Source organism: Ensifer sp. EB106-05-01-XG146, from assembly GCF_058791875.1.
Window position 1 is genome coordinate 2,722,631 of the sequence record NZ_JBYTDX010000001.1, and the last position, 55,409, is coordinate 2,778,039.

Here is a 55,409-nt window from a genome sequence, read left to right on the forward strand (position 1 = left end):
GCCCCGTCGAAATCCGACCCGAGTGCGACGCAGTCGATGCCCATGCGCTCGATGAGATAGTCGACATGGCGCACCATGTCGGAAAGCGGCGTTGCGGCATTTTCCTGGCCGTCGGCGCGCAGCATCGTCGTCGCATAATTGAGCCCCACGAGGCCCTTGCTTTCGCGGACGGCGTCGAGCTGCTTGTCGGTCAGGTTGCGCGCGACCGGGGTCAGCGCATGCGCATTCGAATGGCTGGCGACCAGCGGCTGGTCGGTGGTCTTCGCCACGTCCCAGAAGCCCTTCTCGGTGATGTGTGCAAGATCGATCAGAATGCCCAGACGGTTGCAGGTCCGCACGAGCTCGAAGCCGGCGTCCGTCAGTCCGGGTGCGGTGTCCGGAGACATCGGATAGGAGAACGGTACGCCATGACCGAAGACGTTGTGGCGGCTCCAGACCGGCCCGAGCGAACGCAGGCCAGCGGCATAGAACGTTTCGAGCGCGGAAAGATCGGCGCCGATCGCTTCGCAGCCTTCCATGTGGAGGACCGAGGCGAAGACGCCGGCCTCGACCGCTCTACGGATTTCGGCGGTCGACCGGCAGAGCTTCCACGCCCCTGCCCGGTCGAGGCGGACGGCGATATCGGCGAGCTCCATGGCGATCGCCAGCGACGGCAGGTGCTCGAGCGGTGCCGAAAGCGGTGTTTCGTAGTGACCGTTCTCGTTCGGCGGCTGCAGGACGAGATCTCCCGAGGGCACGTAGATTGCCGAGAGGCCACCAACGAGACCGCCCGCCTTGGCGCGCGGCGCATCAATATGGCCCTGGTCGATGCCGTCGACGAATTCGCGTACCGGGTCCTGGCCCTTCCGGGCGTTCTGCCACAGACGCAGAAGCACGTCGTTATGGCCATCGAAAACCGCCTGCATTCCTGAATTTCCTTATCATTTCAGGGAGATCGGACGGGCCGTTCGGGTCGCGTCCAGGGGAAAGTCGAAGCGATGCTAGTGAAAGGCCAAAGCCTTTTCAATGAATATCAGGGGGTTTTACCCAGGCCTGCCTGTAGCGAAATGTTGCATGATTGCCGCATAGCCGCTGGCAAACACGGTGCCGCAGGGCTTCGAACCCCAGCCAAGGGATGAAAACACAGCGTTTCTCATGCAAGGAGAATGGCTTGGGCCCACGGATCGGGCCGACATGCTGCATGATGCGGCACAGGGAGGTTGGTGGTGCGTTCGTTTTCTCTTGCGGGCTCGGAGAGGCCCTGGGGCCGCATCGCTGCGACGCTTCTCCTGGTGGCCACCCTTGCGGCCTGCGCCGGACGCCCCGTGGGCGTGCTCGTCCCTTCGGGCACGACGGGTGGCGCCTCCAAGGTCGATCTGCTGGTCGCAACCACCCGTGCCCCCTCCACCGAGCCGGGCGTGCTTTTTAGCGGCGAACGCTCAGCCGAGCTTTCGCTGACGGAAATTGCCGTCTCCATTCCGCCGGAAAAGAACCGCAAGGTCGGCCAGGTGCAATGGCCGACGAAGCTTCCCGCCAATCCGGAGCGGGATTTCTCCACCGTCAGCGTCACGCCGCTCAATCAGGGCAACGACGTGCAGAACTGGGTGAAAGGTCATCTGCCGAAAACCCGGCGCGTACTGATCTTCGTTCACGGCTTCAACAACCGCTACGAAGACGCCGTTTATCGTTTTGCCCAGATCGTGCACGACAGCGGCACCGATGTCGCGCCCGTCATCTTCACCTGGCCCTCGCGCGCCAGCATATTCGACTACAATTACGACAAGGAAAGCACCAACTATTCGCGCGACGCGCTGGAGGAACTGCTGCGGCGTGCCTCAAGCAATCCTGCTGTCGGCGAAATCACCGTCATGGCCCATTCCATGGGGTCGTGGGTGACGGTCGAGGCACTGCGCCAGATGGCGATCCGCGACGGACGCATCGCGCCCAAGATCACCGACGTCATCCTCGCGTCGCCCGACCTCGACGTCGACGTCTTCGGCCAGCAGATCCGCGCCATGGGTACGAAGCGCCCGAAGTTCACGCTGTTCGTATCGCGCGACGACCGGGCGCTGACCTTGTCGAGGCGTATCTCCGGCAATGTCGACCGCCTCGGCCAGATTGACCCGACCGCCGAGCCCTATCGCACGCAACTGGAACAGGCCGGCATCAGCGTCATCGATCTGACAGCGCTGAAGGGCGGCGACAAGCTCAACCACGGGAAGTTCGCCGAAAGCCCCGAAGTCGTGCGCCTGCTTGGCAACCGGCTGATCGCCGGCCAGACCGTGACCGATTCCGATGTCGGTCTCGGCGAACGCATCGGCGCCGTCACGCTCGGCGCCACGCAGACGGTCGGCAATGCCGCGAGCCTGGCGGTTTCGACGCCGATCATGATCTTCGATCCCAACACCCGCAGGAACTACGACGGGCAGCTGCGGCGTCTCGGCCAATCGATGGAAAACACCGTCGGCTCGGCAGTGACCCCTTGGACACCGCCGGAAAGCGGGGGAGCCGCGAAAAGCAACACCCCCGACCGTCACTCTCGTTAGACGGGCAGCTCGCGCCGCTCGGCTTCCGTCACCGTCGCGAGGTCGAGCACTTTCTGCAGGTTCGCCGCATGGCGGAACCCGGGCTCCTCCGTCTTGCCCTTACGGACGGCGGCCACGAAGCGCTCGTAGTTCGTCGCGACGGTGCCCGCATCGACATCGCGCCAGGTCGCGGTTTCGACGTCCGCCCCGAGGCAGGCACGCAGCGTCGATCCATCGGGCGTGTGCACCACTTCGAGGGCACCCTTGTCGCCGTGTAGCCTCAGCCGGAGTTCGTTCAGATGCCCGGTCGCCCAGCGGCTGGCATGGACGACGCCCATGGCGCCGTTGCCGAACTCGGCCGTCATGACGAAGCTGTCATTGGCGTCGAGATCATACTCGCCGATGCGGTTATCAGGCGCCTTGTCGAAGGTCTTCAGCCGCGCGAAGACCCGGGCGGCGTCCGTGCCCGCGCCATAGCCGGCAAAGTCGAGAATGTGGATGCCGACATCGCCGAGCACGCCGTTCGAGCCGTGCTTCGTCGAGAGCCGCCACAGCCATTGCGATTCCGTCGCCCAGTCGCCCCAGGCCTTGGAAACGAGCCAGCTCTGCAGATAGGACGCTTCGAGGTGGCGCAGCTTGCCGACCTCGCCGGCAAGCACCATTGCGCGTGCCTTCTGCAGCGGCGCGACGTTGCGGTAGGTGAGGTTGACCATGGTCACAAGGCCGGAACGCTCGGCCGCTTCCGCCATCTCTGCCGCCTTGGCATAATTCTCGGCGAGCGGCTTTTCGCACAGCACATGCTTGCCAGCGGCAATGAGCGCCAGCGTCGTCGGGTGATGCGCCTTGTCGGGCGTCACGTTCGTCGCCGCATCGAACTTGCCCCAGGCGATCGCCTCGTCGAGCGAGGTGAAGGTCGCGGCAATGCCGTGCTTGTCGGCAAAAGCCTTGGCCCGGGCGGGATCGACATCGACAGCGCCGACCATCTCGACGCCTTCGATCTTGGCAAAGGCCTGGGCATGGCTGTTTGCCATGCCGCCGGTTCCTACAATGAGAAGACGCATGATGCTCACCTGTATCCTGCTTCGCCGGCCTGGTGCAGCCTGGGGCCGCGCTCGACGATCGGTTCCAGCGCCTTTTCGACCGGTACGTTTGGTGCGTCGTGGATCGCCGTGTAGCGGTTGTCGGCGTTGTAGGCCCACTTCACCGAATTGCGCAGCACCTTCTGGACATTGGCGTCGTGATAGGTCGGGTAGGTTTCGTGGCCGGGACGGAAATAGAAGATGTTGCCGGCACCGCGGCGCCAGGTCAGCCCCGAGCGGAACACTTCCCCGCCGGCAAACCACGAGATGAAGACGGTTTCGAGCGGCTCCGGCACCGAGAACTGCTCACCGTACATTTCCTCGTTCTCGAGCACGAAGTTCTCCTCGATGCCTTCGGCGATCGGGTGACGCGGATTGATCGCCCAGACGCGCTCACGCTCGCCTGCTTCGCGCCATTTCAGCGCGCAGGGCGTGCCCATCAGCCGCTTGAAGATCTTGGAGAAGTGGCCGGAGTGCAGCACGATCAGGCCCATGCCCTCCCAGACGCGCTTGGCAACGCGCTCGACGATCTCGTCGCTGACGGCGCCGTGGTCCTTGTGGCCCCACCAGAGAAGCACATCGGTGTTGGCAAGGCGCTCGACGCTCAGGCCATGTTCCGGCTCCTGCAGCGTCGCCGTCGTCGCCTCGATCGCAGCTTCCGTATTCAGCGCCGCCGCGATCGTGTTGTGCATCCCGTTTGGATAGATGCTGCGGACGATTTCGTTGGTCTGCTCGTGAATATTCTCGCCCCAAACAACTGTTCTGATAGGCACGGCCATTCTCCTTGCGTGTTCGCCCGTTACGGGCCTGTCGTCTTACGATAGATGGGGCCGCCAGGAATTGGCGACCCCGAAGCTCTGGGTGTCTTCAGCTTGATCGAGGTCTGGTCAGGCAGCCCCTTTCATGGGTGCGCGGCCGAGAGCCTGCCCCGATGCATCGAAGCGGTGGATGTTGCCGCCGAGCGGCGCGATGTGAATTGTCTCACCCGGCCGGTGATGCGAGGTGCCACCTTCCCGGACGATGACCGGTTCGCCAGCGCCGATATCGAGATAAATGTAGCTGTCGGACCCCAGCATTTCGGAATGCACCACCGTTCCCGACCATTGACCCCCACTCGCCTTGATCTCCAGATGCTCCGCTCGGATGCCGATCGTATGGGCATCGTAGGGCGCAGCCAGTGCGCCGGACAGAAAGTTCATCTTCGGCGAACCGATAAAGCCGGCGACGAAGACGGAGTTCGGGCTTTCATAGAGTTCGAGCGGCGTGCCGATCTGTTCGACCCGGCCATCCCGTAGCACGCAAATCCGATCGGCCAGTGTCATCGCCTCGACCTGATCGTGGGTGACATAGATCATCGTCGTCTTGTGCATGCTGCGATGCAGCTTGGCGATCTCGATGCGGGTCGCAACGCGCAGCGCCGCATCGAGATTGGAGAGCGGCTCGTCGAAGAGAAAGACCTTGGGATCACGCACGATAGCCCGGCCGATCGCCACGCGCTGGCGCTGGCCGCCGGAGAGCTGCCGCGGCAGCCGCTGCAGATAGGGCGTCAGCTGCAGCATCTCGGCTGCCGCCTCGACGCGCTTCTTGCACTGCTCCTTGTCCTTGCCGGCAAGCTGCATGCCGAAGGACATGTTCTCGAATACCGTCATATGCGGGTAAAGCGCATAGGACTGGAACACCATCGCGATGCCGCGCTTCGACGGCGTCAACTGGTTGACCACCTGGCCGTCGAAGGACAGCGTGCCCGATGAGATGTCTTCGAGCCCGGCGATCAGCCGCAGCAGCGTGGACTTGCCGCAGCCGGAGGGCCCGACAAAGACCATGAATTCGCCGGCCCGGATATCCATGCTGACGCCCTTGATCACCTCGAAGGCGCCGAAGGACTTGCGGATGTTGCGCAATTGAAGCTCTGCCATATTTTCTCCCCTTATCCTTTGACGCCACCGGCGGTGAGCCCGGAGATGATCCGCCGCTGAAAGATCAGCACGAGAACAACCAGTGGCACGGTGACGATGATCGATGCGGCCATGATGTTGCCCCACGGAATTTCGTACTGGCTGTTTCCCGAGAGCAGCGCGATCGCGACCGGCACCGTGCGCTGGCTGTCCGATGAGGTGAAGGTCAGCGCGAACAGGAACTCGTTCCAGGCGGCGATGAAGGCGAGCAGCCCCGTCGTCACCAGCGCCGGCCACATCAGCGGCATGAACACGCGGGTGATGATCACCCAGGGTGTGGCGCCATCGACGATCGCCGCTTCCTCGATCTCCACCGGCAGATCGCGCATGAAGGTGGTGAGCACCCAGACCGTGAACGGCAAGGTGAAGATCATGTAGGAAAAGATCAGCGCCAGGGGCGTGTTGAAGATGCCGACCGAGCGGATGAGTTCAAAGAGGCCGGCAAGCACCGCGATCTGCGGAAACATCGACACCGACAGGATCGTCAGAAGCAGGAGCCCGCGACCGCGGAACCGCACTCGCGCCAACGCATAGGCAGCGGTGACGGCCAGGAGCAACGACACGGCAACGACGATCGTTGCGACCAGCAGCGAATTGGCGAGATTGCGCAGGAAGCCGCTGCTGGTGACGATGCCCGCGTAGTTGTCGAAGGAGATCTCGGTCGGCCAATAGTCGACCCGGAACAGCGCCGTCCCGGATTTAAAGCTCGTCAGCACCGCATAGTAGAACGGGAAGACGGCCATGACGATGATGGCGGCAACGAGGGCGTAGAACGCCGTGCGCTTGGCAAGGGTGGCAACCATCAGCGCTCTCCTTCGAGATTGACGCGGCCGAACCACATGTAGGCGACGGTGATCGCCGCGATGATCAGGAACAGCATCGTCGAGGCCGCGGCGCCATAGGCGAACTTGTCGAAGTCGAACAGGTTTTCGCGCGCGAGCACCGACATCGTCTTGGTCTTCGCGTTGTTGGGCGTCAGCACATAGATGAGATCGAAGATGCGCAGCGCATCGAGCATGCGGAAGATCACCGCCACCATCAGCGCCGGCCGGATCAAGGGCAACGTCAACCGCCAGAAGACCTTGAGCGGATGCACGCCATCGATCTTGGCCGCCTCATAGATATCCGACGGTACCATCTGCAGGCCGGCCAGCATCAGGAGCGCCATGAACGGCGTCGTCTTCCAGACGTCGACGATCAAAACGGCGACCATCGCGGTCTCCGGATTGGCGGTCCAGGCGACCTTCTGGCTGATGAGGCCGAGGCCGAGCAAAAGATCGTTCAGGATGCCGAACTGGTCGTTGAGCATCCAGGCCCACATCTTGGCGGACACGATCGTCGGGATCGCCCAGGGAATCAGGATTGCGGCGCGCACCAGCCCGCGGCCCGGGAAATTCGCATTCAGGACCAGCGCGACGATCAGGCCGAGCACCGTCTCGATGGTGACGGAAACGGCCGAGAACTTCAGCGTGTTCCAGACGGCGTTCCACCAGGCCGGATCGGCAAGCAGGCCGTTATAGACGGTGCGCCCGCTCTTCAGCGTGATCCAGGAAAGGTAGTTCTTGAAGCCGACGAACTCGGCGCCTTCGAGGTTGGTCAGCGACGCATTGGTGAAGCTGAAATAGACTGTGCGAATGAGCGGCCAGCCGGCGACGAGTGCCAGCACCAGAAGCGTCGGTGCGAGAAAGATCCAGGCGGAGCGGATGCGCTCGGCGTTGAGATCGGAGCGGATCCGGGCCTGCTGCCCAAGGGCGGAAGGCGGGTCTGCGACGGAAATGTCGGTCATGTCTGTACTCACCCTTGCCATTCGGCGCACGGCCGAGCGGTTGATCGGAGAGAAAAGGCGGTGGCTCGGTGGAGCGAAGGGAGGCTTGACAAGCACTCCCCTCGCCCCCGGGAGGATCACCAGTTGTCGCCCTTCATCTCGGTGAGTTCGACTTCGAGCAGTTCAAGATTTTCCGCTGCCGTGCCGTTGCCGGAAAGCGAGTTGTGCACCGCGTTCCAGAACTTGGCGGAAACCTCGTTGTATTTGACCTTGGTGACGGCCGACGGGCGCGGCACCGCGCTTTCGAAGATCGGTTTCCAGGCCGGCATGAACGGCTGGGCCTTGGCGACCTCCGCATCGTCGTAGAGTGCGGCAACCGTCGGCAGGTTCGAAAGCTCGATCGCCCGGCGCTTCTGCACCTCGGCGGACGACAGGAACTTGGCGAGCGCAATCGCCGCCTCCTGATCGTCGGAATATTTGGAGACGGCGACGTTCCAGCCGCCGAGCGTCGAAGACGGCTGGTCACCATCGGTGGCCGTCGGCAGCGGCGCGACGGCAAACTTGCCCTTCACCGCGCTGTCATCGCCATTGCCGAGCGCATAGGCATAGGGCCAGTTGCGCATGAAGACGGAATTGCCGGTCTGCCAGACCCCGCGCGATTCCTCCTCCTGATAGGCAAGCACGCCCTGCGGCGAGATCGTGCCGACCCATCCCTTGATCCGGTCGATTGCGGCGGCCGCCTTCTCGTTGTTGATCGAGATCGTGCCGTCGGGCTCGACGATCTGGCCCCCGCCCGACGACTTGACCCATTCGAGTGCGTTGCAGGTCAGGCCCTCATAGGCATTGCCCTGGAAGACATAGCCCCAGAGATCGGCTTGGCCGGCGGCCCGCTCCTTCTCCTGGATTTCCTTGGCGGTCGCAGCCAGCTCGTCCCAGGTCTTCGGCGGCGTCTTGCCGTATTTTTCGAGCAGGTCCTTGCGATAGAACAGTGCCGGTGCATCGGTGAAAACCGGCAAGGCCACGAGGCGACCGTTCACCGTCTGCGAAGCGATGATCGACGGGAAGTGCTGGCCAACAACGTCCTTTGCCGCCTCCGTCAGATCGACGAACTGGTCGGCCAGTTGCGGCGCCCAGACGACATCGGTCTGGTAGACGTCGACATCCTTGTTTCCGGCGGCAAGCCACAGCCGGTACTGGCTGAACTGCTCGCTGCTCGATGGCGGCATGGTGACCAGGCTCACCTTGTGCCCGGTCTGCTTCTCGAAAATGTCCAGCTGTTCGCGAATGAAATGGACGTTCTTCCCGGTCGTGTTGGCGGCGAGCGAAAGCTCGGCGGCGCCAGCCGTCCCGGCTGCAACGATTGCGGCACAAAAACTCAGCACATTGAGCGTGGTTGTCATTGGGTCGACTCCTCCTGTTCCCCCTCCACCGCACGAAAGCTCCTCGGCAAATTCGAAAGCGGTTTGGATAAGAAAAAGTTGGCAGAAGACGGAAAAACTGTCAATCCACACACTTAGAAAAGTCCATTTGGCGTGGATTATTACAAATAATCTTTGTTTTTCAAACAAATAGTAATAGGAGAGAAAAATCGACCGCCCCTCACAGAACCCCATAAAATCAAAGGGGAACTGTATTATTTTAAAACGGTTTGGTAAAATCCGTACCCGGCCTGTAGAACCTGGCGTCCCCGACAAACCGATTGTTACGGGCAGCGAAGATGTATATTTCTGGGACCGGGCTAGGCTTGAGGAAACGCATTTCGAATGAAGCTGAGGGAGTTCGCACAACAACTGGGGCTTTCGCCGACGACGGTCAGCCGGGCGCTGAGCGGTTATCCCGAAGTCAGCGAAAAGACGCGCAAGCGCGTGGCCGAAGAGGCAACCCGCCTTGGCTATCGTCCGAACATCAATGCGGTGCGGCTCGCCACCGGTCGGGCCGGCGCGATCGGCGTGGTCATGGGCCGCTCCGGCGAGTTCCATTTTTCCGAGTTCATGGGTGGCCTGGCCGAACGGCTCGGCACCGAGGATATCGACATTCTCGTCAGCCCAATGGACGACAAGAACCCCACGGGCGAAATCCAGCTCTATAGCCGGCTCGCCGTCAGCGGCCGCGTCGACGCCGTGATCGTACACTCGCCCGAACCGAACGACGAGCGCATCGCCCTCCTCCACAAGCTCGGCATGCCCTTCCTCGTGCACGGGCGCTCCGATATCGACGTGCCGCACGCCTGGCTCGACATCGACAACGAAGGCGCGATCCGCCGCGCGACCTCGCATCTCATCGATCTCGGCCATCGCCGCATCGCCATGATCAACGGCCGGCAAGGCCGCACTTTCTCGCTTCACCGCGACAAGGGGTACCGCGACGCGCTGCAGGCGCGCGGCATCGCCTTCGATCCGCGCCTCGTCGCCCATGGCAACTTTACCGACGAACTCGGCTTCCGCTTCGCGCGCTCGTTCCTGGAGCAGACGCCCCGCCCGACCGCCTTCGTTGCCGGCTCGATGATGACAGCGCTCGGCATCTACCGGGCAGCACGGTCCATGGGCATGGAGATCGGCCGCGAGGTCTCGGTCATCGCCCATGACGACGTGTTCCCTTACCTAACGGCGGACAACATGGTGCCGTCGCTTTCGGCGACACGCTCTTCGATGCGTGCGGCGGGCGCGCGCTCGGCCGACCTCGTGCTGCAGCTTCTCTCAGGCCGGCCGACCGAAGAGGTTCACGAACTCTGGCCGGTGGAACTAATCCTCAGGGAATCGACCGCGCCACCGCAGGGCGCTTGAGGACAGGCGCTGCCGACCGCTTCAGTGGAAGGTCGACTTGGAAAAGAGATTGAGGACCACCACGCCTGCTATGATCAGCCCCAGTCCGAGGATCGCCGCCAGATCGAGCTTCTGCCCGAAGGCGAAGTAACCGACGAGCGAAATGAGCACGATGCCGAGCCCGCTCCACACCGCATAGGCGATGCCGACGGGGATGAAGCGCAGCGTATAGGACAGGAAGAAGAAGGCGATCGCATAGCAGACCACCATCATCACCGTCGGCCCCAGCCGGGTGAAATGCTGCGCGGCCTGCATCGCCGAGGTGCCGAGCACTTCGAAGACGATCGCGGCAACCAGGACGGTATAGAGCATGGCGGGGTTCATCGGGGACTCCATTCCGGACCAGAGCAGTTCCAGGAAAAGTGCAAAGCGGTTTCCGTCCGGACCTGCGTGATTTCAAAGACTTAGATCATTTCAGTGTTTCGATGAAACGATGAAGTGATCTATTGCGCCGAAAGCGCCTTGAGATTTTCAACGAGACCGGCTCGCGCGCCGGCATCGAGATCGTGGCTCTGCATCAGATCCGCGAGCCACAACCCGTCACAGGCAAAGCGGGCAAGCACGCAGCCGGCCGAACTGTCCGTTTCCGCGAACTCCACTGAACGCCGGCTGACCCAGTCGCGCCAGCGGCTCTTCAGATGCGGCTCGGCAATGAGCGCGATCGTCAGCATGCGCCAGCCCGGCACGTCGGTGGCCGGATCGAGCGCAAAGCAGACGTCGATATAGGCGCGGGTAAAGCGCCCCTTCGCCACCGGATCGCGCGCCATCGCCGCCTCGATCTCGCGATCGAACCGTGTCACCAAGTCGTCGAACAGCCCGTCGAGCAGCGCGAGCTTGTTCGGGAAATGGTGCAGCAGCCCGCCCTTGCTGACCCCGGCTGCCTGCGACACGGCATCGAGCGTGATGCCAGCCACGCCCTGCTCGTGCGAAAGGCGTGCGGCAACCTCCAGCAATTGCTGGCGCACCTGTTCCGGCTGTTTCTTGCGACGATGGGCTTCGGTCATGCATCCATAAAGATACCGTCTGGACGGTTTGTCAAGAGAAGTGTTGTTTGACCGCGATGAAACGCCGCAAATTCGCGTTCTGAAAACCGTTGTCCGCCCGGTCGCGGCGCGCTAGGACCGAACGAACGAAGGACGCAGAGCATGGCGGAACCGGAAACCACGACCCTCTACGAAGCCATCGGCGGCGACCCGACGGTCCGCGCCCTGACGCGCCGTTTCTATGAGCTGATGGACACGTTGCCGGAAGCGGCGCGCTGCCGTGCCGTGCATCCGCCCGATCTTTCCGGAAGCGAAGAGAAGTTTTACGAGTACCTGACCGGCTGGCTCGGCGGGCCGCCCATCTATGTCGAAAAGCGCGGCCATCCGATGCTGCGCCGTCGCCATTTCGTCGCCGAGATCGGGCCCGAGGAACGGGACGAGTGGCTGCTTTGCTTTACCCGCGCGCTTGAGGAAACGATCGACCATCCCAAGCTCCGGCAGATCATTCTCGACCCGATCACCCGCCTCGCCCTTCACATGCAGAACAAGGAATGACCATGTCGCACAGCGGATTTCGCGCCACGACGCTATTTGTTGCCGGTTTGATGGGCCTGACCGGCGTCGTCAGCGCGGCCGCCGCTTCGCATGGCGATGACCCGAGGCTGCTTGCCGGCATTTCGGCGATGTGCCTCGCCCACGCCCCGGCATTGGTGGCGCTCTACGCCGCCTGGCCGCACTTTCGAACGGCGGCCGTTGCCGCGCTCCTGATCGCGGTTGGCACCGCGCTGTTTTCGGCCGATCTCGCCATGCGCCATGTTACAGGCCACGGCCTCTTCCCGATGTCCGCTCCGCTCGGCGGCACGACGATTATGGCGGGGTGGCTCGCCGTTTCGCTCGGCGCCTTCCTGCCGAAGAAGACGGCCTGACCCCAAAAACAATTCGCCTCCCGGAGAGGTCCATCCGGGAGGCGAATAACACGCAAAATCAGGATCATATGTCCGCGCCGGCGCGCGGATCAGGCGCCTTCAACGGCCGAAAAACCCTCGAACTTCGGCGGACCGAGATACATCGCCCTGTTCTCGCCGGCGTTCTTGTGGGCCGCGCGAAAATTCTCCGACTTGGTCCAGGCTGAAAACGAATCCTTGTCCTTCCAGACCGAGTTCGAGACGAAGAGCGTGTAGCCCTCCTCCGGCACGCTGTCGCCGCGCAGCAGGTGGAAGGAAACGAAGCCGGGCATCTCCGACAGGCTGGAATCGCGCTCCTTCCACACCGCTTCGAAAGCCTCTTCGTGGCCGATGGCGATACGAAAACGGTTCATGGCAACAAACATCTTGGTCTCCTAGGTCCTTTCACCGATACGGCAAAACGATCCAACTCTTTGAATGGACGCAACCCCGCACGGAAAACCGCTTCGCACTTTTCCTGGAATTGCTTCCTAGCTTACGCATTTCCGGACGGAAAACCGCTTCGCACTTTTCCTGGAATTGCTAGGCACTTTCCTTCTTGAGGGCGGCATCGCTTGTGGCCCGTGGAAAGGCGAGGATAGTTCCTTCCTTCGGCTCCGCAAGCCCGAACGGGTCGCGCACCGGCGGGCGCGCCTGCCAGGTGGGGAACTCGGCGACATTGGTATTCTCTTCCACCATGCGCGCCCGTCGCGTCAGGATCTCGTAGAGCTCGGGCACCAGGCCGTCGCCCTGCTGGGCCGCCAGCTTGTGCAAGCCGATCATCATGGCGAGGTCGGGACGTTCTTCGTTCATTGCAAATTCTCGTCTTGTCTTTCAGAGGATTACCGCTCGTTGCGGCTGGTGGTCAGGTCCTGGAGCGCGCGTTCCAGGCTCGACTTCGAGCCGTTGCGCAGCGGCACGAAGGCCTTGCCCCACTTCTTGCAGCCGGTCTTCACGCGAAGACATGCGTCATGGCTGATGCAGTCGATCGGGCAGAAGACGCAGTCGACAGACGGCAGCACGCGGTCGATACGCGAAACGGCCTCACGCAGGCCACCGTCGTGGTGCAGCAACTCGGCGCCGAAGGAGCTGGCGATTTCGCGCAAGTGCGCCACCTGGCAATCACGGCCACCGACATAAAGGAAGCTGCGCCCTTCGAGCGTCGCCTTGCCGGCCTCCTGGCGGGCCTCGACCGGTTCCGAACCCGAGCGACCCTTGCCGTTCTTCGCCGCATTCTGGTGACGCTTGCCGCGCATGCAATCTTCTCCGTCTGGTCGCGCAACAAGGGCCTTTGTCAGGCAGCCGGTCGCATCGGGATATCCTCTCGACACACACCCTTCGGCTGCGTGACGAGGGCAACCTATTAAACTTGATAAACAGAGTAAAGTATAAACATGAGTTTTCTAATCATATTTTTTCTTGCAGCTTCTGCGCGAATCCCCCAGCAAGGGGAGAAGGTCAGCGGACGGTCGCAACCATCGGCACGATGAAGGATTCGGAGCTTGGCGCTCCGGCCGGAAACGCCGGGAATGGCGCAGCGCGGCGAACCGCATCAATGGCGGCCTCGTCGATCGCCGGCGAGCCGGAACTGCCCGCGAGGCTGACACGCGTCAGGTTTCCATTCGACGTCAAGGTGAAACGAACGGTCGCCGTGCCGGATACGCCGTCGCGTCTTGCAGCCGACGGAACCTTGAACCGGCGTGTGATCCGCTTGCGGATCTTGCCGCCATAATTCTCCATGTTGGCGTTGCCGACCTCGGACGCGCGGCTGTTGCCATTCGCAGCGGACGAACTGCCATTCTCCTGGCCGTCCTGCTTGCCCTTGACCTGATTTTGCGCCTGCTCGCCCTGATCGCCCGCCTTCTTGCGGGTGACCTTCTTCTTTTTCACCGGCTCCTTCTTCGGCTCCGGCTTTTCGACCTTTTCCTTCTTCGGCTCCTCGGGCTTTTCTTCCGGCACGACAGTCTCGACCGGCGCGACGCTCGCCGTCACCACAGCCTCGGCGACTTGCAGGGTAGGCATTTCCTCCGCCGGCAAGATCACGTCTGCCTCCGTCGCCGTCAGGTCGTGGGGTTGCTCTGCAGCGATCTCCTGCGTGGGGGCAACATCCTCGACCGGCTGGATCTCGGCGGGCTGAACCTCCTCGGGCAGATCTTCCGTGGGCTCGACGATTTCGGACACTTCACCCGACTGAAGCGTTTCCTCGAATGCATCGCCGAGAAGCGCCACTTCGACGCTTTCGCCACCCTGGATCAGATCCAGTTGCGTCTCGGGCGGGTTGCTACCAAACAGCGTCGCGAGCACGACGCCGTGTGTTGCAAGCGATAAGACGGCGGCCCCGCTCCAGATGACGATACGCTTCATTTCAGCCTTACCTTCGTCGCACCAGGGCGACGCAAACCTCATGCTCGGATAGCCGGACGCGCTAAGCCCCAGTCCCGCTCACCCCTTGAGTTCGACCGCCGACTTAGAGCCGGTCTTGATCCCGCTCATGCAGGCGCCCGGCTGAACCCCGTCGCCGACACAGGCCGGCGCGTCGTTGATCAGCAGGCTCTTCACCGCATCGCAGTTGGTGCCGGGCAGATCGAACTGGCGAACCTTGGTCTTGCCGGCGGGAAGGTCGCGGAAATCGAGCACGGCCATGCGTTCGACCAGCCCCTTCTGGTCGAAAATGACGAACTCGAAGGAAACCTTGCTCAACGACTGCGCGAATTCGTTGCCGGCAACGAAGGTGAGCTTGCAGCCCTTCTGGGACGGCGCCACCTCGTTGAGCTCGATCGTCAGCCCCCCAGCCGCTGCGGTCTCCTGCGCCTTGGCAGCGGTTGCGGCAACGAGAGCCGCAAGAGCAACGGAAACAATCGGAAGGCTGGGAAACTTCATGACGACACCACTCCAAAGGATCGAGCACACCACCGAACGCCGGCCGCACGCCCTTGTCCACAAGCCGGCAGCAACTAACTTGAGTTTATAAGTCCGGTATTGCGTCCATAAATAAATATGAGTAATGAAGTCAAGATAGTAATCGAATTGCACGGCGGGAAATGCGGGGAAATCAGCGCGGCCTGCCCACTCGAAACGGCCGAAACACAGTGACCAACGACAACAATCTCGCACGCCCCTCGGAGCCTCCGGTGCTGACCGGACGGGCGCAACGGATCATCGAAAGTCGCGAGCTCTTCGGCACCGAAAACGAGATTCTCATTTCCCACGACGGCGCGATCTACCGCATGAAGATCACCCGCCAAGGCAAGCTGATCCTGAACAAATAGGCAGATGAAAATGACCGAGAGCCTTCGCCCCACTCCCGTTGAAATCCGCGCCTACCGCGCCGAAAACCCGAAGTTGCGCGAGCGTGATATCGCAGCCCAGCTCGGCGTTTCCGAAGCCGCGCTGGTCGCTGCCGAATGTGGGCTGACCGCCGTGCGCATCGATGCCGACGCCAACCGCTTCCTGTCGCGGGTCGAAGAGCTCGGTGAAGTCATGGCGCTGACCCGCAACGAAAGCGCCGTCCACGAAAAGATCGGCGTCTACGAGAAGATCACCACCGGCGAGATGGCGAGCATCGTGCTTGGCGAACAGATCGACCTTCGTGTTTTCCCGAGCGCCTGGGCACACGCCTTCGCCGTGACGAAGACGGACGACAAGGGCGAAGTCCGCAAGAGCCTGCAGTTCTTCGACAAGTGGGGCAACGCCGTGCACAAGGTACATCTGCGCGCCGCATCGAACGACGCGGCCTATGAAAAGCTCGTCGCGGATTTCCGCCTCGACGATCAGACGCAAGAGTTTGTCGCCGACACCAGCGTTCAGCCGACCGACGACAAGCCGGAAACCGTCGTGGACGTCGTCGAGCTGCGTGAGCGCTGGACGAAGATGACGGACACCCATCAGTTCCACGGCATGTTGCGCAAGCTGAAGATCGGCCGCCGCCAGGCGCTGAGCAACATCGGCGACGATTTCGCCTGGCAGCTCGACCCGCAGAGCGTCGAAGCGATGATGCAGGCAAGCGCCGAAGTCGAACTGCCGATCATGTGCTTCGTCGGCAACCGCGGCATGATCCAGATCCATTCCGGCCCGATCGCCAAGATCGCCACGATGGGCCCCTGGCTCAACGTCATGGATCCGACCTTCCACCTGCATCTGCGCACCGACCACATTGCCGAGCTCTGGGCCGTGCGCAAGCCGACAGCCGACGGCCATGTCACCTCGATCGAGGCGCTCGACGCCAAGGGCGAAATGATCATCCAGTTCTTCGGCAAGCGCAAAGAGGGCCTTGCGGAACGTCCCGAATGGCGCTCGATCGCCGAAGGCCTGCCGCGCCTCGATACGACGGTTGCCGCCTGAGCGAGAGAATAGGATACGCAAGATGATCAACGGTCTCGACTTCCGTCGCCTTCGCCGCTCGGGGCTGGCGCTCGGCGCCTTCGCCCTTTCGGCGACCTTCCTGCTGCCGGCAGTGGCACCCGATGCCCCCGCCTTCATCCGGACGGCCATGGCCGAGGACACGCAGAAGGCCGACGTCTCGCGCGTCGTTTCGGTCGGCGGCGCCGTCACCGAGATCATCTATGCGCTCGGCGAAGAAGGCCGTCTCGTCGGGCGTGATTCCACCAGCACCTATCCGGAAGCAGCAAAGACGCTTCCGGATGTCGGCTATATGCGCCAGCTCGCGCCCGAAGGCATCATTGCGGTCAATCCGAGCGCCATCGTCGCTGTCGAAGGCAGCGGCCCGCCGGAGGCGCTGGCGGTGCTGAAGGAGGCCAACATCGCCTTCACCAGCGTGCCCGAGACCTTCGACAAGGCCGGCATTCCCGCCAAGATCCGCGCCGTTGGCGCTTTTCTCGGCGTCGAGGACAAGGCTGAAACGCTCGCCAAGAGCGTCGAAGCCGACCTCGATGCAGCCGTGGCGGAGGGTGCCGCGCGCGCCGACAGTGAGCGCAAGCGCGTGCTGTTCATCCTGAGCACCCAGGGCGGCAAGGTCATGGCCTCCGGTCAGGGTACCGCCGCCAACGGCATCATCGAACTCGCCGGCGCGGTGAACGCCGTCGGCACCTTCCCCGGTTACAAGGCACTCACCGACGAAGCGATCGTCGAAGCCAAGCCCGACGTCATCCTGATGATGGATCGCGGTGGCGAACACGCCGCCAAGGCGGAAGAGCTCTTCGCCATGCCGGCATTGAGCCTGACCCCTGCTGCCCAGAACAAGGCGCTGGTGCGCATGGACGGCCTGCACCTGCTCGGCTTCGGCCCGCGCACAGCAAGCGCCGTTCGCGAACTGAATGCCGCCATCTACGGGAAGAAGGCCAATGCCTCGCAGTGAGGCATTGGGCCGCGGCATGCGCCTGACCGGATTGGCCGCCGACATCCGCAACGAATGGCGTGCGGGCAACCGCTCGCGGCTGGCCCGGCTTCTCGTCGTCGCCCTCGTGGTAATCGCCATCGCCACCTTCGTCGGCTCGATCATGACCGGCGCGGCCGACGCGTCGCTCGCCAATGTCTGGCGCTGGCTGATCGGCGAGGCCGACCAGGCCCTGAGCATCCGCGACCGCATCATCATTCTCGATATCCGGCTCCCTCGCGCCGTGCTCGGCATGCTCGTTGGCGCGTCGCTTGCAGTTTCCGGCGTGGTCATGCAGGGGCTCTTCCGCAATCCCCTGGCCGATCCCGGCCTCGTCGGCGTTTCCTCGGGCGCGAGTCTTGGCGCCGTGCTGCTGATCGTGCTTGGAACCGCCGCCTTCGGGCCGCTGTTTGCCCTGTTCGGTTTCTACGCGCTGCCGGTCGCTGCCTTCTTCGGCGGCCTCGTCACGACGCTTTTGCTCTACCGCATTGCCACGCGCGGCGGGCAGACCTCGATCGCCACCCTGCTTCTGGCCGGCATCGCGCTTGGCGCGCTGACCGGCGCCGTCACGGGCGTGCTCGTCTTCATGGCCGACGACAAGCAATTGCGCGACCTCACCTTCTGGGGCCTCGGCTCACTTGCCGGCGCCAACTGGACGAAGATCCTGGCCTCGGCGCCGATCATTCTGCTTTCGCTCGCCGTCACCCCTTTTCTCGCCCGCGGCCTCAATGCGATCACGCTCGGCGAGGCGGCAGCCTTCCACATGGGCATTCCGGTCCAGCGGCTGAAGAACGTCGCGATCGTCAGCGTTGCTGCGGCGACCGGCGCGTCGGTTGCCGTCAGCGGCGGCATCGGCTTCGTCGGCATCGTCGTGCCGCATCTGCTGCGCCTCGTCATCGGTCCCGATCACCGCTACCTGCTGCCGGCCTCGGCTCTGCTCGGCGGCACGCTGTTGATCCTTGCCGACATGATCGCCCGCACCATCGTTTCCCCGGCGGAACTGCCGATCGGCATCGTCACCGCTTTTATCGGCGCACCGTTCTTCCTCTGGATCCTGCTGCGCGGCCGTTCGAACATGGGATTGTGAGCGAAGCCATGATCAACGTTTCCAATCTCTCCGTCCGCCTCGGCGGGCGACCGGTCATCCATGGCGTTTCGCTCGAGGCCCGACCCGGCGCGCTGACGGCGATCGTCGGCCCGAACGGCTGCGGCAAGACCACGACGCTGAAGGCCATTTCCGGAGAGCTTGCACCAGCAGGCGGGACGATCCGCATCAACGGCCGCGACCTGCGCGGCCTGAAGCCCTGGGAACTCGCGTCGATGCGCGGCGTGCTGCCGCAATCGACCGTCATCTCCTTCCCGTTCACGGTGCGAGAAGTGGTTCGGCTCGGGCTTGCCGCCGGCGCAAACGCCGACGCCGCCCTGCACGACCGGATCGCGGCAGAAGCGCTCGAAGCGGTCGATCTCGGCGGCTTTGCCGGGCGTTTCTATCAGGAACTGTCCGGCGGCGAGCAGCAGCGCGTGCAGCTTGCCCGCGTGCTTTGCCAGATCTCAGAACCCGTTACCGATGGCCAACCGCGTTACCTTCTGCTCGACGAGCCCGTCTCCAGCCTCGATATCCGCCACCAGCTGGGCATCATGCAGCTCGCGCGCAACTTTTGCGAACGCGGCGGCGGTGTGGTCGCCGTCATGCACGACCTCAATCTCACCGCCATGTTCGCCGACCATATGGTGATGATGAAGGCCGGCAAGGTCCGCGCCAGCGGCGCGCCGGCCGAGGTACTGACGGACGAGACGATGGAAGCGGTCTTCGGCTGCCGCATGCGGGTGGGCGTGGCTCCGCCAGCGCCGGTGCCCTTCGTGCTGCCGCAAACCGCATCGCTCTGACGCAAGCGCACGTCCGGATTCTTCCGAGAGCCAACACCAAGATTTATCGAAACAATTTCCGCACTTGCGCGTTGTTCTCCCGAAGCGCCGGCGTAGGCCTGCAGTTGTGCCCGCCGGTTTGATCAGGAAGCGCCGACCGTTCGCGGCCGGCGCATGTGTGAAAGGGAGTATTCGTCATGGCGTCAGGCCTCTTCTCCGGTTCGAGCTCGCGTTCGACAAAAAGCAACGGCAAGCTCGCCGACATCTCCATCGAGGAACAACTGGGCGAATTGCGCAATGATGTGGCGACGCTTGTCGCCCTCTTGGCCGATCGCGGATCGACGGCTTCGCAGCAGGCGCGCAGCAAGGCACAGGATGCCCGCGAACAGGCTGAAGCGGGCCTCAGCGAACTGTTGGCAAGCGGTGAAGATCTGCTGGCCGAGCTCCGTGATCGCTACGCCGGCACGGAAAAGCAGGTTCGGCACGCCGTGCGCGAACATCCTGTCGCAACCCTCGGCGCCGCCGCCCTGATCGGTCTGGCCATAGCCGCGCTTCTTCGTCGCTGAAGAAGATGCAAGCCGGTGAGGCGGATGGGTTGCGCCCATCCGCTGAGATCGAGGGGAAGATGATCGGGGGCAATTCATGGGACCATTGACGGCAGCCCTGACCGCGCTCATGAGCGCCGATATCGGCGCGGCCACTGCGCGCGTGAAACGCAATGCGATCTTATGGGGCATTATAGGATTGCTGCTTGCCACGGCCTATGTCTTCGGCCTCGCAGCCGCGTTCCTGTATCTCAGCGCACTTTACAGTCCGGTCACAGCCTCCGCCGCGATCGCGATCGCGTTTTTCGTGACCGCGCTGGTGCTGTTCGGCATCATTGCGATGCTGCAAGGACGCGACCGCCGCCTGGCCGAGGAGCGTCGCCGCCGCCGACAAGTGCAGACCAATCTGACACTGCTTGCCGCGGCGGGCATCCTGCGCAAACAGCCGCTGCTTGCGGTCGCCACCGCTCTGGCGATCGGGGCACTCGTGGGAACTGGCAAACGGCGCGAGCGGCGACGGACGACTGACGCTTAAGCAAGGTCCCAAACCAGTTACGGACTCGTCCGCCGCGATTGCGATCGACGCCTTATAGTGGCAGGCGGATCAGCGCCGTGACGCCGGCCGGCAGATATTCCACCTTGACCGAGCTGCCCAAGACCTTGTCGAGGCTCCGCTCGATCAGGATCGAGCCGAAGCCGCGCCGTTTTGGCTCGCGCACCGGCGGCCCGCCGACTTCGGTCCAGGTGAGATGCAGAACGTTGTCGCCATCCTCGATCATGTTGCGCGCCGTCAGAACCACCTTCCCCTTCGGCACCGACAGCGACCCATATTTGACGGCGTTGGTGGCAAGCTCGTGCAGAACCAGACCGAGGCCGACCGCCTGGTCAGGCCCGAGCGATATCTCGTCCTTGTGGATCTCGATCTGCTCGGCATAGCAGTTGACATGCGGCAGCAGCTGCTTGGCGATGAGGTCGGCGAGCCGGATGGTGCCCCATTCGTGATCGGAAAGCAGGCCGTGCGCTTCGGAGATCGCCTGCAATCTCCCGGCAAAGGCGGTCATGAATTCCGCCGGATCGCTGGTCTGGCGCAAGGTCTGACGGGCGAGCGACTGCAGCATCGCGAGCGTGTTCTTGACCCGGTGGTTGAGCTCCTTCAGCAACAGCCGCGTGCGCTGCACCGATGCCTGCTGATCGGTGACATCGATCGTGACGCCGATGAACGTCAACGGATTGCCCTTGCTGTCGCGATCATGCACACGGCCGCGCCCGAGCAGCCAGCGGCCGGTGTCGCCGACGCGGAACATGCCGTCGTACTCGTCGTCGGCCTTCATCGCCTGGCGTAGCTTGGAAAAAGTCGCGCCGCGATCGTCGATATGGATCGCTCCGAAGATCTCGCGGGCGCCGACGAAGCTGTCGGCCGGCAGTCCGAACATGCGTTTCATCGCGCTGTTACCGGCAATGACCCCGGAGCGGATATCCCACAACCAACTGCCGATGTTCGCTGCTTCGAGCGCCATTGCGTGGCGCTGCTCCTCGCGTGATAGTGCCGCCTCTTTCAGCGCGCGCCGGCGCGCTTCGTCCTTGATCTTGAAGAGGGAAGCGGCCAGCCCGGCGAGCCGGCTCAGCTGGTCCATCAGCGCCTGTGGCACGTCGGCGCGCGGCTTGTCGTCGAGAACGCAGACCGTGCCGACGGCCTGCCCGTCGAGCATGATCGGCGCGCCGGCATAAAATCGCAGGAACGGCGGCCCTACGACCCGCGAACGTCGCATGAACCGTGGATCAGTCGATGCGTCGAGCACGACGAGACTGGCGTCGGCTTCGGCCGCCACCTGCACGCAGAAGGACTCCTCCGACGACGCCCGGCTCTCCGTGGTTCCGACGGCCGCCTTGAACCATTGCCATTCGCGGTCGATCAAGGTCACCAGCGCAATCGGCGCGTCGAAGAGGCCGGCCGCAATTTCAACGATGCCGTCGAAGTCCCGATCCGGCACCGCCATGTCGGGCACGGTCGCGTGCAAGACGCTCAGACGTTCAGGCGCGTCGAGCAGCGTCATGACGGGCGGGTCTGTCCTTTCAGTCCTCATGCGCATTCGGTCTCAATTCCCAATCTGAGCGGCTTGGGGAGCCCTTGCAGGCTGCACCCGCATCTCGCTCGGTTCTGGGCATATCGACCCAAAATCGTCATGATTGCGCTCTGCCTCCACCACCCGCCTGCCCCTCGGGCACAGGCGTCAGTGAAAGCAGGACACCGCCGATTTTGCAACGGTGTCCGGCTCGAAACTTTCCTCAGGAAACAAAGGCGCGCGACGTGATCGGGGCCGACGTCTCGTCGGGGCCGTAGTCGTTTTCGCCCTTTACCTGAAGAATGTCCTGCAAGCGCTGGCGCGCCCGGTTGACACGGCTCTTGATCGTTCCGAGCGCGCAGCCGCAGATCGTGGCCGCTTCCTCGTAGGAAAAGCCGGAAGCGCCCACGAGGATGATCGCTTCACGCTGGTCGGGCGGCAACATCTCCAGCGCCTTGCGGAAATCCTGCAGGTCCAGCGAGCCGTATTGTTCAGGATGATGGGCGAGAGACTCGGTGAAATGTCCGTCGCTGTCCTGAACTTCGCGTCCGCGCTTGCGCATCTGGCTGTAGAGTTCGTTGCGCAGGATGGTGAAGAGCCAGGCCTTCATGTTGGTGCCCATCTCGAAGTGGTCCTGCTTCGCCCAGGCCTTCATGATCGTGTCCTGAACCAGGTCGTCGGCACGGTCGTGACGTCCGATCAGCGACATGGCGAAGGCACGCAGACTCGGCAACGCGGCCAGCATCTCACGCTTGAAATCATTCTTTTCGGATGACATTCCGGTACTTACTCCCTGCCCTGCAGCGCCGATTGCTGCTCGGCCGCGTCGAGTTTTTCCAGAAGATCGAGAAAACGCGCGGGTATCGCCTCTTCCTGCACGGACTGATAGAGCGCCTTCAGCTTCGCTGCAATTTGCGCATTTGGATCTTCTGTCCATAAGGTCGTGCCGGTGGTCCGCCCTGCCCCTGTTTTATGTTTCATTTTCAAACTGTCGCCTTCAAGTGTCGAAATCGCCAAAACTGTCCATAGCCGCCATAACGCTGTTGAAAATTGAAATGTTCCCTCGCGGAACCTTTTTTTACGCGGAGCGTTCTCGCAACGTCACCGTAAAACGATTTTCGAGGGAGTTCCTCTATGACTTTGTCCACGCGGATCGCACCGCTCCTGCCGTATCTGCGCCGCTACTCACGCGCGCTAACCGGCTCGCAGACATCAGGCGACGCCTATGTTGCCGCCGTTCTCGAAGCGCTGATCGCCGACACGTCGATTTTCCCCGAAGCAAGCAATGATCGCGTTGGCCTGTTCCGCCTGTTCACCTCGCTCTTCGGCTCCTCGTCCGTGCTCGTGCCTGAACCAGTTTCTCCGTTTGCCTGGGAGCAGCGCGCGTCGATCAATCTCGCAACCGTCTCGCCGCTTGCCCGCCAGGCATTCCTTCTGGTCTCGGTCGAAGGCTTCCGGCCGGAGGAAGCGGCCGAAGTTCTCGATGTCAGCATCGACAAGGTCGGTGGCCTGCTCGATCGCGCCTCGCAGGAAATCTCGCGCCAGGTCGCGACCGATATCATGATCATCGAGGACGAACCGCTGATCGCCATCGATATCGAGCAGATGGTCGAGAGCCTTGGCCATCGCGTCACCGGGATCGCCCGCACGCGCGACGAAGCGATCGCGCTCTACAAGAAGACACGGCCGAGCATGGTGCTTGCCGATATCCAGCTTGCCGATGGCAGCTCCGGCATCGACGCGGTCAACGACATCCTGAAGACGAGCGCCATTCCGGTGATCTTCATCACCGCCTTCCCGGAGCGGCTCCTGACCGGCGAACGGCCGGAACCGACCTTCCTGGTCACCAAGCCGTTCAACCCGGACATGGTCAAGGCGCTGATCAGCCAGGCTTTGTTCTTCAACGAATCCACCAAGGCGGCGGCCTGAGCGCGACTGCATGTTTCCCTCGACTGTAAGCAGTCGAGGGGGCATGCGCCGATCCAGATCTTGCAGCGGCCCGCGTCTTACGGCGCGTAGGCCGCTGCAGGTCGTTTCGGGGGTTGTTTGGCAAGATTGCCGGAACGTCCCGACGAGCACTCTCTGAGCTGACATCAGCAATTTCGTCACTGGACCTGCGCATTCACCGGCGGCTTCTGCCAATCTGCGCGTACCACCACACTTGGCTAGGTTTCTCGCAAAGGAAGCCCCGTGAAAACACAACAGCCAGTGCCGAGGGAAGGCACTGGCTGGTATGTGCAACTCACTCGGGGAGTGTGAGTTGTAGGCCGGCGGTCTGCCTCCGGCGCCGCATTGGGGGCTATGCGCGCCACCGTCCGGTCAACAACAGAATGCGCGACACGGAAAAAGGTTCCATGACCCCGCAACAACCTTTTCGGCAGCAGCCGTCACGCCATCTTGTCGAGCTCGTCACGGTGGCGATAGAGCGCCAGGAAGCGGCGATAGTCGCGATCATAGGCGTCGCGAACCGCCGTGTTCGGCAGGCGCTCGTGCCCACCTGACGCCATTTCGGCGCCGGCCGCGGCGAGATCCGCGTGCATGCCGCCGGCAACCGCTGCCGCCATTGCCGTTCCGAGCAGGACGGCATCCGGCGCTTCCGGCGCCACAACCCGGCAGCCGGTAACGTCACAATAGAGTTCCATGAGCAGCGCATTGCGCACGTGGCCACCGGTGACGTGTAGTGTGTCGAGTTGGTAGCCGACCTCGCGCATCATCTCCAGGATATGGCGGATGCCGAGCGCGATCGCGACGCAGGTGCGCCAGTAGAGCCGGCAGAGCGCGTCGAAGGAGGAATCAAGCGGCAGGCCGCTGATGACGCCGAGGCCATGCGGATCGGCGAGCGGCGAGCGGTTGCCGTGGAAATCCGGCAAGACATGCAGGCGATCGGCAAAGGCCGCGCCCTGCTCGGCGCGCAGTTCCTGCACCCGGGCGATGATCCGGCCATGGGTTTCAGCGGTCGGTTCGAGACCGCCGCCATGGAGCCGCACGATATGGTCGAGCAGCGCGCCGGTCGCCGATTGCCCGCCCTCGATCAGCCAGGCGCCGGGCAGCACCGCCTCGTAATAGGGGCCCCACATGCCGAAACCCGGCTTCATGTCCTTGGAAAAGGCGACGATGCAGCTCGACGTGCCGGCAATCAGGGCCAGCTGTTTTTCGAGCTTCTCCGGCTTGCCGATGAAGCCGCCGACGACTCCGAGCGCGCCGGCATAGGCATCGATCATGCCGGGAGCTACCTGGCAGGCCTCGTCGAGGCCAAGCTCGGCGGCGGCCGCAGCGTTCAGACGGCCGACAGAGCTTCCGATCGGCAGGGTCTCTTCCGGCAGCCCGCCGCGCTCAATGAGATCCTCGAGCCCGATCTTTGCGAGATAGTCCGGCTGCCAGCCGCGCTTCTCATGCGCCAGGTAATTCCACTTGGCCGTCAGCGTGCAGCGCGAACGCGCAGCACTGCCGCTCGCCCGCCAGGAAAGATAGTCGGCAAGATCGAAGAAGAAGCCAGCCTTCTGCCATTGCTGCGGCAGATTGCGCTTCAGCCACATGAGCTTTGGCATTTCCATTTCCGGCGACATCACGCGGCCGGAGAAGTCGAGCACCGGATGGCCGGTCGCCGTGCAAAAATCCGCCTCGGCGAGCGCCCGGTGATCGAGCCAGACGATCGTGTCCCAGCGCGCCTCACCCTTGCGATTGACCGAAAGCGGCTTGCCCTCGCGGTCGCGCACCACCAGCGAGCAGGTGGCATCGAAGCCGATCGCTCCAATATCCTCCGCAGCGATCCCGGCCTTTTCCTTCGCCGCTTTGACGGCGCCGCAGACGGCGCGCCAGATATCTTCGGAATCGTGCTCCGCGTGGTTTTCTTCCGGCCGGTTCATGGCGATCGGCAGGTCGGCACGCGCAAGCAACCTGCCCTTGCCGTCAAAAATACCGGCGCGCGCACTGCCGGTACCGACATCGACCGCAACGACGAATTCACGCATCAAAGAAAGTCCCCGCCCCCAAGATCACGATGATTTAGGATCTGCCCGACCCAATCACAACCGCGATCGATTGTCATGAAGGAGAGCGGACGTGCGGGCGGAAAACCGCACACATGTTCCTCGTCCCGCTCCCGTTTCGTCCCTGCTGCTATCGGCCGACAAACTGTAGCAATTCGCCCATGTCGTCAAACAGCGCGTCGGGACTGAGAGCGGCAAGACTCTGCCGGTGCTTGTCGGTGCGCGCGTGGCTGCCGCCGGCAAAGGCAAAGACCCGCATGCCCGCCGCCTTCGCCGCTTCGATGCCGGCCGGACTGTCCTCGACGACGACGCAGTCGTGGGGATCGAAGCCCATCTGGCGGCTCGCGTGGAGAAAGAGATCCGGTGCCGGCTTGCCGTGTTTCACCATGGTGGCGGAGAAGATGTTGGGCTCGAAGAGGTCGATGAGCCCCGTGACGGTCAGCGACAGGCGGATGCGCTCGGGCTGGCTGGAAGAGGCGACGCAACAGGCGCCCTTCAGGCCTTCAACGGCGCCCCGGATGCCGGCGATCGGCTGGAGTTCGGTGCGGAAACGGTCGTAAAGCCGGAGGCGCATGCCTTCGAGAAACGCATCGTCGGTGGCAAGCCCGTATTCGTCGTGCAGGATCGCCGACATGCTCTTGAGGCTGCGTCCGAGAAAGCGTTCGGTCGCCTCCTCGGTGGTCATCGAGACGCCGGCGGCCGAGAGCACGTCCACCAGCACCTCCAGCGAGATCGGCTCGCTGTCGACGAGTACCCCGTCGCAGTCGAAGATCACCAGCCCGGACGCCGCATCCGCCATCGCATTTTATCCCTCAAGCTTGCCATCCAGATAAAGCTGGAGCGTAGCGCGCGTACCCTTTTCCCAGAGGGTTTTCAATGCATCGGCGAAACGACGTCGGAAGAGATCGGAGCGAGCGACGTCGCCGAAGATGTCGCCGAGCGCCAGGAAGGCCATGGGATCGTCCTTGGCGGCAAGCGCTGCCTTGTTCAGCCGGTCGGCGCTCTGGTCGTTGAAGACGATCGTCTTGCCGCTGTCCGACGTGCCGGCAAAGTATCGGCACCAGAGCGCTGAAACGAGCGACAGCCCGACGACATCCTCGCCGCGCGCCAGCCGATCGGCCGTCGAAGGCAGGATGAACTTCGGCTGCCGGTTGGAGCCGTCCTGGGCCAGCCGCGGGATCGTGTCGCCGATCTTCGGATTGGAAAAGCGCGTCTCGATCAGCTTGTAATAGTCGCCAAGATCGGTGTTCGGCACCGGCGGAATGACCGGGATGATCTCGTCATGCTCCAGCTTGGCAAGGAAGGCGCGGATCAGCGGCTCCTCCATCGCCTCGTGGACAAAATGAATGTCGAGCAAGGCGGCGGGATAGGCGATCGCCGCATGGCCGCCATTGAGAATGCGGATCTTCATGTGCTCATAGGGCGCCACGTCAGGCACGAACTGGACGCCAACCTTCTCCAGGGCCGGGCGACCGAGCGGGAAGTGATCTTCGAGCACCCACTGCTTGAATTCCTCGCAGAACACCGGCCAGGCATCCTCGATGCCGTAGTCGTCGGCGACGATGCCGATCTCGCGCGCACCGGTTGCCGGCGTGATCCGGTCGACCATGCCGTTCGGGAAGGCGACATTGGCGTCGATCCAGTCGGCAAAGGCGGGATCATGGAGACGGGCCAGCCCCGAAACCGCCGCATGGGTAACCTCGCCGTTGCCCGGGATGTTGTCGCAGGACATCACGGTGAACGGCGGCACGTTTTTGCCGCGGCGCGCCTTCAGCCCGGCAACGATCAGCCCGAACACCGTCTTCGGAGCCGCCGGGTTCTGCGCATCGGCAACGATATCGGGGTGGGTCGGGTTGAACACACCCGAGGCCGGATCGATGAAATAGCCGCCTTCAGTGATGGTCAGCGAGACGATGCGGATCGAGGGATCGGCGAGCCTGGCAACGATCCCGGCGACGTCGCCCGGTTCCAGATAGTCGATCATTGCGCCTGTGACATGGGCGCCTGTGCGGTTGTTGTCCTGCTCGACGACGGTCGTCAGGAAATCCTGCGCCGCGAGCTTGGCCCGCATCGTTGCGTCGGAGGGAAGGACGCCTGCACCGATGATCGCCCAGTCCCTGTCGTGGCCGGCGTTGAAGAGATCGTCGAGATAGACGGCCTGGTGCGCCCGGTGGAAGTTGCCGACGCCGAAATGCACGATGCCCGCCGTCAGTTGCGACCGATCGTAGGCAGGCACGCCGGCTTTGGCCTTGATCGTGTCGAGGGCGGCAATTGAGAGTTTGGTCTTCATGATCCCGTATCCTTTCGAGGCTTCACCGACTGGCGCCGGTTCAGCTCATCCAATTGCCGCCATCGACGTTGTAGGTCTGCGAGACGACGTAGTCGCTCTCGGCTGACGCGAGGAAGATCGCCATGCCCGTCAGGTCCTCTGCCGTTCCCATCCGGCCGAAGGGCACCTCGGCGCCAACGAGCTTCTTCTTTTCGCCGCGCGGGCGGTTCTCGTATTTGGCAAACAGCGCATCGACGCCGTCCCAGTGTTCGCCATCGACCACGCCGGGCGCGATCGCGTTGACGTTGATGCCGTGCTTGATGAGGCCGAGGCCGGCCGACTGGGTGAGACTGATGACCGCCGCCTTGGTGGCGCAATAGACGGCGACCAGCGCCTCGCCGCGCCTGCCTGCCTGGCTTGCCATGTTGATGATCTTGCCGCCCCTGCCCTGATCGATCATCTGCCTGGCTGCGGCCTGCATCGTGAACAGCGTGCCCGATACGTTGATCGCAAACAGCCGGTCGTAGCTCTGACGGCTGATCTCGACGATCGGCGCAAGGTCGAAGAGCGCGGCATTGTTGACGAGGATGTCGAGCCCACCCGCTTGCCGGACGACGGCGGCGATCGCCTCGTCGATCGACGCCTGTTGGGTCACGTCCATCTCCACCGCATAGGCGCCGGCGCCGATCTCGGACGCTGTCTCACGCGCCCGCTCGATGTTGATGTCGGCGATTGCGACCGTGGCGCCCTCGCGGATATAGGCCTCCGCGAAGGCACGACCGATCCCTCGCGCAGATCCGGTGATCAGCGCGCTCTTCCCGTCGAGCCTCTTCATCGAACCGCCAGCCCCTTTTCGTCGAACCTGTGGACGCGCTGCGGATCGGGCGTCAGGAAGACCCGGTCACCATGGGTCACGGCGAAATCGCCGCTGACCCGCGCCGTCACCGTGCCGACATTGTCGACATTGACGTGCAGGAAGGTGTCGGAACCGAGATGCTCGGCAACACCGACCGTGCCCTGCCAGGTTCCGCTTTCCTTCGAAAGCGCCAGATGTTCAGGCCGAATGCCCATCGTGTGCGCCTGATAGGCGGAAGCCGCCGCACCGCTGACGATGTTCATGCGCGGCGAGCCGATGAAGCCGGCGACGAACAGGTTGTCCGGCTTGTGGTAGAGGTCGAGCGGCGAGCCGACCTGCTCGATGCGACCACGATTGAGCACCACGATCTTGTCGGCCATGGTCATCGCCTCCACCTGGTCGTGGGTGACGTAGATCATCGTCGTCTTCAGGTCCTGGTGCAGTTGGCTGATTTCAAGCCGCATGTTGACGCGCAGCGCCGCGTCGAGGTTCGACAGCGGCTCGTCGAACAGGAACGCCTTCGGCTGGCGCACGATCGCTCGGCCGATCGCGACGCGCTGGCGCTGGCCGCCCGAAAGCTGACGCGGCTTGCGGTCGAGATAGTCGGTGAGGTTCAACACGCGGGCTGCATCCGACACCTTCTTGTCGATGACGGCCTTGTCCTCGCCCGCCATTTTCAGGGGAAAGGCGATGTTGGAACGCACGCTCATATGCGGATAGAGCGCATAGGACTGGAACACCATCGACAGGCCGCGCTGTGCCGGTGGCAGTTCGGTGGCGTTCTTGCCGTCGATGACGATGTCGCCGTCACTGACGTCTTCGAGGCCGGCAATCAGCCGGAGCAGCGTCGACTTCCCGCAACCGGACGGTCCGACGAAGACGACGAACTCGCCATTGTTGATGTCGAGGTCGATCGAGGGGATGACGGCATGGGCGCCGAAGACCTTCGAAACCTTGCTGAGTGTAATGCTTCCCATTGTCGTATCCCTTATTTGACCGCGCCGAAGGTGAGGCCGCGTACGAGCTGCTTCTGCGAGAACCAGCCGAGTATGAGGATGGGGGCGATCGCCATGGTCGAGGCGGCCGAGAGCTTGGCGTAGAACAGGCCTTCAGGGCTCGAATAGGAGGCGATGAACGCCGTCAGCGGTGCTGCCTTGGCGGCACTGAGGTTGAGCGTCCAGAACGCCTCGTTCCAGGCGAGGATGATGTTCAAGAGCAGCGTCGAGGCGATGCCCGGGATCGCCATCGGCGTCAGCACATAGATGATCTCCTTGGAGAGCGATGCACCGTCCATGCGCGCGGCCTCCAGGATCTCGCCGGGGATTTCCTTGAAGTAGGTGTAAAGCATCCAGATGATGATCGGCAGGTTGATCAGCGTCAGCACGATCACGAGGCCGGTGCGGGTGTCGAGCAGGCCGGTGTTGCGGAACAACAGATACATCGGCACCAGCACACCGACCGACGGCATCATCTTGGTGGAGAGCATCCACATGAGCACGTCCTTGGTGCGCTTGGTCGGCGAGAACGCCATCGCCCAGGCGGACGGGATGGCGATGATCAGGCCGATCAGTGTCGAGCCGAAGGAGACGACGACCGAGTTCATGAAGTGCAGGAAGTAGTTCGAGCGGCTTTGCACCTCGTGATAGTTCTCCGTCGTCCAGTCGAAGAAGAACAGCGACGGCGGCGATGCGATCGCCTCGGCCTCGGTCTTGAAGCTCGTCAGGAACGTCCAGAGGATCGGGAAGAAGATGAGGATGCCGATCGTCCAGGCGACAACGGTCACGACGATCTTTCTTTGGGTGGAGACGTTGCGTGCCATGGTTCTCAAGCCTCCAGCGTCTTGCCGATCATGCGCATCAGGAAGAATGCGACGATGTTGGCGAGGATGACCGCGATGATGCCGCCGGCCGAAGCACCGCCCACGTCGAACTGCAGCAGGGCCTGCGCATAGACGAGGAAAGTCAGGTTGGTGCTCTGCGTGCCCGGGCCGCCATTGGTGGTGACCAGAATTTCGGCAAAGACCGAGAGCAGGAAGATCGTCTGAATGAGGATGACGACGGTAATCGCGCGAGAAAGATGCGGCAACACCAGGTAGATGAAGCGGCTCAAGGCGCCGGCGCCGTCCATCTGCGCGGCTTCCTTCTGCTCCTCGTCGAGCGATTGCAGCGCGGTCAGAAGGATCAGTGTCGCGAACGGCAGCCACTGCCAGGCGACGATCAGGATCACCGACATCAGGGGCGCATTGGCGAGAAAGTCGAAAGGCTGCAGCCCGAAGAGCTTGGCGATCCAGGCAAAGAGCCCATTGACCGGGTTCATGAACATGTTCTTCCAGACGAGTGCCGCGACCGTCGGCATGATCAGGAACGGCGCGATGACCAGAATGCGCACGATCCCCTGCCCGAACATCGGCTGGTCCAGCAGAAGCGCCAGCGCGATGCCGCCGATGACAGTGATGAACAACACGCCGAGCACGATCGCCAGCGTGTTGAAGAGCGCCTGGAAGAAAGCGGGATCGGTCAGGAAGTAGCTGTAGTTGGAAAAGCCCGCGAACTCCTCCATCCCCGGCATCAGAAGATTGTAGCGCAGGAACGAGAAGTAGATCGTCATGGCCAGCGGAACGATCATCCAGGCCAGAAGCAGAAGCACCGAAGGCGCAATCATCAGACGCGCGGCGGAGCGGGTGTGCAAGGTCGCCATGGCGTCCCCCCAAATGACGGAATTCAACGCTGTTTCGAGATCGGGTCGGGCGGCGCGTTTTTCCGCGCGAGCCCTGCGGCTACCTTCGGGATTTACCGGGGTGCCAGCCATTTGCGGCCAGCACCCCGGGCCCTTGGGAGCCTTACTTGATGTAACCGGCCTTGGTCATTTCGCGTTCGGTCAGCTTCTGGGCGCTGGCAAGCGCGTCGTCGACGCTCATCTGGCCGGCAAGAGCCGCCGAGAACTGCTGGCCGACCGCCGTGCCGAGACCCTGGAATTCCGGGATCGCCACGAACTGCACGCCGACATAGGGAACCGGCTTGACCGCCGGGTTCTTCGGGTCGGCCGCGTTGATCGAGTCGAGCGTCATCTTCGCGAAGGGTGCTGCCTTCTGGTACTCGGGGTTGGCGTAGAGCGAGGTGCGCGTGCCCGGAGGAACGTTCGCCCAGCCTTCCTTGTCTGCCACGAGCTTCAGATAGTCCTTGCCGGTTGCCCAGGAGATGAACTTCTCGGCCGAGGCGACCTTCTGTGAGCCCGCGGGGATCGCAAGGTTCCAGGCCCAGAGCCAGTTGCCGCGTTTGCCGAGGCCGGTGTCCGGCGCGAGCGCGAAGCCGACCTTATCGGCAACGGTCGATTCCTTCGGGTTGGTGACGAAGGAAGCGGCCACGGTCGCGTCGATCCACATGCCGCACTTGCCGGTCTGGAACAGCGACAGGTTCTCGTTGAAGCCGTTGGAGGATGCGCCGGGCGGTCCGGCGTCGTTCATCAGCTTGACGTAGAAGTCGAGCGCGTTCTTCCATTCGGGCTGGTCGAACTGCGGCTTCCAGTTCTCGTCGAACCAGCGGGCGCCAAAGGCGTTCGCGGTCGCCGTCAGGAAGGCCATGTTCTCGCCCCAGCCGGCCTTGCCGCGCAGGCAGATGCCGTAGACTTCGGCGTTCTTGTCTGTGATCTTACGTGCCGCGTCGGCGATGAAGTCCCAGGTCGGCGCGTCGGGCATGGTCAGACCGGCCTTCTCGAACAGGTCCTTGCGGTACATCACCATCGAGCTTTCGCCGTAGAAAGGTGCCGCATAGAGCTTGCCGTCGATGGTGAGGCCGGAGCGGATCGCCGGCAAGAGGTCGTCGACATCGTAGTCGGCGCCGAGATTGTCGAGCGGCAGCAGCCAGCCCTGCTTCGCCCAGATCGGCACTTCATAGGTGCCGATCGTCATGATGTCGTACTGGCCGCCCTTGGTGGCGATATCGGTCGTCACGCGCTGGCGCAGCACGTTTTCCTCAAGCGTTACCCACTCGAGCTGAATGTCCGGATTCTTGGACGTGAAATCTTCCGTCAGCTTCTGCATCCGGATCATGTCGCCGTTGTTCACGGTCGCGATCGTCAGGGTTTCTGCTTGGGCCAGACCCGACAGTGCGACTGCCGAGCACGTGCCCAGCAGGAAAGTTCTCAAGTTCATCGACTTCCTCCCAGAAGAAATTGAGCATTTGCCTCGCTCATGGGCAATTACTCACTTCTCATGACGAATTGTCAATGCGCATTCGTTGCTGCGGCGCACACAGAAACATTAGAAGATTGTTTTGATTGCCGATTTTTTCGTTTCGCAAATGCGAAAGGCCGGCGCTGGGGCCGGCCTTTTCAATCGTTTCGCATAACGATCATGCGTTGAGCAGATAGCTCGCCGTCGCCTCATCGGTGATAAGGCCGTTGATAATGCCGCCCTTTACGGCCGCCCGCAGCGCCTCATACTTGCGCTGCCCCTTGGCAAGTCCGATGACAGACGCCCGGTCGCGCGGCGGCAAGGGAACGGAGGCGACGCGCTCGTTGAAGCTGCCCGAGAGCAACGCGCCATCATGATCGAACATCCAGCCACAGATCTCGCCCGCGGCACCCGCCTTGGTCAGACCGGCCATCTCGTCCTGGGCGAGGAACCCGTCCTGGCAGAGCGGCGCGTCCGGGCCGAGCTCGCCGACGCCGACGAAGGCGACATTGGCTTCGGCGCCTAGCTTCAGAGCCACCTGCACCAGGCTCTGGCTGTGCAGCACCTCCCGCTCCTCGGCCGAAGCGGCGAGCACCGGCAGCGGCATCGGAAAATGCCGGGCCTTGACCGCATCGGCCATGCTGAAGATGACGTTGTAATAGGCGGCCGAACCATCAAGGCCGATATTGCCCGTGAGCGACACGATGCGGTGCTGCGGACATTCCATCGGCGGCAACTGATCGACCGCCGCTTTCAGCGTGCGCCCGGTACCGATCGCCAGCACCTGCGGCTCGGACGATTTCAGCCAGCGCTCGATCTCGGCGGCCCCGGCTTCCGCGATGCCAACGGTCGTCGAGGTCGAACCGGGATCGCTCGGCACCACCTCCACATGTTTCAGTCCGTATTTGTCGCGAAGACCTGCGGCCGCCTCGAGGCAGGCGGCAATCGGATGGTCGAGCCGAACCTTGATCAGCCGCTCGGACATGGCGAGCGAAACCAACCGCTGCGCCGACTGGCGCGAGATTCCCATGACGGTGGCGATCTCATCCTGGGTGCGGCCAGCGACATAGTATAGCCAGCCTGCCCGGGCAGCATCGTCAAGCCTGTTGTTCGCCTCGCCCCTGCGTGCCATCGCTGTTCTCCATCCCCCCCGATCACGATACTTTTGGATCCTGTCGATCCAAAAGTATCGTGATCGATCTTCATAAGCAGAGCGGGGTGCGGGCGGAAAACCGCGCACACTTTTCCTCACCCCGCTCTGATCTGCTGCCACTATTGCCCCGCCCTGTCAAACATCGGCCAAGAACAAGGGCTTGGCAGGTCTGCCGCAAGGCCCGGGATCACAAGGCTTTTCGGCCGTTTCGACCTTAAATTTTTACCGTTTGATAAAAAAATAAAGCGTGTTACCGTTCCATCATCCTGAGAAAACATTGGGAGCCAAAAATGGGAACGACACAATCTGGGATCCTCGGCGGCCGCCTGCCGCTCGGGGAGTACGAGAGCAATTTCTCCGACCTGCATCCACCGCTCGACAAGCACGAGGCCCTCGTCGCTTCCGACCGCTGTTATTTCTGTCATGACGCGCCGTGCATGACGGCCTGTCCCACCTCCATCGATATCCCGCTGTTCATTCGGCAGATATCGACCGGAAACCCGATCGGATCGGCCAAGACGATCTTCGATCAGAACATCCTGGGCGGCATGTGCGCCCGCGTCTGTCCCACCGAAACGCTGTGCGAACAGGCTTGCGTTCGCAACACCGCCGAGGAGCGCCCGGTCGAGATCGGCCGCCTGCAGCGCTATGCGACCGACGTGGCGATGAAAGAGAACAAGCAGTTCTACACCCGTGCTGAAACCTCCGGCCGCAAGATCGCCGTCGTCGGCGCCGGCCCGGCCGGCCTTGCTGCTGCCCATCGGTTGGCCGTCAAGGGCCACGACGTCGTGATCTACGATGCCCGGCCGAAGTCCGGCGGCCTCAATGAGTACGGCATTGCCGCCTACAAGTCGGTCGACGACTTCGCGCAGAAGGAAGTCGACTACGTGCTGGCGATCGGCGGCATCGAAGTGCGCCAGGGCCAGGCGATCGGCCGCGATTTCACCCTCGCCGACCTCTCGGAACAGTATGACGCCGTCTTCCTCGGCCTCGGCCTTGCGGGCGTGAACGCGCTGCGTCTCGAAGGCGAAAGTGCCGAAGGCGTTGACGATGCCGTCGACTTCATCGCCGCCCTTCGCCAGTCGAAGACCAAGGCCGATATCCCGGTCGGCCGTCGCGTCGTCGTCCTCGGTGGCGGCATGACCGCAATCGATGCGGCCGTGCAGGCAAAGCTGCTCGGCGCGGAAGAAGTGACGATCTGTTATCGCCGCGGCAAGGAGCACATGAACGCCTCCGAGTTCGAGCAGGACCTGGCGGCCTCCAAGGGCGTCACCATCCGCCACTGGCTGCAGCCGAAGCGCATCGCCGAGAAGGACGGCAAGGTCGCCGGCATCGAGCTGGAATACACCACGCTCGAAGACGGAAAGCTGACGGCGACCGGCGAAACCGGTATCATTGCTGCCGACCAGATCTTCAAGGCGATCGGCCAGAGCTTCCTCGGAGCAGGCCTCGGCGCGCTGCAACTCGAAGGCGGCCGCATTGTTGCCGACGCCGAAGGGCGCACGTCGCTGCCCAACGTCTGGGCCGGCGGCGACTGCGTGCTCGGCGGTGAAGACCTCACGGTCTCGGCCGTCGCCATGGGCCGCGACGCGGCTGAATCGATCAATCGGGCCTTCGCCGCGGCAGCGCCGCGCGCGAGCGCAGTTGCCTAAGGGATCGGGAGGAGAAACCAATGGCTGATCTTCGCAATAATTTTGTCGGCATCAAATCCCCGAACCCGTTCTGGCTGGCATCCGCCCCACCGACGGACAAAGCTTACAACGTCGAGCGCGCCTTCAAGGCGGGCTGGGGCGGCGTCGTCTGGAAGACGCTCGGCGAGGAAGGCCCGCCGGTCGTCAACGTCAACGGCCCGCGCTACGGCGCGATCTGGGGCGCCGACCGCCGGCTGCTCGGGCTGAACAACATCGAGCTCATCACCGACCGCGACCTCTATGTGAACCTGCGCGAAATGAAGCAGGTGAAGATGAACTGGCCGGATCGCGCCCTGATCGCCTCGATCATGGTGCCCTGCGAGGAAGAGGCGTGGAAGGCGATCCTGCCGCTGGTCGAGGAAACCGGCGCCGACGGCATCGAACTCAACTTCGGCTGTCCGCACGGCATGTCCGAACGTGGCATGGGTGCTGCGGTCGGCCAGGTGCCGGAATACATCGAGATGGTCGTGCGCTGGTGCAAGCAGTACACGCGCATGCCTGTCATCACCAAATTGACGCCCAATATCACCGACATCCGCAAGCCGGCGCGCGCCGCCAAGGCTGGCGGTACCGACGCGGTGTCGCTGATCAACACCATCAACTCGATCGTCTCGGTCGACCTCGACAACTTCGCCCCCAACCCGACGGTCGGCGGCAAGGGCACCCACGGCGGCTATTGCGGCCCGGCGGTGAAGCCGATCGCGCTCAATATGGTCGCCGAGATCGCTCGCGATCCGGAAACCTACGGCCTGCCGATCTCCGGCATCGGCGGCATCACCACCTGGCGCGACGCGGCCGAGTTCCTGGCACTTGGCGCCGGCAACGTCCAGGTCTGCACCGCAGCCATGACCTATGGCTTCAAGATCGTCCAGGAAATGATCTCGGGCCTCTCCGACTGGATGGACGCCAAGGGTCACCGCAACCTCGATGATATCACCGGACGCGCGGTCCCGAACGTTACCGACTGGCAGTATCTGAACCTCAACTACATCGCCAAGGCGAAGATCGACCAGGATGCCTGCATCAAGTGCGGTCGCTGCCACATCGCCTGCGAGGATACCTCGCACCAGGCGATCACGCAGTTCGTCAACGGCGTACGTCACTTCGAGGTAATGGAAGACGAGTGCGTTGGCTGCAATCTCTGCGTCAACGTCTGTCCCGTCGAAAACTGCATCACCATGGAAGAGCTGCCGGCCGGCACGCTCGACCAGCGCACCGGCAAGCCGGTCGATCCAAACTACGCCAACTGGACGACCCATCCGAACAACCCGATGGCCCGCCAGGCCGCTGAGTAGCGGATCTCGTCACTTCATCGAAACGCCGCCGGACCACAAGTCCGGCGGCGTTTTCTCATGTGCCCTCAGAACTCGACGACGACCTTGCCGAACGGGCCGCGGTCGAGATGCGCCAAAGCCTCGCGGAACTGTTCGAACGAATAGCGCGCATCGATGACTGGCTTGATCGCGGTCCGGTCGATCGCCACGGTGAAATCCTCGAGTGCCCGGCGATGGGCAACGCCAATGCCCTGGATGACCGGCGATTTCAGCAGGACCGGCGTGACCGGCGCCGAGATCTCCGCGCCCTCGAACACCCCGATCACCGATATCCGTCCCTGCACGGCAACCGCCTGCAGCGACTTGCCAAGATTGGTACCACCCGCCATCTCCAGAATATGATCGGCGCCGTGATCGCCGGTAATCTCAAGAACCCGCTCCGCCCAATCCTCTTTTACGCGGTTGATGCCATGGTCGGCGCCCAGAGCAAGCGCGCGCTCGAGCTTTTCCTGGCTGGCCGACGTGACGATGACCTCGGCGCCATGCGCCTTGGCGATCTGCAACCCGAACAGCGATACGCCGCCGGTGCCCTGCACGACGACGCGGTCGCCGGCCTTGGGATGCCCCTTCTCGACCAGGGCGAACCAGGCCGTCACCCCGGCACAGGGCAAGGTGCTCGCCTCGCCGTCGTCGAGGCTCTCGGGTGCTGCGACGAACCAGTCCTCAGGGAAAGCGACATATTGCGACGCGACACCCGGGTTCAGGCCGCCAAGGGCAAACGACGTTGGGTGACGAGCCGTTCCCGGCTTTTGACCGTCGATCCAGGTCGGATCGAAAACGGAGATGACCCGATCGCCGGGCTGGAAACGGGACACGCCCCGGCCGACCGCTTCGACCACACCGGCCATGTCGGAGCCCGGCACGAAGGGGAAGGATAACGGCATGCCCATGCCGTTATCCAGGACCAGCTTGTCACGAAAATTGAGTGACACGGCCGTCGTGCGAACCAGCACCTCACCTGGGCCCGGCTCCGGAACACGGCGCTCGGTAATTTTGAGGTTTTCGGCTCCAAGCGCGTCGATCGTCCATTCCTTCATCAGTCTTGCCATGGTCCGTTCCTTTCACTGGATTGATCTGATGGAGGAAGCATAGAGTTGAATTTACCTCTCCAGTTGCGATAAGAATTCGCCACATTGGTTCTTAAAAGGAGACAATTGTGGAGCGGTTGGGAGGCATTTCGATCTTCGTCGAGGCGGTCGACGCTGGTGGATTTTCAGCGGCGGCCGAACGGCTGAACCTCTCGCGCTCCGCTGTCGGCAAGACGATTGCCAAGCTCGAACAAAGACTTGGCGTCCGGCTCTTCCATCGCACGACCCGCACGCAGAGCCTGACGGCCGAAGGCCAGCTCTATTATGAAAGTTGTCTCAGAGCCGTTGGTGAGATTCGTGCCGGCGAGGCACTGCTGGAATCGGGCAAGCAGGAGATCAGAGGTCGGCTGCGCATGTCCCTGCCCGTGGTTTTCGGACGGCAATGCGTCATGCCGCTCTTGTCGGAACTACTGGGTCAGCACCCGCTCCTGGAACTCGACGTCAATTTCAGCGACCGCAGGGTCGATCTTGTCGAGGATGGCTTCGATCTCGCCATTCGCACAGGTCCACTGCCCGATGAACCCGATGTAATGGCGCGCAAGGTTGCCGACCAGCCCATGACGGTCTGCGCCTCCCCCGCCTACCTGCAGCGGCACGGCACGCCGCGCAGCATCGATGACCTTCTTCACCATCAGGCGATCCTCTATCGGCGCAGCAGCGATGCGCTTTCCTGGTCCTTCCCGGTCAAGGGAGCGGTACCCCGGCAGGTGACGCCGCCGGCACGGCTGAAACTCGACGACCTGACCTCGATCGCCGATGCGGCGGCAGACGGCTTCGGCCTCGCATGGCTGCCGTGCTGGCTGGTGCGCAGCCACATCGACTCAGGACGGCTCGTCCGCATTCTTACCGATGTGCCCGCCCTCTCCTTCGCAGCCCATGTCGTGTGGCCGCGCACGCAATACATGCCGCCGAAATTGCGGCTGATGATCGACACGCTGGCCGATCGACTGGCCCCCATGATGCAATGATCCGCCGAGCATTCCTGCTTCCGAAGGCGGCGGCGTGCGGATAATGGTCGGCTTTGGCGGCCGCTTCGCCCGGCTCTGCGGATCCCGCCCGCACCCGAGCGCGTTCCTGCGGCCGGATTCGGATGAATAGCGTGCTGCGCCGATAACGAACAGGACACGAAAACGAAACAGATTGTGTAAAAATGGTAAGTTGTCGGCTCGTACGATCTGGATAATAAGGGAGTACTCATACGGGGTGCGTCGCGGGCTCGATCAGGGCCGCAACGCGATCTCCAAAGGTTTTGACACTGCAGCCGGACGACGCTCCGGCAGAGCCGGACTTGTTGCTTGACGATCATTTCGGCCAACCGACGCAAGCGAATGCACCTCGTCTCCGGGGCCATACTCGGTACGTTCGTTCTGGCGCATTTCTTCAACCACTCGCTCGGCCTGATCTCCGTCGAAGCGATGGAAACCGCCCGCAAAGGCTTCAATCTCATCTGGCACAGCCTGCCCGGCACGGTGCTGCTCTACGGCGCCCTGCTGCTGCATTTCGCCATGGCGCTCGAAAGCATCTATCGTCGGCAGACGCTCAGAATGCCGGCGCGCGAGGCGCTGAAGATCGTCTTCGGCCTCAGCCTGCCTTTCCTTTTGATCGGCCACGTGACGGCCGCACGCGTCGAGCCACTTCTTACCGGGGTCGACGCGGATTATCCGGACATGCTCCGCATGCTCTGGTCGAATTCCGTCAATGCCACGAGACAATCGCTCGCCCTGCTGCTCGTCTGGGGCCACGGCTGCCTCGGCGCCTGGTTCTGGATGCGCGGCCGCGCCTGGTTCCCGCGTTACGAAATCCTGCTCTACACGGTCGCGATGCTCGTGCCAATCTTCGCGCTGCTCGGCTTCGTCAGCGGCGCCCGCTCGATCGAGGACGGTTACGCCGAACATGGCGGCTACGGCGACCGTTCCTATTCGAAGCCTCAGTTCGACCTCACGCTTCTCGAGGATATTCGGCTCGGCCTCTATTTCGGCTTCGGCGGCCTGATCGCCGGCACGTTCCTGCTGCGGGCCATGCCAAAGGGCGGGCGCATTCGCGTGCGCTATCCCGACGGTCGGGTGGCCACCGTCAATCTCGGCTTCAGCGTGCTTGAGGCGAGCAGGGCCGCGGGCATCGCCCACGTCTCGGTCTGCGGCGGCCGTGGCCGATGCTCGACCTGCCGGGTACGCATCATCCAGGGGCTTGAAGACCAACCGCCACCCGAGGATGCGGAGCTCGCGACACTCACCCGGATCGGCGCACCCGACAATGTCCGCCTCGCCTGCCAGTTTCGCCCTGTCCATAACGTCACCGTCGTGCCGATCCTCGACAGCGACAGCCTCGGCATCAAGAAGCAGATCGGCCGCGAGGGCGGCGAAGGTCGCGAACGGCGCATCGCCGTGCTCTTCTGCGACCTGCGCGGCTTCACCAGCATTGCCGAACACAAGCTGCCTTTCGACACCGTGTTCCTGCTCAACCGCTACTTCGAGATGGTGGGCGAAGCGGTCGAGGATTCCGGCGGCGTCATCGACAAGTTCATCGGTGACGGCGCATTGGCGATCTTCGGGCTGAAGAGCACCTACACGGAGGCCTGCCGGCAGTCGCTTGCCGCCGCCGTGCGCATATCCAAGGGCCTCGAGACGCTGAACCAGACCTTCCGCGGCGAACTCGACGAGCCGCTGCGCATCGCCATGGGCCTGCACGCCGGCCCGGCGATCATCGGCGAGATCGGCTACGGCCAGGCCACATCGCTGACGGCGGTCGGCGATACGATTAACACGGCGAGCCGTCTGGAAGGCCTCGCCAAGGAACACGACGTACAATTGGCCGTCTCGGCCGAGCTCGTCAACCGCGCGGGCCTGGTGATCGAAGGGCATGAGCGGCTGGACATCGGCCTGCGCGGCCGGCAGGCGACGCTCGAAACCTGGATCGTCGGGGATGCCGCCGGTATCTCCACGGCCTTGCAACCTGCACCGTCGAACGCGTAGTGCAACCCCTTGAAAGCGTGAAACAGTTTTTACGCCCGAAGTTGCATACCTTCAAGGCTTTGGATCTTTTCACGGTTTCAATGAAGCGCTGAAATGATCTAGTAGTGGAGATCCTTCCCGCCCTCGCCGCCGATCCAATCCGGAAGCCCGCATGAAACAGGACGTCTCCCCGAAAACCGCGCACCAGGTTCATGCGAAGGGCGCCGAGAAGCTGAAGGCGCACCTGGCGATGATGACCTTCGCCGTCCTGATCGCCGGCTCCTTTTCCTTCGGCGGCCTTGCCACCCAACATATGGGCGCCGGGCCACTGACGCTCTGGCGCTATCTGTTGACCGTCGTCGTCCTTGGCCTGCTCACCTTCGGCTATGCACGCGTTCCCTTTCGCTTTCCCAAGCAAGCGTGGCGCTTCGTGATCCTCGGCGGGCTGATCGCCGTCTACATGCTGACGATGTTCAAGGCGCTGGAGTTCACCAGCCCTGTTTCGACAGGCGCGGTCTTCACGCTGATGCCGCTCTTGAGCGCCGGCTTCGCGTTTTTGTTGCTCGGTCAGCATACGCGCCCGGGCGTGCTCGCCGGTCTGATCATCGCTGCCCTTGGCGCCGTCTGGGTGATCTTTCGCGCCGATGTCGGCGCGATCCTTGCCTTCGACGTCGGCCAGGGCGAATTGATCTTCTTCGTCGGCGTCGTCTGCCACGCGGTCTATGTGCCGCTGATCCGCAAGTTCGGCCGAGAGGAAAGTCCATTCGCCTTCGGCTTCTGGGTGGCTGTCTTCACCGTGCCCTGGCTGCTGGTACCGGGCGCGGCCGGTCTCGTCACGGCCGATTTCGCCAGCCTGCCACCGGTCGTCTGGCTCGCCGTCCTCTATCTGGCTGTTGTGACCACGGCGATCACCTTCCTGCTCCTGCAATACGCCTCGATGCGGCTACCCGCATCGAAAGTGCTTGGCTACGGCTATCTGACGCCGAGCTTCATCATCCTGCTCGAGGGTCTGCTCGGTCATGGCTGGACCAGCCTACCGGTGCTTGCCGGCGCGCTGACCACGGCCTGCGGCCTGCTGTTGATGGCGCTGCTGCCAGATTGAAATGCGGCTCAAGCCGCCGGCTGCTCGCTCACCTGCAGCCCGTCGACGAAGAGCCGTTCGAGGAAGCGTGCCGCATCCTCGAAGCGCCCGTCCCCGGCGTTTCCCTGGCCGAGCACGGCGCGCACCTGCACGTCGAAGTCGGCGTAGTGCTGGGTGGTGGACCAGATCGCGAAGATCAGGTGATAGGGATCGCATTTGGCGATCTTGCCGGCCTTGGCCCAGGCCCGGATTACCTCGGCCTTCTCGTCGACCAGCGACTTCAAGGGCCCCTTGAGCTCGTCCTCGATATGCGGCGCGCCCTGCAACACCTCGTTGGCGAAGAGCCGGCTTTCGCGCGGATAGTCACGGGCCATTTCGAGCTTGCGCCGAATATAGCTGCGGATTTCGGCGACCGGATTCCCCTCGGCGTTGAACTCCCGCAAGGGGTCGAGCCAAGTGTCGAGCACCCGGTCAATCAGCGCCCGGTGCATCGCTTCCTTGGTGCGGAAATAATAGAGCAAATTGGGCTTCGACATTCCCGCCACTTCGGCAATCTGGTCGACGGTCGAGCCGCGGAAACCGTTGGCGGAAAAGACTTCGAGCGCGGCCTCGAGAATGCGCTCTTCCTTCTCCCCTTGTATGCGGGTCCGCCTCTGGGTCCTGGCCGCTCTCGGTAATACCATCTTTCCCCCTGGCCATGCCTGCGCAGCTCGTCGCGCAGGAACCGGCTGCCCAATTTCCGGCCTCGCCATCTTATTGGGCAACAACTTCGTTTTTTTGTTTTTCCGGCTTGAGTGCCGCAACGGAAGTTGTAATGTTTACCAACCGGTCAAATTATCAGCCAGTTCACCGCCAAAGGCAACGGCTGATCGAAGGGCACCAGAAAAAACCAAGCCTGGATTTGACCACGGGAACATGAGGGCGCGCCGATCAAGGCAAAGCCCTGAAAAGATGAGGAGACCGCCGTGGCTGCACCTGGCGAGAACATGCGCGTCAATGCCGACCGCCTGTGGGATTCACTTATGGAAATGGCCAAGATCGGCCCTGGTGTCGCGGGCGGCAACAACCGCCAGACGCTGACCGACGAGGACGCCGAAGGGCGCCGGCTGTTCCAGTCCTGGTGCGAAAAGGCCGGCCTCACCATGGGCGTCGACACCATGGGCAATATGTTCTTCACAAGGCCCGGCACCGACCCGGATGCGCTGCCCGTCTATATCGGCTCGCATCTCGATACCCAGCCGACCGGCGGCAAGTATGACGGCGTGCTCGGTGTGCTCTCGGGCCTCGAGGTCGTACGCTCGATGAACGACCTCGGCATCAAGACCAAACATCCGATCGTGGTCACCAACTGGACCAACGAGGAAGGCGCGCGCTTCGCGCCGGCCATGCTCGCATCGGGCGTCTTTGCCGGCGTGCACAGTCAGGATTTCGCCTATGGCCGCAAGGATCCCGAAGGAAAGACCTTTGGCGACGAACTGAAACGCATCGGCTGGGTCGGCGACGAGGAAGTCGGCGCCCGCAAGATGCACGCCTATTTCGAGTACCATATCGAGCAGGGCCCGATCCTCGAAGCCGAGGGCAAGGACATCGGCGTCGTCACCCACTGTCAGGGCCTGTGGTGGCTGGAGTTCACGCTGACCGGCCGCGAAGCCCATACGGGCTCGACCCCGATGAACATGCGCGTTAACGCCGGCCTTGCCATGGCCCGCATTCTGGAAATGGTCCAGGGCGTCGCGATGGAAAACCAGCCGGGCGCCGTCGGCGGCGTCGGCCAGGTGTTCTTCTCGCCCAATTCCCGCAACGTGCTGCCGGGCAAGGTGGTCTTCACCGTCGACATCCGCTCGCCGGACAAGGCCAAGCTCGACCGCATGCGGGCAAAGATCGAGGCCGAGGCACCGAAGATCACTGACGCGCTTGGCGTCGGCTGTTCCATCGAGGCGATCGGCCATTTCGAGCCGGTCACCTTCGATCCAAAGCTCGTCAGCGCCGTGCGTAACGCCGCCGAGCATCTCGGCTACAGCCACATGAACCTCATCTCGGGCGCCGGGCATGATGCCTGCTGGGCCGCCAAGGTGGCGCCGACGACGATGATCATGTGCCCCTGCGTCGGTGGCCTCAGCCACAACGAGGCGGAGGACATCTCCAGGGAGTGGGCCAGCGCCGGCGCCGACGTCCTCTTCCACGCCGTCGTCGAAACGGCCGAAATCGTCGAATGAGTTTGCGGGCGGGACGAAAGTTCCGCCCTTTTTCGTGGCGGTTGCCTGGCCGCCGGAAGCGCAATCGCGAGGAACAATCATGAGCACTGTCATCAAGGGTGGAACCATCGTCACGGCCGACCTGACCTACAAGGCGGACGTCAAGATCGAGGGCGGAAAGATCGTCGAGATCGGCCCGAACCTGTCGGGCGACGAAACGCTCGATGCGAGCGGCTGTTACATCATGCCCGGCGGCATCGACCCGCATACCCATCTCGAAATGCCCTTCATGGGCACCTATTCCTCCGACGATTTCGAAAGCGGCACGCGCGCAGCCCTTGCCGGCGGCACGACCATGGTGGTCGACTTTGCACTGCCCTCGCCCAACCAGTCGCTGCTCGAAGCGCTCACGATGTGGGACAACAAGTCCACCCGCGCCAACTGCGACTATTCCTTCCACATGGCGATCACCTGGTGGAGCGAGCAGGTCTTCAACGAGATGGAGACCATCGTCAAGGACAAGGGCATCAACACCTTCAAGCACTTCATGGCCTATAAGGGCGCACTGATGGTGGATGACGACGAAATGTTCTCGTCCTTCCAGCGCTGCGCCGCCCTCGGCGCGCTACCACTGGTGCATGCCGAAAACGGCGACGTGGTCGCCCAGCTCCAGGCAAAGCTGCTGTCAGAAGGCAACAACGGGCCGGAAGCGCACGCCTATTCGCGCCCGGCCGAGGTCGAAGGCGAAGCGACCAACCGCGCGATCATGATCGCCGACATGGCTGGCTGCCCGGTCTACATCGTGCACACCTCTTGCGAACAGGCGCACGAGGCGATCCGCCGCGCCCGCTCCAAGGGCATGCGCGTCTTCGGCGAACCGTTGATCCAGCATCTGACGCTCGATGAAACCGAGTATTTCAACAAGGACTGGGACCATGCGGCCCGCCGCGTGATGTCGCCGCCGTTCCGCAACAAGCTGCATCAGGACAGTCTCTGGGCCGGCCTTGCCTCGGGCTCGCTGCAGGTAGTGGCGACCGACCACTGCGCCTTCACATCCGAGCAGAAGCGCTTCGGCGTTGGCGATTTCACCAAGATCCCGAACGGCACCGGTGGCCTCGAAGACCGCATGCCGATGCTGTGGACCCATGGTGTCAACACCGGCCGCATCACCATGAACGAGTTCGTGGCGGTGACCTCGACCAACATTGCCAAGATCCTCAACATCTACCCGAAGAAGGGCGCAATCCTTATCGGCGCCGATGCCGACCTCGTCGTCTGGGATCCGAAGCGCACCAAGACGATCTCCGCCAAGAGCCAGCAGTCGGCGATCGACTACAACGTCTTCGAAGGCAAGGAGGTAAAGGGCCTGCCGCGCTTTACCCTTACCCGTGGCGTCGTCGCGATCGAGGAAGGCACGGTCAAGACCCGCGAGGGCCACGGCGAATTCGTCCGCCGCGATCCCTTCCCGGCGGTCAGCTCAGCCCTTTCCAACTGGAAGGAAGTCACCGCCCCCCGCGCCGTCCAGCGCACCGGCATCCCGGCCACGGGCGTCTGAGGCGTCATGTTTCGCGGCTTGCACGTCTTCGCGCCGCTCTGTCCCACCGGACATGCCCCGCCACCTTGGCGGGGCAGTTCGGCGCGGGCGGCGTCAGGCGGGCACGAGGTGATCGAGCTCGGGCAGCAGCACGAGGCTCTCGCGCTGGTTCGGATCCGTGCGCGCGATGACGGCCGAACAGGGCGCGTTCGAGCGGTTCTCCGGCAGATGCGGCATGCCGGCGGGGATGTAGACCATCTCACCGGCCCTAGCGACGACGTGCTCCTCAAGCCTCTCGCCAAACCAGGTCCAGGCCTCCCCGGAAAGCACGTAGATCGCCGTCTCGTGGCTCTCATGCAGATGCGCCTTGGCGCGCGCACCGGGCGGGATCGTGACGATGTGCATGCAGAGCCCGGTTGCCCCGACGGTCTCCGCCGCAATGCCCTCGAAATAGTTGAGCCCCTGCTGGCCGGCCACGGCGCCTTCAGGACGAACCACGCGACAGCCCGGATTGGATGATCGAGACATGAGCGTTCTCCAGAATTCCCTGAAAAACCAGCAACAAACGGCTTCGCACCCAAATCCGCGATTGCATGTTGCCGGTCCGGATAGCAGTCTGACACAGACCAGCCAGAATGAGTATTCGCCGATGACGTCCAATACCGCATCCGTGGTTTCGGCCCGGGACCTCTGCCTGACTTTCGAAACCGCCGATGGCCCGGTGCATGCACTGACCGGCGTCAACCTGGATGTCGCCAAGGGTGACTTCGTTTCCTTCATCGGTCCGTCCGGCTGCGGCAAGACCACCTTCTTGCGCGTGATCGCCGATCTGGAAAAAGCGACCTCCGGCACGATCAGCGTCAACGGCATGACGCCTGAGCAGGCGCGCAACAAGCGCGCCTATGGCTACGTCTTCCAGGCCGCAGCGCTCTATCCCTGGCGCACCATCGAAAACAACATCGCTCTGCCGCTTGAGATCATGGGCTATTCGAAGGAAGAGAAGAAGGCCCGCATCGAGCGCACGCTCGACCTCGTCAACCTCTCCGGCTTCGGCAAGAAATATCCCTGGCAGCTCTCCGGTGGTATGCAGCAGCGCGCCTCCATCGCCCGCGCACTGGCGTTTGATGCCGACCTGCTTCTGATGGACGAGCCCTTCGGCGCGCTCGACGAGATCGTTCGCGACCACCTCAACGAACAGCTCTTGAAGCTCTGGGCCCGCACCAACAAGACGATCTGCTTCGTCACCCATTCGATCCCTGAAGCTGTCTACCTCTCCACCAAGATCGTGGTGATGAGCCCCCGCCCCGGCCGCGTCACCGATGTGATCGAATCGCCGCTGCCGCGCGAACGGCCGCTCGGCATTCGCGAAACGCCCGAGTTCCTCGAAATCGCCCATCGCGTCCGCGAAGGCCTGCGCGCGGGACACAGCTATGACGAATAGCATCGGCATCCGCCGGGCCGAACAGACCGACATGGCCGCCTGCGCCGGCATTCTCAACCGCTGGATCGACGCGACGGCCTGGATGCCGCGGGTGCACGAGCATGCCGATGTCGAACGCTATTATGCCGAGACCGTCTTTGCCGAACGCATCGTGCTCTTGGCAGAGGACGACGGCGAGATCGCCGGCTTCCTTTCCCTCTCTGACGACCACCACGTCACCGCGCTTTACATCGATGAGTGGCATCGTGGCGCAGGCATTGGCGCCCGGCTGATCGACACCGCCAAGGCGATGTCACCGGACGAATTGAGCCTATGGACCTTCGAACACAATCGTGATGCCCAGCGCTTCTACGAGCACCAGGGCTTCGAGGCTGTGCGGCGGACCGACGGCGACAACGAGGAGCAACTGCCGGATATCCTCTATCGCTGGCGCGGCAGAAAGGTGCGGGCATGAACCTTGCCTTCGGCCTCTGGATGCTCTTGGCAACGACGATCTTCCTCGGTGGCGCGACCGCCTCGCGCGCCTATGTCTCCAACAACCACCTCGGCATGCTCTTGCTTGCACTCGGGCTCTACGTGATCGGCAACATCATCATGGTGAAGCTCATGCGCGAGGGCGGCCTCGGCCTGGCAATCTCGCTGTCGGCGATCGTGCAGCTCGTTATGGTCAATGTCATCGCCTTCACCGTGTTCGGCGAACGATTGAGCCTCACGCAGGCCGCCGGCGTGCTTCTCGGCATCGTCGCAATGGGCCTGATGTTGTTCCCCGCAAGCGGAAAGGCGTGACAATGCAGGAACCAAGTTTCTTCAGGGACAAGTTGGTGCCGGTCGGCACCGTCGTCCTGCTGCTGATCGCCATCTGGTATGTCGCGGTCGTCTTCCTCAACGCCCCCTTCGAGCGTGATACAGCAGCCCGCGCCGGCACCGAGATCAGCTTCTCTGAGATCGTGCGCAACACCATGGCGCAAGAACGTCCGGTACTGCCGGCACCGCACCAGGTGATCGCCGAGATCTGGGACACCACCTTCAACAAGGCAATCACCTCGAAGCGCAGCCTCGTCTACCACGCCTGGATCACGCTTTCGGCAACCCTTCTCGGCTTCGGCATCGGCGCCGCCCTCGGCATCCTCCTGGCAGTCGGCATCGTGCACAACCGCGCCATGGACCGCTCGCTGATGCCCTGGGTCATCGCCAGCCAGACGATCCCGATCCTCGCGATTGCGCCGATGATCATCGTCGTATTGAACGCCATCGGCATTTCCGGACTTTTGCCGAAGGCACTGATCTCGACCTATCTCTCCTTCTTCCCGGTCGTCGTCGGCATGGTGAAGGGCCTGCGCAGCCCGGAGACGATCCAGCTCGACCTCATGCACACCTACAATGCCTCCCCGTCGCAGACCTTCTGGAAGCTGCGCTGGCCGTCGTCGATGCCCTACCTCTTCACCTCGCTGAAGGTTGCCGTCGCCATCTCGCTGGTCGGCGCCATCGTCGGCGAATTGCCGACCGGTGCGGTCGCAGGTCTTGGTGCCCGGCTGCTGGCCGGCTCCTACTATGGCCAGACGGTGCAGATCTGGGCCGCTCTCTTCATGGCGGCAGCCCTTGCGGCCGTTCTCGTCATGATCGTCGGCTTTGCCCACACCGCCGTCCTGAAGCGCATGGGAGCCAAGCCATGAACCTTCCCGTCCTTGCCGCCGCGATCATCTTCTGGCTCGCCGCCTGGGCCTTCAACGAATGGCTGGTGCGCCAGAACTTCCGGAGCGCGGCCGCAAACAGCGCCGCCCGCTTCGCCGTGCCGGTGATCTTCGGCATCACCATCCTGGTTCTCTGGGAAGGCATCGTCCGCGGCTTCCAGGTCCCCTCCGTGCTTTTGCCGGCACCCTCGATGATCTGGCAAAAGCTGATCAATTCGCTGCCGACGCTTGGGGCTGATTTCCGCCAGACCTTCCTGAAGGCAGTGTTGATCGGCTATGCGCTCGGCTGCGGCCTCGGCTTCGCCGTTGCGATCCTGATCGACCGTTCGCCCTTCCTGCAGAAAGGCCTTCTGCCACTCGGCAATTTCGTCTCGGCCCTTCCCGTCATCGGGGTAGCCCCGATCATGGTCATGTGGTTCGGCTTCGACTGGCAGTCGAAGGTCGCCGTCGTCGTCATCATGACCTTCTTCCCGATGCTGGTGAACACGGTTGCCGGCCTTGCCGCCGCCAGCCACATGGAACGCGACCTGATGCGCACCTACGCCGCCTCCTGGTGGCAGACACTGGTCAAATTACGCCTGCCGGCCGCCTGGCCGTTCATCTTCACCGCGCTCAAGATCAATTCGACGCTGGCGCTGATCGGCGCCATCGTCGCCGAGTTTTTCGGGACCCCCATCGTCGGCATGGGGTTCCGGATTTCCACGGAAGTGGGACGCATGAATGTCGACATGGTCTGGGCCGAGATCGCCGTTGCGGCGGTCGCCGGTTCCGCCTTCTACGGCGTGGTCGCACTCATCGAGCGCGCCGTCACCTTCTGGCATCCCTCCATTCGCGGAGGGCGCGCCTGAGCCTGCTTGAAGAACTTAAATAAAACGAAGTAAAAACAAGAGGGAACTGACATGAACAAAAGACTTGCATCGCTTCTCGCCGCAGGCGTCTTTTCGCTCGCAGCGTTCCAGGCTGAAGCTGCCGAAAAGGTGACGCTGCAGCTGAAGTGGGTGACCCAGGCGCAGTTTGCCGGCTACTACGTCGCCAAGGACAAAGGCTTCTACGAAGAAGAAGGCCTCGACGTCGACATCAAGCCCGGCGGTCCGGACATCGCCCCGGCCCAGGTGATCGCCGGCGGCGGCGCCGACGTTATCGTCGACTGGATGCCGTCGGCCCTTGCCACCCGCGAAAAGGGCGTGCCGCTCGTCAACATTGCCCAGCCGTTCAAGAAATCCGGCATGATGCTGACCTGCCTGAAGGAAACCGGCGTCACCAGCCCGGACAAGTTCAAGGGTCAGACGCTTGGCGTGTGGTTCTTCGGCAACGAGTATCCGTTCCTCTCCTGGATGGCGCACCTGAAGATCCCGACCGACGGCGGCCCGAACGGCGTGACCGTCCTGAAGCAGGGCTTCAACGTGGACCCGCTGATCCAGAAGCAGGCAGCCTGCATCTCCACCATGACCTATAACGAGTACTGGCAGGTCATCGACGCCGGCATCAAGACGGACGACCTGGTGACCTTCAAGTATGAAGACCAGGGCGTAGCGACGCTCGAAGACGGCCTGTACGTACTTGAGGACAAACTCAAGGATCCCGCCTTCAAGGACAAGATGGTCAAGTTCGTCCGCGCCTCGATGAAGGGCTGGAAATATGCCGAGCAGAACCCGGACGAGGCCGCCGATATCGTTCTTGAAAACGATTCCACCGGCGCCCAGACCGAGAAGCACCAGAAGCGCATGATGAGCGAAGTGGCAAAGCTCACCGCCGGCTCCAACGGCTCGCTCGACGAAGCAGACTACAAACGCACCGTGCAGTCGCTGCTTTCGGGTGGTTCCGATCCCGTGATTTCCAAGGAGCCCGAGGGCGCCTGGACACATGAGATCACCGACGCCGCGCTGAAATAGGCCTGTCTCGGCAACGCAAAAGAGGGTCGCACGGCTCAGTATCGTGCGGCCCTCTTCCGTTTTCTTAGCGGTCGTTCGCATCCGCCAAGCTGCTGCCGGGTACCGGGCGTGGGGGTGGCAATCCGGCGAACAACGGCGCTACCTTTGCTTGCCATTGTCAAGATCGTGTCAAGATCGCAACCATAACCGCAGAACGAACGGAATATTGAGGCACCATCGCTTCGTGCACCCTTGTAAGCGTCGAAGGCCGAGATTACATAGGCCACGATGTTTGTTGGAGGCAGGCATGACGGAGGACGCCTTTTTTCCAGTGCCTTGCCTGCGGTAACCGGTCCCAGTTCCGCCCGCGTCTACGGTCTGATACCGTGCACGCGGAGCGCGAAGTGAGGAATACGCCATCTCCTGTTCCCGAGCGCTTTGCCGGGACCTTGTGGCGGTGCGGTAAAATAGCCTGATTGCCCGTGGATCCTGCATCAAGCGGAGATCCGCTCGATATTGTTTCCATTGCCGGGACTGTGAAGCCGATGGCTCAAAAAGTATTGCCTGTCCTCAGCGTGTGCGCTGCGATGACCCTTGGTTCGCTTTCCTTCGCCCGGGCGGAGGAAGCAGCGCAACCGAAACCAGCACCAAGCTTGCCCTCCATCGTCGTGACGACGGCGGTCGACCAGTCGATCAGCGACCGGGTGGTTGCGACCGGCACCATCCAGGCCGTCGAGCAGGTCTATGTCGCCCCGATGGTCGACGGCCTCTCCATCCGCACGCTCAATGTCGATGTCGGCGACACGGTTGAAGCCGGCAGTGTTCTCGTGGTCCTCAACGACGACGCGCTTCGCCTGCAAAAGAGCGAACTCGAAGCCTCGCTTGCCAAGGCCGAAGCCGGGCTTGCCCAGTTGAACGCACAGCTCAGCGAAACCAAAGCCAACAACGACGAGGCCAAACGCGTCAGCGACCGTGCAGCCGAACTCTCCAAGAACGGCACCGTCTCGACGGCCGAGGCCGATCGCGTCCGAGCGCTCGCGATCGCGACGCATGCCCGTGTGCTTTCGGCTGAACAGGCCGTTGCCGTGGCCAGTGCCGACATCAAGGTCGCCGAAGCGCAAATCGACGACATCGACCTGCGCCTCGCCCGCACCGAGGTCAAGGCGCCGGTCGCCGGCGTCATCTCCGCCAAGAACGCCAAAGTCGGCGCGATCGCCACCGGTAACAGCGACCCGCTCTTCGCCATGATCCGCGACGGTGCCATCGAGATGAAAGCCGATGTCGCCGAAGCCGATATCATCAAGCTCGCCGTCGGCCAGCCGGCCGTCGTGACGCTTGCCGGCGGCAACACCAAGGTCGAGGGCAAGATCCGCCTGATCGCGCCGACGGTCGATCCCGTCAGCCGCCTCGGCACCGTCTTCATCAGTTTGATGGACACCGAGAAGGCACGCGCCGGCATGTATGCGAGCGCGCTGATCACCGCCGAACAGAAGCAGACGGTGGTCCTGCCGCAAACGGCCGTTACCAATGAGAACGGCCGCACCATCGTTCGCAAGGTCGAAAACGGCGTCATCCGCATCCTGCCGGTCAAGACAGGGATTTCCGACGGCAAGTTCATCGAAGTCCTCGAGGGCCTGAAGGCCGGGGAGGAAGTGGTAGCGAGAGCCGGCGCCTATGTCCGCGACGGTGACCGCATCAACCCCGTCAAGTCCGCCGCATCAGCGACCAACTGACAGGAACCGTGACCATGAACTTCTCAGCCTGGTCCATACGCAATCCGATCGCTCCGATCCTCTTCTTCGTCGTCCTGATGGTGCTGGGCTACCAGTCCTTCGTGTCGTTGCCGATCACCCGCTTCCCCAATATCGACGTCCCGATCGTCTCGATCAACGTGACGCAGAGCGGCGCCTCTCCGGCCGAGCTCGAAACCCAGGTCACCAAGGAAGTCGAGGACGCGGTCGCAAGCGTCACCGGCGTCGATCATATCCAGTCGACGATCAACGACGGTACCTCGACCACCGCCGTCATTTTCCGCATGGAAGTGCCTACGGCACAGGCGGTGCAGGACGTCAAGGACGCGATCGACCGCATCCGCAGCGACCTGCCGACCTCGATCGAAGAACCGATCGTCTCCAAGGTCGACGTCGAAGGCCAGGCGATCCAGACCTTCTCCGTTTCCGCGCCGGGCATGTCGCTCGAAGAACTCTCCTGGTTCGTCGACGACGTCATCAAGCGTGAGATCCAGGGCAAGAAGGGCATCGGCCGCGTCGACCGTTACGGCGGCGCCGACCGCGAAGTCCGGGTCGAACTCAACGAAGACAAGCTGAATTCGCTCGGCATCACCGCCGCCGACGTCAACGGCCAGCTGCGCCGCATGAACATGGACCTCGGCTCCGGCCGTGGTCAGGTCGGCGGCAGCGAACAGGCGATCCGTACGCTGGGCGATACCCGCAATGTCGAGCAGCTCGCCAACACGATGATCTCGGTGCCGAGCGGCCGCTTCGTGCGCCTGTCCGATCTCGGCACGGTCACCGATACCTATGAGGAACCGCGTTCCTTCTCGCGCTTCAACGGCAACCCCGGCGTGACCTTCGCGGTCTTCCGGGCGAAGGGCGCCTCGGAAGTCAGCGTTGCCGAGACGGTCGCCAAGTCGCTCGAAAAGATCCGCGCGGCCAACCCCGACGTCACCATCGAGATGGTCGACGATTCCGTCTACTTCACCTACGGCAACTACGAGGCGGCGCTGCACACGCTGATGGAAGGCGCGCTGCTCGCCGTCATCGTCGTCATGCTCTTCCTGCGCAACTGGCGGGCAACGCTGATTTCCGCCGTGGCCCTGCCGCTGTCGGCGATCCCGACCTTTTGGGTCATGGACCTGCTCGGCTTCTCGCTGAACCTCGTCAGCTTCCTGGCGATGACGCTCGCAACCGGTATTCTCGTCGACGATGCGATCGTCGAGATCGAGAACATCGAGCGGCACATCCATATGGGCAAATCGCCCTATCGCGCCTCGATCGAAGCGGCGGACGAAATCGGCCTTGCCGTTATCGCGACGACCTTCACCATCATCGCGGTCTTCGTGCCCGTATCCTTCATGCCGGGCATTCCCGGCCAGTACTTCATCCAGTTCGGTCTGACGGTCGCCGTGGCGGTGTTCTTCTCGCTGCTCGTCGCGCGTCTGATCACGCCTGTGATGGCCGCCTATCTGATGCGCCCGTCGGACGCCGGCAGTGATCATCATGACCGGGACGGCTTCATGATGCGCAACTATACGCGCCTTGTGGTCGCCACGACGAAGCACTGGTACACCCGCTACCTGACGCTGCTTGCGGCCATCGTCTTCTCGGTTGGTTCTGTCTTCGCGCTCGTCCTCTTCGTGCCCGGCAGCTTCCTGCCGCCGGAAGACGCCTCGCGCGTCAGCCTGTCGATCGAGCTGCCGCCGGACGCCATGCTCGAGGACACCGACCGCACCACCACCGAGATCTACGATCGGATCAAGGATATCGACGGCGTCGACAACATCTTCGTACTCGGCGGTGCCTCGCCGAAGGGCGACCTGGAACTGCGCCGCGCGACGGTGACGGTGCTTCTCAAGAAGCTCGACCAGTCGCTCGTCAACAAGATCGTCAATGACGTCATCGGCCGCACGCCGCTGATCGGCGCGTACCTGCCGAAGATGCCGCCTGCCGGCCGCATCATCCCGCAGTCGCAGATCGAGAAGGAAATCTTCGCTCGCGTCCGTGACATTCCGGATGTGCGGGTGATCAAGCTCAACGACCGCGGTGAGCGTGACCTCTCCTTCAACCTGCTCTCCAACAACGAGGCCGATCTCGACCAGGCGGTGGCGACGCTGGAAGGCAAGTTGAGGAGCGACTCGTTGCTGGCCAATGTCAGCCCGGATGGCGCCCTTCCCCGTCCGGAACTGCAGATCCGTCCGCGGGACGAGCAGATGTCGCGCCTCGGCATCACCACCGCGCAGATCTCCGAGGTGATCCGTGTCGCCACCATCGGCGATATCGACGCGGCGCTGACCAAGATCGCTCTCGACGGGCGGCTGATCCCGATCCGCGTGCAGATCAACCGCGACTTCCGCACGGATATCGCCGCGATCCGCAATCTGAAGATCACGACCGCCGCCGGCGCCACCGTGCCGCTGTCGAGCGTTGCCGACATCAACTATTCGGAAGGCCCGAGCTCGATCAAGCGCTACGATCGCAACCGCGTCGTATCGCTCGG

56 protein-coding genes (2 of these 56 running past the window's edge) are annotated in these 55,409 nt (G+C 63.0%); 27 read left to right on the forward strand and 29 right to left on the reverse strand.

Annotated elements, in window-relative coordinates; all coding sequences use genetic code 11:
* Window positions 1-905, reverse strand: partial view of a dipeptidase gene (locus tag AC3WVQ_RS13560; RefSeq protein WP_034794001.1) — the 5' portion only. Its footprint begins 151 nt before the window's first position; the window shows 905 of its 1,056 coding nt (coding positions 1-905); it begins with the start codon at window positions 903-905; the stop codon falls past the left edge of the window.
* Window positions 906-1,250: 345 nt separating this feature from the next.
* Between AC3WVQ_RS13560 and AC3WVQ_RS13565 the strand changes: the two genes are divergently transcribed.
* Window positions 1,251-2,525, forward strand: coding sequence for an alpha/beta hydrolase (locus AC3WVQ_RS13565; protein WP_371589992.1), 1,275 nt, complete (start codon window positions 1,251-1,253; stop codon window positions 2,523-2,525).
* On the opposite strand, the gene AC3WVQ_RS13570 is transcribed toward AC3WVQ_RS13565, so the two are convergent.
* From AC3WVQ_RS13570 to AC3WVQ_RS13595, 6 genes are all read right to left on the reverse strand, one after another.
* Window positions 2,522-3,565: a Gfo/Idh/MocA family protein gene (locus AC3WVQ_RS13570; RefSeq protein WP_090298331.1), complete on the reverse strand. Its 1,044-nt coding sequence runs from the start codon at window positions 3,563-3,565 to the stop codon at window positions 2,522-2,524. The genes AC3WVQ_RS13565 and AC3WVQ_RS13570 overlap by 4 nt on opposite strands.
* 5 nt (window positions 3,566-3,570) lie before the next feature.
* The gene (locus tag AC3WVQ_RS13575; RefSeq protein ID WP_089045619.1) at window positions 3,571-4,362 is read right to left on the reverse strand and encodes a ThuA domain-containing protein; all 792 of its coding nucleotides are present in this window, start codon (window positions 4,360-4,362) and stop codon (window positions 3,571-3,573) included.
* Between the two features lie 108 nt (window positions 4,363-4,470).
* Window positions 4,471-5,499, reverse strand: coding sequence for an ABC transporter ATP-binding protein (locus AC3WVQ_RS13580; RefSeq protein ID WP_090298172.1), 1,029 nt, complete (start codon window positions 5,497-5,499; stop codon window positions 4,471-4,473).
* A gap of 11 nt (window positions 5,500-5,510) precedes the next feature.
* Window positions 5,511-6,341: a carbohydrate ABC transporter permease gene (locus AC3WVQ_RS13585; protein ID WP_060582429.1), complete on the reverse strand. Its 831-nt coding sequence runs from the start codon at window positions 6,339-6,341 to the stop codon at window positions 5,511-5,513.
* Window positions 6,341-7,324, reverse strand: a complete 984-nt coding sequence (locus tag AC3WVQ_RS13590) for a carbohydrate ABC transporter permease (RefSeq protein WP_034794007.1) — start codon at window positions 7,322-7,324, stop codon at window positions 6,341-6,343. Before AC3WVQ_RS13590 ends, AC3WVQ_RS13585 begins: the two co-directional genes overlap by 1 nt.
* A 116-nt stretch (window positions 7,325-7,440) precedes the next feature.
* Complete coding sequence (locus AC3WVQ_RS13595; protein WP_051659303.1) at window positions 7,441-8,703, reverse strand: ABC transporter substrate-binding protein; 1,263 nt, start codon at window positions 8,701-8,703, stop codon at window positions 7,441-7,443.
* Between the two features lie 363 nt (window positions 8,704-9,066).
* On the opposite strand from AC3WVQ_RS13595, the gene AC3WVQ_RS13600 reads away from it, so the two are divergent.
* Entirely contained in the window at window positions 9,067-10,086 is a 1,020-nt protein-coding gene (locus tag AC3WVQ_RS13600) for a substrate-binding domain-containing protein (protein ID WP_110819520.1), read from the forward strand.
* A 21-nt stretch (window positions 10,087-10,107) separates the two neighbouring features.
* Here the strand turns inward: AC3WVQ_RS13600 and AC3WVQ_RS13605 are convergent, their stop codons facing one another.
* Window positions 10,108-10,449, reverse strand: a complete 342-nt coding sequence (locus AC3WVQ_RS13605; protein WP_034794243.1) for a DMT family transporter — start codon at window positions 10,447-10,449, stop codon at window positions 10,108-10,110.
* 119 nt (window positions 10,450-10,568) lie between these two features.
* On the reverse strand, window positions 10,569-11,129 hold the full coding sequence (locus AC3WVQ_RS13610; RefSeq protein WP_110819519.1) for a TetR/AcrR family transcriptional regulator: 561 nt from the start codon (window positions 11,127-11,129) through the stop codon (window positions 10,569-10,571).
* A gap of 141 nt (window positions 11,130-11,270) precedes the next feature.
* On the opposite strand from AC3WVQ_RS13610, the gene AC3WVQ_RS13615 reads away from it, so the two are divergent.
* Together AC3WVQ_RS13615 and AC3WVQ_RS13620 are read left to right on the forward strand one after the other, a co-directional pair.
* The gene (locus AC3WVQ_RS13615; RefSeq protein ID WP_034794012.1) at window positions 11,271-11,663 is read left to right on the forward strand and encodes a globin domain-containing protein; all 393 of its coding nucleotides are present in this window, start codon (window positions 11,271-11,273) and stop codon (window positions 11,661-11,663) included.
* 2 nt (window positions 11,664-11,665) lie between these two features.
* The gene (locus tag AC3WVQ_RS13620) at window positions 11,666-12,034 is read left to right on the forward strand and encodes a DUF423 domain-containing protein (RefSeq protein ID WP_060582456.1); all 369 of its coding nucleotides are present in this window, start codon (window positions 11,666-11,668) and stop codon (window positions 12,032-12,034) included.
* An 89-nt stretch (window positions 12,035-12,123) separates the two neighbouring features.
* On the opposite strand, the gene hmuQ is transcribed toward AC3WVQ_RS13620, so the two are convergent.
* The 5 genes from hmuQ to AC3WVQ_RS13645 all read right to left on the reverse strand — a co-directional run bounded on the left by hmuQ (window position 12,124) and on the right by AC3WVQ_RS13645 (window position 14,932).
* The gene (gene hmuQ / locus AC3WVQ_RS13625) at window positions 12,124-12,438 is read right to left on the reverse strand and encodes a heme-degrading protein HmuQ (protein ID WP_110819518.1); all 315 of its coding nucleotides are present in this window, start codon (window positions 12,436-12,438) and stop codon (window positions 12,124-12,126) included.
* A gap of 157 nt (window positions 12,439-12,595) precedes the next feature.
* On the reverse strand, window positions 12,596-12,865 hold the full coding sequence (locus AC3WVQ_RS13630; protein ID WP_034794016.1) for a hypothetical protein: 270 nt from the start codon (window positions 12,863-12,865) through the stop codon (window positions 12,596-12,598).
* A 29-nt stretch (window positions 12,866-12,894) separates the two neighbouring features.
* A complete protein-coding gene (locus AC3WVQ_RS13635) occupies window positions 12,895-13,308 on the reverse strand; it encodes a DUF2325 domain-containing protein (RefSeq protein WP_034794019.1) in 414 nt (137 codons plus the stop codon).
* A 202-nt stretch (window positions 13,309-13,510) separates the two neighbouring features.
* Window positions 13,511-14,416, reverse strand: coding sequence for a cell envelope integrity TolA family protein (locus AC3WVQ_RS13640; protein WP_060605125.1), 906 nt, complete (start codon window positions 14,414-14,416; stop codon window positions 13,511-13,513).
* A 78-nt stretch (window positions 14,417-14,494) separates the two neighbouring features.
* Window positions 14,495-14,932: a hypothetical protein gene (locus AC3WVQ_RS13645; RefSeq protein WP_034794025.1), complete on the reverse strand. Its 438-nt coding sequence runs from the start codon at window positions 14,930-14,932 to the stop codon at window positions 14,495-14,497.
* Window positions 14,933-15,183: 251 nt separating this feature from the next.
* On the opposite strand from AC3WVQ_RS13645, the gene hemP reads away from it, so the two are divergent.
* From hemP to AC3WVQ_RS13680, 7 genes are all read left to right on the forward strand, one after another.
* On the forward strand, window positions 15,184-15,321 hold the full coding sequence (gene hemP / locus AC3WVQ_RS13650; RefSeq protein ID WP_034794249.1) for a hemin uptake protein HemP: 138 nt from the start codon (window positions 15,184-15,186) through the stop codon (window positions 15,319-15,321).
* A gap of 10 nt (window positions 15,322-15,331) precedes the next feature.
* Window positions 15,332-16,393 carry a hemin-degrading factor gene (locus AC3WVQ_RS13655; protein WP_162731805.1) on the forward strand — a complete coding sequence of 354 codons (1,062 nt, stop codon included), beginning with the start codon at window positions 15,332-15,334 and terminating at the stop codon, window positions 16,391-16,393.
* A gap of 22 nt (window positions 16,394-16,415) precedes the next feature.
* Complete coding sequence (locus AC3WVQ_RS13660; protein WP_113079589.1) at window positions 16,416-17,366, forward strand: heme/hemin ABC transporter substrate-binding protein; 951 nt, start codon at window positions 16,416-16,418, stop codon at window positions 17,364-17,366.
* A complete protein-coding gene (locus tag AC3WVQ_RS13665; RefSeq protein ID WP_060605132.1) occupies window positions 17,353-18,471 on the forward strand; it encodes a FecCD family ABC transporter permease in 1,119 nt (372 codons plus the stop codon). The genes AC3WVQ_RS13660 and AC3WVQ_RS13665 overlap by 14 nt, the downstream gene beginning before the upstream one ends.
* An 8-nt stretch (window positions 18,472-18,479) precedes the next feature.
* Window positions 18,480-19,271 carry a heme ABC transporter ATP-binding protein gene (locus AC3WVQ_RS13670; RefSeq protein WP_034794256.1) on the forward strand — a complete coding sequence of 264 codons (792 nt, stop codon included), beginning with the start codon at window positions 18,480-18,482 and terminating at the stop codon, window positions 19,269-19,271.
* Between the two features lie 176 nt (window positions 19,272-19,447).
* Entirely contained in the window at window positions 19,448-19,816 is a 369-nt protein-coding gene (locus AC3WVQ_RS13675; protein ID WP_034794036.1) for a DUF883 family protein, read from the forward strand.
* A 76-nt stretch (window positions 19,817-19,892) separates the two neighbouring features.
* Complete coding sequence (locus tag AC3WVQ_RS13680) at window positions 19,893-20,330, forward strand: hypothetical protein (protein WP_090298186.1); 438 nt, start codon at window positions 19,893-19,895, stop codon at window positions 20,328-20,330.
* 52 nt (window positions 20,331-20,382) lie between these two features.
* Here AC3WVQ_RS13680 and AC3WVQ_RS13685 read toward each other — a convergent pair whose 3' ends face one another.
* The 3 genes from AC3WVQ_RS13685 to AC3WVQ_RS13695 form a co-directional block, all read right to left on the reverse strand.
* On the reverse strand, window positions 20,383-21,885 hold the full coding sequence (locus tag AC3WVQ_RS13685; RefSeq protein WP_034794041.1) for a sensor histidine kinase: 1,503 nt from the start codon (window positions 21,883-21,885) through the stop codon (window positions 20,383-20,385).
* A 196-nt stretch (window positions 21,886-22,081) separates the two neighbouring features.
* Window positions 22,082-22,636 carry an RNA polymerase sigma factor gene (locus AC3WVQ_RS13690; RefSeq protein WP_034794051.1) on the reverse strand — a complete coding sequence of 185 codons (555 nt, stop codon included), beginning with the start codon at window positions 22,634-22,636 and terminating at the stop codon, window positions 22,082-22,084.
* Window positions 22,637-22,644: 8 nt separating this feature from the next.
* The gene (locus AC3WVQ_RS13695) at window positions 22,645-22,839 is read right to left on the reverse strand and encodes a NepR family anti-sigma factor (RefSeq protein ID WP_034794063.1); all 195 of its coding nucleotides are present in this window, start codon (window positions 22,837-22,839) and stop codon (window positions 22,645-22,647) included.
* Window positions 22,840-22,992: 153 nt separating this feature from the next.
* Between AC3WVQ_RS13695 and AC3WVQ_RS13700 the strand changes: the two genes are divergently transcribed.
* Window positions 22,993-23,787, forward strand: coding sequence for a response regulator (locus AC3WVQ_RS13700; protein ID WP_034794073.1), 795 nt, complete (start codon window positions 22,993-22,995; stop codon window positions 23,785-23,787).
* Between the two features lie 458 nt (window positions 23,788-24,245).
* On the opposite strand, the gene AC3WVQ_RS13705 is transcribed toward AC3WVQ_RS13700, so the two are convergent.
* From AC3WVQ_RS13705 to AC3WVQ_RS13745, 9 genes are all read right to left on the reverse strand, one after another.
* Window positions 24,246-25,829 carry an FGGY-family carbohydrate kinase gene (locus AC3WVQ_RS13705; RefSeq protein WP_110819514.1) on the reverse strand — a complete coding sequence of 528 codons (1,584 nt, stop codon included), beginning with the start codon at window positions 25,827-25,829 and terminating at the stop codon, window positions 24,246-24,248.
* Between the two features lie 148 nt (window positions 25,830-25,977).
* A complete protein-coding gene (locus AC3WVQ_RS13710) occupies window positions 25,978-26,646 on the reverse strand; it encodes an HAD family hydrolase (protein ID WP_060518898.1) in 669 nt (222 codons plus the stop codon).
* Window positions 26,647-26,652: 6 nt separating this feature from the next.
* Window positions 26,653-28,137, reverse strand: a complete 1,485-nt coding sequence (locus AC3WVQ_RS13715) for a mannitol dehydrogenase family protein (protein WP_090298192.1) — start codon at window positions 28,135-28,137, stop codon at window positions 26,653-26,655.
* A gap of 40 nt (window positions 28,138-28,177) precedes the next feature.
* Window positions 28,178-28,951, reverse strand: coding sequence for an L-iditol 2-dehydrogenase (locus tag AC3WVQ_RS13720; protein WP_034794082.1), 774 nt, complete (start codon window positions 28,949-28,951; stop codon window positions 28,178-28,180).
* Window positions 28,948-29,949 carry an ABC transporter ATP-binding protein gene (locus tag AC3WVQ_RS13725; RefSeq protein ID WP_034794095.1) on the reverse strand — a complete coding sequence of 334 codons (1,002 nt, stop codon included), beginning with the start codon at window positions 29,947-29,949 and terminating at the stop codon, window positions 28,948-28,950. Before AC3WVQ_RS13725 ends, AC3WVQ_RS13720 begins: the two co-directional genes overlap by 4 nt.
* 11 nt (window positions 29,950-29,960) lie before the next feature.
* Complete coding sequence (locus AC3WVQ_RS13730) at window positions 29,961-30,791, reverse strand: carbohydrate ABC transporter permease (protein ID WP_034794097.1); 831 nt, start codon at window positions 30,789-30,791, stop codon at window positions 29,961-29,963.
* Between the two features lie 5 nt (window positions 30,792-30,796).
* Complete coding sequence (locus tag AC3WVQ_RS13735; RefSeq protein ID WP_060518902.1) at window positions 30,797-31,669, reverse strand: carbohydrate ABC transporter permease; 873 nt, start codon at window positions 31,667-31,669, stop codon at window positions 30,797-30,799.
* Window positions 31,670-31,811: 142 nt separating this feature from the next.
* On the reverse strand, window positions 31,812-33,122 hold the full coding sequence (locus tag AC3WVQ_RS13740; protein ID WP_060582418.1) for an ABC transporter substrate-binding protein: 1,311 nt from the start codon (window positions 33,120-33,122) through the stop codon (window positions 31,812-31,814).
* A 199-nt stretch (window positions 33,123-33,321) separates the two neighbouring features.
* On the reverse strand, window positions 33,322-34,275 hold the full coding sequence (locus AC3WVQ_RS13745; protein ID WP_060518905.1) for a sugar-binding transcriptional regulator: 954 nt from the start codon (window positions 34,273-34,275) through the stop codon (window positions 33,322-33,324).
* Window positions 34,276-34,586: 311 nt separating this feature from the next.
* Here AC3WVQ_RS13745 and AC3WVQ_RS13750 point away from each other — a divergent pair, with 311 nt between their 5' ends.
* A complete protein-coding gene (locus tag AC3WVQ_RS13750; protein ID WP_034794104.1) occupies window positions 34,587-35,948 on the forward strand; it encodes an NAD(P)-dependent oxidoreductase in 1,362 nt (453 codons plus the stop codon).
* A gap of 20 nt (window positions 35,949-35,968) precedes the next feature.
* Complete coding sequence (gene preA, locus AC3WVQ_RS13755; protein WP_034794108.1) at window positions 35,969-37,282, forward strand: NAD-dependent dihydropyrimidine dehydrogenase subunit PreA; 1,314 nt, start codon at window positions 35,969-35,971, stop codon at window positions 37,280-37,282.
* 65 nt (window positions 37,283-37,347) lie between these two features.
* Here the strand turns inward: preA and AC3WVQ_RS13760 are convergent, their stop codons facing one another.
* Complete coding sequence (locus AC3WVQ_RS13760) at window positions 37,348-38,370, reverse strand: zinc-dependent alcohol dehydrogenase family protein (RefSeq protein ID WP_090298204.1); 1,023 nt, start codon at window positions 38,368-38,370, stop codon at window positions 37,348-37,350.
* Window positions 38,371-38,477: 107 nt separating this feature from the next.
* Here AC3WVQ_RS13760 and AC3WVQ_RS13765 point away from each other — a divergent pair, with 107 nt between their 5' ends.
* From AC3WVQ_RS13765 to AC3WVQ_RS13775, 3 genes are all read left to right on the forward strand, one after another.
* Window positions 38,478-39,377: a LysR family transcriptional regulator gene (locus AC3WVQ_RS13765; RefSeq protein WP_110819512.1), complete on the forward strand. Its 900-nt coding sequence runs from the start codon at window positions 38,478-38,480 to the stop codon at window positions 39,375-39,377.
* Between the two features lie 327 nt (window positions 39,378-39,704).
* Window positions 39,705-41,381, forward strand: coding sequence for an adenylate/guanylate cyclase domain-containing protein (locus AC3WVQ_RS13770; protein WP_060518911.1), 1,677 nt, complete (start codon window positions 39,705-39,707; stop codon window positions 41,379-41,381).
* 151 nt (window positions 41,382-41,532) lie between these two features.
* Window positions 41,533-42,462, forward strand: coding sequence for a DMT family transporter (locus AC3WVQ_RS13775; protein WP_077960027.1), 930 nt, complete (start codon window positions 41,533-41,535; stop codon window positions 42,460-42,462).
* Window positions 42,463-42,470: 8 nt separating this feature from the next.
* Here the strand turns inward: AC3WVQ_RS13775 and AC3WVQ_RS13780 are convergent, their stop codons facing one another.
* Window positions 42,471-43,124, reverse strand: a complete 654-nt coding sequence (locus tag AC3WVQ_RS13780; protein WP_034794116.1) for a TetR family transcriptional regulator C-terminal domain-containing protein — start codon at window positions 43,122-43,124, stop codon at window positions 42,471-42,473.
* A gap of 282 nt (window positions 43,125-43,406) precedes the next feature.
* Here AC3WVQ_RS13780 and AC3WVQ_RS13785 point away from each other — a divergent pair, with 282 nt between their 5' ends.
* Both AC3WVQ_RS13785 and hydA read left to right on the forward strand, forming a co-directional pair.
* Entirely contained in the window at window positions 43,407-44,657 is a 1,251-nt protein-coding gene (locus AC3WVQ_RS13785; RefSeq protein WP_089045634.1) for a Zn-dependent hydrolase, read from the forward strand.
* 79 nt (window positions 44,658-44,736) lie between these two features.
* Window positions 44,737-46,191 carry a dihydropyrimidinase gene (gene hydA / locus AC3WVQ_RS13790; RefSeq protein ID WP_090298216.1) on the forward strand — a complete coding sequence of 485 codons (1,455 nt, stop codon included), beginning with the start codon at window positions 44,737-44,739 and terminating at the stop codon, window positions 46,189-46,191.
* A 93-nt stretch (window positions 46,192-46,284) separates the two neighbouring features.
* Here hydA and AC3WVQ_RS13795 read toward each other — a convergent pair whose 3' ends face one another.
* Entirely contained in the window at window positions 46,285-46,698 is a 414-nt protein-coding gene (locus AC3WVQ_RS13795) for a cupin domain-containing protein (protein ID WP_090298220.1), read from the reverse strand.
* A 121-nt stretch (window positions 46,699-46,819) separates the two neighbouring features.
* Between AC3WVQ_RS13795 and AC3WVQ_RS13800 the strand changes: the two genes are divergently transcribed.
* From AC3WVQ_RS13800 to AC3WVQ_RS13835, 8 genes are all read left to right on the forward strand, one after another.
* Entirely contained in the window at window positions 46,820-47,611 is a 792-nt protein-coding gene (locus AC3WVQ_RS13800; RefSeq protein WP_034794266.1) for an ABC transporter ATP-binding protein, read from the forward strand.
* Window positions 47,601-48,065, forward strand: a complete 465-nt coding sequence (locus AC3WVQ_RS13805; protein ID WP_089045637.1) for a GNAT family N-acetyltransferase — start codon at window positions 47,601-47,603, stop codon at window positions 48,063-48,065. Before AC3WVQ_RS13800 ends, AC3WVQ_RS13805 begins: the two co-directional genes overlap by 11 nt.
* Window positions 48,062-48,397, forward strand: coding sequence for a membrane protein (locus AC3WVQ_RS13810; protein ID WP_034794138.1), 336 nt, complete (start codon window positions 48,062-48,064; stop codon window positions 48,395-48,397). Before AC3WVQ_RS13805 ends, AC3WVQ_RS13810 begins: the two co-directional genes overlap by 4 nt.
* 2 nt (window positions 48,398-48,399) lie before the next feature.
* Window positions 48,400-49,284, forward strand: a complete 885-nt coding sequence (locus AC3WVQ_RS13815) for an ABC transporter permease (RefSeq protein ID WP_034794141.1) — start codon at window positions 48,400-48,402, stop codon at window positions 49,282-49,284.
* The gene (locus AC3WVQ_RS13820) at window positions 49,281-50,150 is read left to right on the forward strand and encodes an ABC transporter permease (RefSeq protein ID WP_034794144.1); all 870 of its coding nucleotides are present in this window, start codon (window positions 49,281-49,283) and stop codon (window positions 50,148-50,150) included. Before AC3WVQ_RS13815 ends, AC3WVQ_RS13820 begins: the two co-directional genes overlap by 4 nt.
* A gap of 51 nt (window positions 50,151-50,201) precedes the next feature.
* Entirely contained in the window at window positions 50,202-51,194 is a 993-nt protein-coding gene (locus AC3WVQ_RS13825) for an ABC transporter substrate-binding protein (protein WP_034794145.1), read from the forward strand.
* Window positions 51,195-51,718: 524 nt separating this feature from the next.
* Window positions 51,719-52,906 (forward strand): efflux RND transporter periplasmic adaptor subunit, encoded by a 1,188-nt coding sequence (locus AC3WVQ_RS13830; RefSeq protein ID WP_034794147.1) that lies wholly within the window; start codon window positions 51,719-51,721, stop codon window positions 52,904-52,906.
* A 14-nt stretch (window positions 52,907-52,920) separates the two neighbouring features.
* A protein-coding gene (locus tag AC3WVQ_RS13835) for an efflux RND transporter permease subunit (protein ID WP_090298225.1) crosses the window boundary here: on the forward strand, window positions 52,921-55,409 show its 5' portion. 829 nt of this gene lie beyond the right edge of the window; the window shows 2,489 of its 3,318 coding nt (coding positions 1-2,489); the start codon lies at window positions 52,921-52,923; its stop codon lies off the right edge, out of view.

Excerpts from the sequence above, each read along its gene's own strand:
- AC3WVQ_RS13570 (WP_090298331.1), bottom strand. The coding sequence starts at position 3,565 with ATGCGTCTTCTCATTGTAGGAACCGGCGGCATGGCAAACAGCCATGCC.
- AC3WVQ_RS13575 (WP_089045619.1), bottom strand. The coding sequence starts at position 4,362 with ATGGCCGTGCCTATCAGAACAGTTGTTTGGGGCGAGAATATTCACGAG.
- AC3WVQ_RS13580 (WP_090298172.1), bottom strand. The coding sequence starts at position 5,499 with ATGGCAGAGCTTCAATTGCGCAACATCCGCAAGTCCTTCGGCGCCTTC.
- AC3WVQ_RS13585 (WP_060582429.1), bottom strand. The coding sequence starts at position 6,341 with ATGGTTGCCACCCTTGCCAAGCGCACGGCGTTCTACGCCCTCGTTGCC.
- AC3WVQ_RS13590 (WP_034794007.1), bottom strand. The coding sequence starts at position 7,324 with ATGACCGACATTTCCGTCGCAGACCCGCCTTCCGCCCTTGGGCAGCAG.
- AC3WVQ_RS13595 (WP_051659303.1), bottom strand. The coding sequence starts at position 8,703 with ATGACAACCACGCTCAATGTGCTGAGTTTTTGTGCCGCAATCGTTGCA.
- AC3WVQ_RS13600 (WP_110819520.1), top strand. The coding sequence starts at position 9,067 with ATGAAGCTGAGGGAGTTCGCACAACAACTGGGGCTTTCGCCGACGACG.
- AC3WVQ_RS13605 (WP_034794243.1), bottom strand. The coding sequence starts at position 10,449 with ATGAACCCCGCCATGCTCTATACCGTCCTGGTTGCCGCGATCGTCTTC.
- AC3WVQ_RS13610 (WP_110819519.1), bottom strand. The coding sequence starts at position 11,129 with ATGACCGAAGCCCATCGTCGCAAGAAACAGCCGGAACAGGTGCGCCAG.
- AC3WVQ_RS13615 (WP_034794012.1), top strand. The coding sequence starts at position 11,271 with ATGGCGGAACCGGAAACCACGACCCTCTACGAAGCCATCGGCGGCGAC.
- AC3WVQ_RS13620 (WP_060582456.1), top strand. The coding sequence starts at position 11,666 with ATGTCGCACAGCGGATTTCGCGCCACGACGCTATTTGTTGCCGGTTTG.
- hmuQ (WP_110819518.1), bottom strand. The coding sequence starts at position 12,438 with ATGTTTGTTGCCATGAACCGTTTTCGTATCGCCATCGGCCACGAAGAG.
- AC3WVQ_RS13630 (WP_034794016.1), bottom strand. The coding sequence starts at position 12,865 with ATGAACGAAGAACGTCCCGACCTCGCCATGATGATCGGCTTGCACAAG.
- AC3WVQ_RS13635 (WP_034794019.1), bottom strand. The coding sequence starts at position 13,308 with ATGCGCGGCAAGCGTCACCAGAATGCGGCGAAGAACGGCAAGGGTCGC.
- AC3WVQ_RS13640 (WP_060605125.1), bottom strand. The coding sequence starts at position 14,416 with ATGAAGCGTATCGTCATCTGGAGCGGGGCCGCCGTCTTATCGCTTGCA.
- AC3WVQ_RS13645 (WP_034794025.1), bottom strand. The coding sequence starts at position 14,932 with ATGAAGTTTCCCAGCCTTCCGATTGTTTCCGTTGCTCTTGCGGCTCTC.
- AC3WVQ_RS13655 (WP_162731805.1), top strand. The coding sequence starts at position 15,332 with ATGACCGAGAGCCTTCGCCCCACTCCCGTTGAAATCCGCGCCTACCGC.
- AC3WVQ_RS13660 (WP_113079589.1), top strand. The coding sequence starts at position 16,416 with ATGATCAACGGTCTCGACTTCCGTCGCCTTCGCCGCTCGGGGCTGGCG.
- AC3WVQ_RS13665 (WP_060605132.1), top strand. The coding sequence starts at position 17,353 with ATGCCTCGCAGTGAGGCATTGGGCCGCGGCATGCGCCTGACCGGATTG.
- AC3WVQ_RS13670 (WP_034794256.1), top strand. The coding sequence starts at position 18,480 with ATGATCAACGTTTCCAATCTCTCCGTCCGCCTCGGCGGGCGACCGGTC.
- AC3WVQ_RS13675 (WP_034794036.1), top strand. The coding sequence starts at position 19,448 with ATGGCGTCAGGCCTCTTCTCCGGTTCGAGCTCGCGTTCGACAAAAAGC.
- AC3WVQ_RS13680 (WP_090298186.1), top strand. The coding sequence starts at position 19,893 with ATGGGACCATTGACGGCAGCCCTGACCGCGCTCATGAGCGCCGATATC.
- AC3WVQ_RS13685 (WP_034794041.1), bottom strand. The coding sequence starts at position 21,885 with ATGCGCATGAGGACTGAAAGGACAGACCCGCCCGTCATGACGCTGCTC.
- AC3WVQ_RS13690 (WP_034794051.1), bottom strand. The coding sequence starts at position 22,636 with ATGTCATCCGAAAAGAATGATTTCAAGCGTGAGATGCTGGCCGCGTTG.
- AC3WVQ_RS13695 (WP_034794063.1), bottom strand. The coding sequence starts at position 22,839 with ATGAAACATAAAACAGGGGCAGGGCGGACCACCGGCACGACCTTATGG.
- AC3WVQ_RS13700 (WP_034794073.1), top strand. The coding sequence starts at position 22,993 with ATGACTTTGTCCACGCGGATCGCACCGCTCCTGCCGTATCTGCGCCGC.
- AC3WVQ_RS13705 (WP_110819514.1), bottom strand. The coding sequence starts at position 25,829 with ATGCGTGAATTCGTCGTTGCGGTCGATGTCGGTACCGGCAGTGCGCGC.
- AC3WVQ_RS13710 (WP_060518898.1), bottom strand. The coding sequence starts at position 26,646 with ATGGCGGATGCGGCGTCCGGGCTGGTGATCTTCGACTGCGACGGGGTA.
- AC3WVQ_RS13715 (WP_090298192.1), bottom strand. The coding sequence starts at position 28,137 with ATGAAGACCAAACTCTCAATTGCCGCCCTCGACACGATCAAGGCCAAA.
- AC3WVQ_RS13720 (WP_034794082.1), bottom strand. The coding sequence starts at position 28,951 with ATGAAGAGGCTCGACGGGAAGAGCGCGCTGATCACCGGATCTGCGCGA.
- AC3WVQ_RS13725 (WP_034794095.1), bottom strand. The coding sequence starts at position 29,949 with ATGGGAAGCATTACACTCAGCAAGGTTTCGAAGGTCTTCGGCGCCCAT.
- AC3WVQ_RS13730 (WP_034794097.1), bottom strand. The coding sequence starts at position 30,791 with ATGGCACGCAACGTCTCCACCCAAAGAAAGATCGTCGTGACCGTTGTC.
- AC3WVQ_RS13735 (WP_060518902.1), bottom strand. The coding sequence starts at position 31,669 with ATGGCGACCTTGCACACCCGCTCCGCCGCGCGTCTGATGATTGCGCCT.
- AC3WVQ_RS13740 (WP_060582418.1), bottom strand. The coding sequence starts at position 33,122 with ATGAACTTGAGAACTTTCCTGCTGGGCACGTGCTCGGCAGTCGCACTG.
- AC3WVQ_RS13745 (WP_060518905.1), bottom strand. The coding sequence starts at position 34,275 with ATGGCACGCAGGGGCGAGGCGAACAACAGGCTTGACGATGCTGCCCGG.
- AC3WVQ_RS13750 (WP_034794104.1), top strand. The coding sequence starts at position 34,587 with ATGGGAACGACACAATCTGGGATCCTCGGCGGCCGCCTGCCGCTCGGG.
- preA (WP_034794108.1), top strand. The coding sequence starts at position 35,969 with ATGGCTGATCTTCGCAATAATTTTGTCGGCATCAAATCCCCGAACCCG.
- AC3WVQ_RS13760 (WP_090298204.1), bottom strand. The coding sequence starts at position 38,370 with ATGGCAAGACTGATGAAGGAATGGACGATCGACGCGCTTGGAGCCGAA.
- AC3WVQ_RS13775 (WP_077960027.1), top strand. The coding sequence starts at position 41,533 with ATGAAACAGGACGTCTCCCCGAAAACCGCGCACCAGGTTCATGCGAAG.
- AC3WVQ_RS13780 (WP_034794116.1), bottom strand. The coding sequence starts at position 43,124 with ATGGTATTACCGAGAGCGGCCAGGACCCAGAGGCGGACCCGCATACAA.
- hydA (WP_090298216.1), top strand. The coding sequence starts at position 44,737 with ATGAGCACTGTCATCAAGGGTGGAACCATCGTCACGGCCGACCTGACC.
- AC3WVQ_RS13795 (WP_090298220.1), bottom strand. The coding sequence starts at position 46,698 with ATGTCTCGATCATCCAATCCGGGCTGTCGCGTGGTTCGTCCTGAAGGC.
- AC3WVQ_RS13800 (WP_034794266.1), top strand. The coding sequence starts at position 46,820 with ATGACGTCCAATACCGCATCCGTGGTTTCGGCCCGGGACCTCTGCCTG.
- AC3WVQ_RS13805 (WP_089045637.1), top strand. The coding sequence starts at position 47,601 with ATGACGAATAGCATCGGCATCCGCCGGGCCGAACAGACCGACATGGCC.
- AC3WVQ_RS13810 (WP_034794138.1), top strand. The coding sequence starts at position 48,062 with ATGAACCTTGCCTTCGGCCTCTGGATGCTCTTGGCAACGACGATCTTC.
- AC3WVQ_RS13815 (WP_034794141.1), top strand. The coding sequence starts at position 48,400 with ATGCAGGAACCAAGTTTCTTCAGGGACAAGTTGGTGCCGGTCGGCACC.
- AC3WVQ_RS13820 (WP_034794144.1), top strand. The coding sequence starts at position 49,281 with ATGAACCTTCCCGTCCTTGCCGCCGCGATCATCTTCTGGCTCGCCGCC.
- AC3WVQ_RS13825 (WP_034794145.1), top strand. The coding sequence starts at position 50,202 with ATGAACAAAAGACTTGCATCGCTTCTCGCCGCAGGCGTCTTTTCGCTC.
- AC3WVQ_RS13830 (WP_034794147.1), top strand. The coding sequence starts at position 51,719 with ATGGCTCAAAAAGTATTGCCTGTCCTCAGCGTGTGCGCTGCGATGACC.